This window comes from Vulcanisaeta sp. JCM 14467 (genome assembly GCF_001316245.1).
Taxonomy (GTDB): Archaea; Thermoproteota; Thermoprotei; order Thermoproteales; family Thermocladiaceae; genus Vulcanisaeta.
In genome coordinates this window covers 54,238-110,367 of the sequence record NZ_BBDM01000003.1, presented here as the reverse complement: position 1 = coordinate 110,367, position 56,130 = coordinate 54,238, and the positions used below count along the sequence as shown (strand labels likewise).

63 protein-coding genes and 11 pseudogenes (2 of these 74 cut by a window edge) are annotated in these 56,130 nt (G+C 46.8%); 37 read left to right on the top strand and 37 right to left on the bottom strand.

Features of this window, described 5'->3' with window-relative positions:
• Positions 1-1,007, bottom strand: the 5' portion of a protein-coding gene (locus JCM14467_RS04320; protein WP_252900681.1) for a radical SAM/SPASM domain-containing protein. 190 nt of this gene lie to the left of the window's left edge; the window shows 1,007 of its 1,197 coding nt (coding positions 1-1,007); the start codon lies at positions 1,005-1,007; the stop codon falls past the left edge of the window.
• A gap of 82 nt (positions 1,008-1,089) precedes the next feature.
• Here JCM14467_RS04320 and JCM14467_RS04315 point away from each other — a divergent pair, with 82 nt between their 5' ends.
• A complete protein-coding gene (locus tag JCM14467_RS04315) occupies positions 1,090-2,232 on the top strand; it encodes a TIGR04053 family radical SAM/SPASM domain-containing protein (RefSeq protein WP_054849282.1) in 1,143 nt (380 codons plus the stop codon).
• Here the strand turns inward: JCM14467_RS04315 and JCM14467_RS04310 are convergent.
• The 6 genes from JCM14467_RS04310 to JCM14467_RS04295 all read right to left on the bottom strand — a co-directional run bounded on the left by JCM14467_RS04310 (position 2,219) and on the right by JCM14467_RS04295 (position 5,231).
• Positions 2,219-2,653, bottom strand: a complete 435-nt coding sequence (locus tag JCM14467_RS04310; protein WP_054849362.1) for a hypothetical protein — start codon at positions 2,651-2,653, stop codon at positions 2,219-2,221. The two genes, JCM14467_RS04315 and JCM14467_RS04310, sit on opposite strands and share 14 nt — an antisense overlap.
• Before the next feature lie 11 nt (positions 2,654-2,664).
• Positions 2,665-3,042: a histidine phosphatase family protein gene (locus JCM14467_RS15755; protein ID WP_252900680.1), complete on the bottom strand. Its 378-nt coding sequence runs from the start codon at positions 3,040-3,042 to the stop codon at positions 2,665-2,667.
• An 11-nt stretch (positions 3,043-3,053) separates the two neighbouring features.
• Positions 3,054-3,287: a phosphoglycerate mutase family protein gene (locus JCM14467_RS15750; RefSeq protein WP_252900679.1), complete on the bottom strand. Its 234-nt coding sequence runs from the start codon at positions 3,285-3,287 to the stop codon at positions 3,054-3,056.
• A gap of 37 nt (positions 3,288-3,324) precedes the next feature.
• The gene (locus JCM14467_RS15745; protein WP_252900678.1) at positions 3,325-3,915 is read right to left on the bottom strand and encodes a M24 family metallopeptidase; all 591 of its coding nucleotides are present in this window, start codon (positions 3,913-3,915) and stop codon (positions 3,325-3,327) included.
• The gene (locus tag JCM14467_RS15740; RefSeq protein WP_252900677.1) at positions 3,912-4,415 is read right to left on the bottom strand and encodes an aminopeptidase P family N-terminal domain-containing protein; all 504 of its coding nucleotides are present in this window, start codon (positions 4,413-4,415) and stop codon (positions 3,912-3,914) included. Before JCM14467_RS15740 ends, JCM14467_RS15745 begins: the two co-directional genes overlap by 4 nt.
• A 153-nt stretch (positions 4,416-4,568) precedes the next feature.
• The gene (locus JCM14467_RS04295) at positions 4,569-5,231 is read right to left on the bottom strand and encodes a hypothetical protein (protein ID WP_054849281.1); all 663 of its coding nucleotides are present in this window, start codon (positions 5,229-5,231) and stop codon (positions 4,569-4,571) included.
• 265 nt (positions 5,232-5,496) lie between these two features.
• On the opposite strand from JCM14467_RS04295, the pseudogene JCM14467_RS04290 reads away from it, so the two are divergent.
• The 13 genes and pseudogenes from JCM14467_RS04290 (at position 5,497) to JCM14467_RS15690 (ending at position 17,210) form a co-directional block, all read left to right on the top strand.
• A pseudogene (locus JCM14467_RS04290) lies at positions 5,497-7,438 on the top strand (sodium-translocating pyrophosphatase).
• A 342-nt stretch (positions 7,439-7,780) separates the two neighbouring features.
• Positions 7,781-10,461 (top strand): annotated as a pseudogene (gene ppdK / locus JCM14467_RS04285) (pyruvate, phosphate dikinase).
• A 197-nt stretch (positions 10,462-10,658) separates the two neighbouring features.
• Positions 10,659-11,495, top strand: a pseudogene (locus JCM14467_RS19825) (sulfite exporter TauE/SafE family protein).
• A 122-nt stretch (positions 11,496-11,617) separates the two neighbouring features.
• Complete coding sequence (locus JCM14467_RS15720) at positions 11,618-11,755, top strand: hypothetical protein (protein WP_252900674.1); 138 nt, start codon at positions 11,618-11,620, stop codon at positions 11,753-11,755.
• A 20-nt stretch (positions 11,756-11,775) separates the two neighbouring features.
• A complete protein-coding gene (locus JCM14467_RS15715; RefSeq protein ID WP_252900673.1) occupies positions 11,776-11,913 on the top strand; it encodes a hypothetical protein in 138 nt (45 codons plus the stop codon).
• Between the two features lie 55 nt (positions 11,914-11,968).
• On the top strand, positions 11,969-12,490 hold the full coding sequence (locus JCM14467_RS04270; protein WP_054849280.1) for a hypothetical protein: 522 nt from the start codon (positions 11,969-11,971) through the stop codon (positions 12,488-12,490).
• A gap of 45 nt (positions 12,491-12,535) precedes the next feature.
• Positions 12,536-13,801, top strand: a complete 1,266-nt coding sequence (locus JCM14467_RS04265) for a C/D box methylation guide ribonucleoprotein complex aNOP56 subunit (RefSeq protein ID WP_054849279.1) — start codon at positions 12,536-12,538, stop codon at positions 13,799-13,801.
• Between the two features lie 43 nt (positions 13,802-13,844).
• Positions 13,845-14,561, top strand: a complete 717-nt coding sequence (locus tag JCM14467_RS04260) for a fibrillarin-like rRNA/tRNA 2'-O-methyltransferase (protein WP_054849278.1) — start codon at positions 13,845-13,847, stop codon at positions 14,559-14,561.
• A gap of 61 nt (positions 14,562-14,622) precedes the next feature.
• Positions 14,623-15,183, top strand: a complete 561-nt coding sequence (locus JCM14467_RS04255; protein WP_252900672.1) for a helix-turn-helix domain-containing protein — start codon at positions 14,623-14,625, stop codon at positions 15,181-15,183.
• On the top strand, positions 15,150-15,470 hold the full coding sequence (locus JCM14467_RS15710) for a hypothetical protein (RefSeq protein WP_252900671.1): 321 nt from the start codon (positions 15,150-15,152) through the stop codon (positions 15,468-15,470). Before JCM14467_RS04255 ends, JCM14467_RS15710 begins: the two co-directional genes overlap by 34 nt.
• A gap of 17 nt (positions 15,471-15,487) precedes the next feature.
• Positions 15,488-16,646 (top strand): annotated as a pseudogene (locus JCM14467_RS20375) (tRNA (guanine-N1)-methyltransferase).
• 28 nt (positions 16,647-16,674) lie between these two features.
• A complete protein-coding gene (locus JCM14467_RS15695) occupies positions 16,675-16,977 on the top strand; it encodes an AAA family ATPase (RefSeq protein ID WP_252900669.1) in 303 nt (100 codons plus the stop codon).
• On the top strand, positions 16,971-17,210 hold the full coding sequence (locus JCM14467_RS15690) for a hypothetical protein (protein ID WP_252900668.1): 240 nt from the start codon (positions 16,971-16,973) through the stop codon (positions 17,208-17,210). The genes JCM14467_RS15695 and JCM14467_RS15690 overlap by 7 nt, the downstream gene beginning before the upstream one ends.
• A gap of 6 nt (positions 17,211-17,216) precedes the next feature.
• Here the strand turns inward: JCM14467_RS15690 and JCM14467_RS04240 are convergent.
• A pseudogene (locus JCM14467_RS04240) lies at positions 17,217-17,962 on the bottom strand (helix-turn-helix domain-containing protein).
• A gap of 181 nt (positions 17,963-18,143) precedes the next feature.
• Here JCM14467_RS04240 and JCM14467_RS20370 point away from each other — a divergent pair.
• The 3 genes and pseudogenes from JCM14467_RS20370 (at position 18,144) to JCM14467_RS04230 (ending at position 19,744) form a co-directional block, all read left to right on the top strand.
• Positions 18,144-18,910 (top strand): annotated as a pseudogene (locus tag JCM14467_RS20370) (succinate dehydrogenase/fumarate reductase iron-sulfur subunit).
• Between the two features lie 79 nt (positions 18,911-18,989).
• Positions 18,990-19,385 (top strand): succinate dehydrogenase, encoded by a 396-nt coding sequence (locus JCM14467_RS15685; RefSeq protein ID WP_342765467.1) that lies wholly within the window; start codon positions 18,990-18,992, stop codon positions 19,383-19,385.
• Positions 19,385-19,744 (top strand): hypothetical protein, encoded by a 360-nt coding sequence (locus JCM14467_RS04230; protein ID WP_252900667.1) that lies wholly within the window; start codon positions 19,385-19,387, stop codon positions 19,742-19,744. Before JCM14467_RS15685 ends, JCM14467_RS04230 begins: the two co-directional genes overlap by 1 nt.
• On the opposite strand, the gene JCM14467_RS15680 is transcribed toward JCM14467_RS04230, so the two are convergent.
• Positions 19,727-19,990 carry a hypothetical protein gene (locus tag JCM14467_RS15680; protein ID WP_252900666.1) on the bottom strand — a complete coding sequence of 88 codons (264 nt, stop codon included), beginning with the start codon at positions 19,988-19,990 and terminating at the stop codon, positions 19,727-19,729. The two genes, JCM14467_RS04230 and JCM14467_RS15680, sit on opposite strands and share 18 nt — an antisense overlap.
• Before the next feature lie 152 nt (positions 19,991-20,142).
• Positions 20,143-20,925: a pyridoxal-phosphate-dependent aminotransferase family protein gene (locus JCM14467_RS04225; RefSeq protein WP_252900665.1), complete on the bottom strand. Its 783-nt coding sequence runs from the start codon at positions 20,923-20,925 to the stop codon at positions 20,143-20,145.
• A gap of 111 nt (positions 20,926-21,036) precedes the next feature.
• On the opposite strand from JCM14467_RS04225, the gene JCM14467_RS15675 reads away from it, so the two are divergent.
• A complete protein-coding gene (locus JCM14467_RS15675; RefSeq protein ID WP_252900664.1) occupies positions 21,037-21,735 on the top strand; it encodes a hypothetical protein in 699 nt (232 codons plus the stop codon).
• Positions 21,732-22,091, top strand: a complete 360-nt coding sequence (locus JCM14467_RS15670; protein WP_252900663.1) for a hypothetical protein — start codon at positions 21,732-21,734, stop codon at positions 22,089-22,091. Before JCM14467_RS15675 ends, JCM14467_RS15670 begins: the two co-directional genes overlap by 4 nt.
• Here JCM14467_RS15670 and JCM14467_RS04215 read toward each other — a convergent pair.
• Entirely contained in the window at positions 22,088-22,528 is a 441-nt protein-coding gene (locus JCM14467_RS04215; RefSeq protein ID WP_054849276.1) for a PadR family transcriptional regulator, read from the bottom strand. The two genes, JCM14467_RS15670 and JCM14467_RS04215, sit on opposite strands and share 4 nt — an antisense overlap.
• Before the next feature lie 111 nt (positions 22,529-22,639).
• Between JCM14467_RS04215 and JCM14467_RS04210 the strand changes: the two genes are divergently transcribed.
• Positions 22,640-23,647: a pyridoxal phosphate-dependent aminotransferase gene (locus tag JCM14467_RS04210; protein ID WP_252900662.1), complete on the top strand. Its 1,008-nt coding sequence runs from the start codon at positions 22,640-22,642 to the stop codon at positions 23,645-23,647.
• Between the two features lie 26 nt (positions 23,648-23,673).
• On the opposite strand, the gene JCM14467_RS04205 is transcribed toward JCM14467_RS04210, so the two are convergent.
• The 3 genes from JCM14467_RS04205 to JCM14467_RS04195 all read right to left on the bottom strand — a co-directional run bounded on the left by JCM14467_RS04205 (position 23,674) and on the right by JCM14467_RS04195 (position 26,506).
• Positions 23,674-25,140, bottom strand: coding sequence for a sodium:solute symporter family protein (locus JCM14467_RS04205; protein ID WP_054849275.1), 1,467 nt, complete (start codon positions 25,138-25,140; stop codon positions 23,674-23,676).
• Positions 25,137-25,307: a DUF3311 domain-containing protein gene (locus JCM14467_RS04200; protein WP_252900756.1), complete on the bottom strand. Its 171-nt coding sequence runs from the start codon at positions 25,305-25,307 to the stop codon at positions 25,137-25,139. The genes JCM14467_RS04205 and JCM14467_RS04200 overlap by 4 nt, the downstream gene beginning before the upstream one ends.
• Before the next feature lie 173 nt (positions 25,308-25,480).
• Positions 25,481-26,506: a dipeptidase gene (locus JCM14467_RS04195; protein WP_054849273.1), complete on the bottom strand. Its 1,026-nt coding sequence runs from the start codon at positions 26,504-26,506 to the stop codon at positions 25,481-25,483.
• A gap of 285 nt (positions 26,507-26,791) precedes the next feature.
• On the opposite strand from JCM14467_RS04195, the gene JCM14467_RS15665 reads away from it, so the two are divergent.
• From JCM14467_RS15665 to alaXM, 3 genes are all read left to right on the top strand, one after another.
• Complete coding sequence (locus JCM14467_RS15665; protein ID WP_252900661.1) at positions 26,792-27,208, top strand: M20/M25/M40 family metallo-hydrolase; 417 nt, start codon at positions 26,792-26,794, stop codon at positions 27,206-27,208.
• A complete protein-coding gene (locus tag JCM14467_RS15660; protein WP_252900755.1) occupies positions 27,118-27,759 on the top strand; it encodes a peptidase dimerization domain-containing protein in 642 nt (213 codons plus the stop codon). Before JCM14467_RS15665 ends, JCM14467_RS15660 begins: the two co-directional genes overlap by 91 nt.
• A 110-nt stretch (positions 27,760-27,869) precedes the next feature.
• The gene (gene alaXM / locus JCM14467_RS04185; RefSeq protein WP_054849272.1) at positions 27,870-28,592 is read left to right on the top strand and encodes an alanyl-tRNA editing protein AlaXM; all 723 of its coding nucleotides are present in this window, start codon (positions 27,870-27,872) and stop codon (positions 28,590-28,592) included.
• A 22-nt stretch (positions 28,593-28,614) separates the two neighbouring features.
• Here the strand turns inward: alaXM and JCM14467_RS04180 are convergent, their stop codons facing one another.
• Positions 28,615-29,244, bottom strand: coding sequence for a hypothetical protein (locus tag JCM14467_RS04180; protein WP_054849361.1), 630 nt, complete (start codon positions 29,242-29,244; stop codon positions 28,615-28,617).
• 196 nt (positions 29,245-29,440) lie between these two features.
• Here JCM14467_RS04180 and JCM14467_RS04175 point away from each other — a divergent pair.
• Positions 29,441-29,920 (top strand): annotated as a pseudogene (locus JCM14467_RS04175) (PaREP1 family protein).
• A 187-nt stretch (positions 29,921-30,107) separates the two neighbouring features.
• Here the strand turns inward: JCM14467_RS04175 and JCM14467_RS04170 are convergent.
• Positions 30,108-30,506 (bottom strand): nucleotidyltransferase family protein, encoded by a 399-nt coding sequence (locus JCM14467_RS04170; protein WP_054849271.1) that lies wholly within the window; start codon positions 30,504-30,506, stop codon positions 30,108-30,110.
• A complete protein-coding gene (locus JCM14467_RS04165; protein WP_252900660.1) occupies positions 30,493-30,816 on the bottom strand; it encodes a DUF86 domain-containing protein in 324 nt (107 codons plus the stop codon). The genes JCM14467_RS04170 and JCM14467_RS04165 overlap by 14 nt, the downstream gene beginning before the upstream one ends.
• A 607-nt stretch (positions 30,817-31,423) precedes the next feature.
• On the opposite strand from JCM14467_RS04165, the gene JCM14467_RS04160 reads away from it, so the two are divergent.
• The 3 genes from JCM14467_RS04160 to JCM14467_RS04150 all read left to right on the top strand — a co-directional run bounded on the left by JCM14467_RS04160 (position 31,424) and on the right by JCM14467_RS04150 (position 33,828).
• Positions 31,424-32,761 carry a DUF973 family protein gene (locus tag JCM14467_RS04160; protein WP_054849270.1) on the top strand — a complete coding sequence of 446 codons (1,338 nt, stop codon included), beginning with the start codon at positions 31,424-31,426 and terminating at the stop codon, positions 32,759-32,761.
• 354 nt (positions 32,762-33,115) lie between these two features.
• Positions 33,116-33,373 carry a hypothetical protein gene (locus JCM14467_RS04155; protein WP_054849269.1) on the top strand — a complete coding sequence of 86 codons (258 nt, stop codon included), beginning with the start codon at positions 33,116-33,118 and terminating at the stop codon, positions 33,371-33,373.
• Complete coding sequence (locus tag JCM14467_RS04150; protein WP_054849268.1) at positions 33,370-33,828, top strand: hypothetical protein; 459 nt, start codon at positions 33,370-33,372, stop codon at positions 33,826-33,828. Before JCM14467_RS04155 ends, JCM14467_RS04150 begins: the two co-directional genes overlap by 4 nt.
• A 121-nt stretch (positions 33,829-33,949) precedes the next feature.
• Here the strand turns inward: JCM14467_RS04150 and JCM14467_RS04145 are convergent, their stop codons facing one another.
• On the bottom strand, positions 33,950-35,338 hold the full coding sequence (locus tag JCM14467_RS04145) for an MFS transporter (RefSeq protein ID WP_054849267.1): 1,389 nt from the start codon (positions 35,336-35,338) through the stop codon (positions 33,950-33,952).
• Between the two features lie 137 nt (positions 35,339-35,475).
• Between JCM14467_RS04145 and JCM14467_RS04140 the strand changes: the two are divergent.
• The 5 genes and pseudogenes from JCM14467_RS04140 to JCM14467_RS04125 all read left to right on the top strand — a co-directional run bounded on the left by JCM14467_RS04140 (position 35,476) and on the right by JCM14467_RS04125 (position 39,101).
• A pseudogene (locus JCM14467_RS04140) lies at positions 35,476-36,068 on the top strand (50S ribosomal protein L5).
• 148 nt (positions 36,069-36,216) lie between these two features.
• Positions 36,217-37,419, top strand: coding sequence for a diaminopimelate decarboxylase (gene lysA / locus JCM14467_RS04135; protein ID WP_252900659.1), 1,203 nt, complete (start codon positions 36,217-36,219; stop codon positions 37,417-37,419).
• A 65-nt stretch (positions 37,420-37,484) separates the two neighbouring features.
• Positions 37,485-38,012, top strand: coding sequence for a PaaI family thioesterase (locus tag JCM14467_RS04130; RefSeq protein WP_252900658.1), 528 nt, complete (start codon positions 37,485-37,487; stop codon positions 38,010-38,012).
• Between the two features lie 22 nt (positions 38,013-38,034).
• Positions 38,035-38,151: a CoA transferase gene (locus JCM14467_RS15655; RefSeq protein WP_252900657.1), complete on the top strand. Its 117-nt coding sequence runs from the start codon at positions 38,035-38,037 to the stop codon at positions 38,149-38,151.
• 29 nt (positions 38,152-38,180) lie between these two features.
• Positions 38,181-39,101: a CaiB/BaiF CoA transferase family protein gene (locus JCM14467_RS04125; protein ID WP_054849266.1), complete on the top strand. Its 921-nt coding sequence runs from the start codon at positions 38,181-38,183 to the stop codon at positions 39,099-39,101.
• Here the strand turns inward: JCM14467_RS04125 and JCM14467_RS04120 are convergent.
• The 3 genes and pseudogenes from JCM14467_RS04120 to JCM14467_RS04110 form a co-directional block, all read right to left on the bottom strand.
• Positions 39,094-39,892 (bottom strand): annotated as a pseudogene (locus JCM14467_RS04120) (menaquinone biosynthesis family protein). The gene JCM14467_RS04125 and the pseudogene JCM14467_RS04120 sit on opposite strands and share 8 nt — an antisense overlap.
• A 26-nt stretch (positions 39,893-39,918) precedes the next feature.
• A complete protein-coding gene (locus tag JCM14467_RS04115; RefSeq protein WP_054849358.1) occupies positions 39,919-40,653 on the bottom strand; it encodes an MqnA/MqnD/SBP family protein in 735 nt (244 codons plus the stop codon).
• Positions 40,654-40,664: 11 nt separating this feature from the next.
• Positions 40,665-41,755: pseudogene (locus JCM14467_RS04110) on the bottom strand (CofH family radical SAM protein).
• A gap of 185 nt (positions 41,756-41,940) precedes the next feature.
• On the opposite strand from JCM14467_RS04110, the pseudogene mqnC reads away from it, so the two are divergent.
• The 4 genes and pseudogenes from mqnC to JCM14467_RS04090 all read left to right on the top strand — a co-directional run bounded on the left by mqnC (position 41,941) and on the right by JCM14467_RS04090 (position 44,134).
• A pseudogene (gene mqnC / locus JCM14467_RS04105) lies at positions 41,941-43,003 on the top strand (cyclic dehypoxanthinyl futalosine synthase).
• Between the two features lie 45 nt (positions 43,004-43,048).
• Complete coding sequence (locus JCM14467_RS04100) at positions 43,049-43,426, top strand: aspartyl protease family protein (protein ID WP_054849265.1); 378 nt, start codon at positions 43,049-43,051, stop codon at positions 43,424-43,426.
• A 25-nt stretch (positions 43,427-43,451) separates the two neighbouring features.
• Positions 43,452-43,664: a type II toxin-antitoxin system VapB family antitoxin gene (gene vapB, locus JCM14467_RS04095; RefSeq protein WP_054849264.1), complete on the top strand. Its 213-nt coding sequence runs from the start codon at positions 43,452-43,454 to the stop codon at positions 43,662-43,664.
• Positions 43,665-43,792: 128 nt separating this feature from the next.
• On the top strand, positions 43,793-44,134 hold the full coding sequence (locus JCM14467_RS04090) for a Rieske (2Fe-2S) protein (protein ID WP_054849263.1): 342 nt from the start codon (positions 43,793-43,795) through the stop codon (positions 44,132-44,134).
• Between the two features lie 187 nt (positions 44,135-44,321).
• Here JCM14467_RS04090 and JCM14467_RS15650 read toward each other — a convergent pair whose 3' ends face one another.
• The 13 genes from JCM14467_RS15650 to JCM14467_RS04035 form a co-directional block, all read right to left on the bottom strand.
• Positions 44,322-44,567 carry a PIN domain-containing protein gene (locus JCM14467_RS15650; RefSeq protein WP_252900656.1) on the bottom strand — a complete coding sequence of 82 codons (246 nt, stop codon included), beginning with the start codon at positions 44,565-44,567 and terminating at the stop codon, positions 44,322-44,324.
• Complete coding sequence (locus JCM14467_RS04080) at positions 44,533-44,772, bottom strand: AbrB/MazE/SpoVT family DNA-binding domain-containing protein (protein ID WP_054849262.1); 240 nt, start codon at positions 44,770-44,772, stop codon at positions 44,533-44,535. The genes JCM14467_RS15650 and JCM14467_RS04080 overlap by 35 nt, the downstream gene beginning before the upstream one ends.
• 55 nt (positions 44,773-44,827) lie before the next feature.
• A complete protein-coding gene (locus JCM14467_RS04075) occupies positions 44,828-46,222 on the bottom strand; it encodes an FAD-binding oxidoreductase (RefSeq protein WP_054849261.1) in 1,395 nt (464 codons plus the stop codon).
• A complete protein-coding gene (locus tag JCM14467_RS04070) occupies positions 46,210-47,616 on the bottom strand; it encodes an FGGY-family carbohydrate kinase (protein WP_054849260.1) in 1,407 nt (468 codons plus the stop codon). The genes JCM14467_RS04075 and JCM14467_RS04070 overlap by 13 nt, the downstream gene beginning before the upstream one ends.
• Positions 47,613-48,551 (bottom strand): NAD-binding protein, encoded by a 939-nt coding sequence (locus JCM14467_RS04065; protein WP_054849259.1) that lies wholly within the window; start codon positions 48,549-48,551, stop codon positions 47,613-47,615. Before JCM14467_RS04065 ends, JCM14467_RS04070 begins: the two co-directional genes overlap by 4 nt.
• The gene (locus JCM14467_RS15645; protein ID WP_252900655.1) at positions 48,533-48,808 is read right to left on the bottom strand and encodes a (2Fe-2S)-binding protein; all 276 of its coding nucleotides are present in this window, start codon (positions 48,806-48,808) and stop codon (positions 48,533-48,535) included. The genes JCM14467_RS04065 and JCM14467_RS15645 overlap by 19 nt, the downstream gene beginning before the upstream one ends.
• The gene (locus tag JCM14467_RS15640) at positions 48,808-48,969 is read right to left on the bottom strand and encodes a hypothetical protein (RefSeq protein ID WP_252900654.1); all 162 of its coding nucleotides are present in this window, start codon (positions 48,967-48,969) and stop codon (positions 48,808-48,810) included. Before JCM14467_RS15640 ends, JCM14467_RS15645 begins: the two co-directional genes overlap by 1 nt.
• A gap of 50 nt (positions 48,970-49,019) precedes the next feature.
• The gene (locus tag JCM14467_RS15635) at positions 49,020-49,922 is read right to left on the bottom strand and encodes an NAD(P)/FAD-dependent oxidoreductase (protein WP_252900653.1); all 903 of its coding nucleotides are present in this window, start codon (positions 49,920-49,922) and stop codon (positions 49,020-49,022) included.
• Positions 49,919-51,664 carry an alkaline phosphatase family protein gene (locus JCM14467_RS04055; protein ID WP_054849258.1) on the bottom strand — a complete coding sequence of 582 codons (1,746 nt, stop codon included), beginning with the start codon at positions 51,662-51,664 and terminating at the stop codon, positions 49,919-49,921. The genes JCM14467_RS15635 and JCM14467_RS04055 overlap by 4 nt, the downstream gene beginning before the upstream one ends.
• Complete coding sequence (locus tag JCM14467_RS04050; RefSeq protein WP_054849257.1) at positions 51,633-52,001, bottom strand: alkaline phosphatase family protein; 369 nt, start codon at positions 51,999-52,001, stop codon at positions 51,633-51,635. Before JCM14467_RS04050 ends, JCM14467_RS04055 begins: the two co-directional genes overlap by 32 nt.
• Positions 52,002-52,082: 81 nt before the next feature.
• Entirely contained in the window at positions 52,083-52,856 is a 774-nt protein-coding gene (locus JCM14467_RS04045) for a DUF6114 domain-containing protein (protein ID WP_054849256.1), read from the bottom strand.
• Positions 52,857-52,977: 121 nt separating this feature from the next.
• Positions 52,978-53,592, bottom strand: a complete 615-nt coding sequence (locus JCM14467_RS04040) for a hypothetical protein (RefSeq protein WP_054849255.1) — start codon at positions 53,590-53,592, stop codon at positions 52,978-52,980.
• 99 nt (positions 53,593-53,691) lie between these two features.
• The gene (locus JCM14467_RS04035) at positions 53,692-54,240 is read right to left on the bottom strand and encodes a hypothetical protein (RefSeq protein ID WP_054849254.1); all 549 of its coding nucleotides are present in this window, start codon (positions 54,238-54,240) and stop codon (positions 53,692-53,694) included.
• Between the two features lie 192 nt (positions 54,241-54,432).
• Here JCM14467_RS04035 and JCM14467_RS15630 point away from each other — a divergent pair, with 192 nt between their 5' ends.
• Positions 54,433-54,630 (top strand): hypothetical protein, encoded by a 198-nt coding sequence (locus JCM14467_RS15630; RefSeq protein WP_252900652.1) that lies wholly within the window; start codon positions 54,433-54,435, stop codon positions 54,628-54,630.
• On the opposite strand, the gene JCM14467_RS15625 is transcribed toward JCM14467_RS15630, so the two are convergent.
• From JCM14467_RS15625 to JCM14467_RS15615, 3 genes are all read right to left on the bottom strand, one after another.
• Entirely contained in the window at positions 54,622-55,023 is a 402-nt protein-coding gene (locus JCM14467_RS15625; protein ID WP_252900651.1) for an acetoacetate decarboxylase family protein, read from the bottom strand. The two genes, JCM14467_RS15630 and JCM14467_RS15625, sit on opposite strands and share 9 nt — an antisense overlap.
• 231 nt (positions 55,024-55,254) lie before the next feature.
• A complete protein-coding gene (locus JCM14467_RS15620; protein ID WP_252900650.1) occupies positions 55,255-55,758 on the bottom strand; it encodes an acyl-CoA dehydrogenase family protein in 504 nt (167 codons plus the stop codon).
• A 27-nt stretch (positions 55,759-55,785) separates the two neighbouring features.
• Positions 55,786-56,130: the 3' portion of an acyl-CoA dehydrogenase family protein gene (locus JCM14467_RS15615; protein ID WP_252900649.1), read on the bottom strand. Its footprint extends 207 nt past the window's final position; only the last 345 of its 552 coding nucleotides appear in the window; its start codon lies off the right edge, out of view — the gene reads right to left on this strand; its stop codon occupies positions 55,786-55,788.

The following is a 56,130-nucleotide window of genomic DNA, read 5'->3' as shown; positions in this document are numbered from 1 at the left end:
AGCCTAATCACGAGCTCGGTATTCACCTTGGGCCTAAGCCAAATCTCCGTCAACCTCTCCCTCCTTACATTACCCATTGGCCTATCATTGAAGAATTGGCATGGGTAAACATCACCGTTTGGGTATATCGACATCACCTTCCTACCAGCGCTACACGCACCCATCCTACTCACAAGCCTCAACTTACTCATGAACTCACCCTCATCATTACTAGCCAATAACGCCGCAACAACACCGTCGGCTGGGTTATCAACAGTGAGTATCTCCACGTCTGGGTACTTCCTGGCCATATCCATCAACCTAATCAGGAACCTAAGCAACTGGTCAGGACTCGGTAGCAAATTGATGACGCCCCTACCCCTACCACTGGGCACTAGGTGGTAGAAGGCTACCCTGGAAATGCCAAGCTTATGGGCTAGCTCAACGACCTCGGGCGCATGGTCAATGTTTAGCTTTGTGACTGTTGTCCTAATGCCCACTGGTATGCCCACCTCCATCACATTCTTAATGCCCCTAATCGCTAAGTCCCAGGCGCCGAGGACTCCCCTTATCTTGTCGTGGACATCGGGTATTGGTGAGTCAATGCTTATCCCCACGTATTGAACATTCAACTCCTTAAGCTTAGCCGCCCAATCCCTCGTGATTAACGTACCGTTAGTGCTCAGGGATACCTTAATGCCATAATCATAAGCCCTCCTCATAATCTTCGTAATATCCTCCCTAACTAAAGGCTCACCACCACTAATAATGAGCAATGGCGTTCTTAATTCGTGGGCATCATCAACAACTCTAAGGGCTTCCTCGGTCGTCAACTCATCCCTAGATAAGCCCTGAATCGCGTTTATGTAGCAGTGAATGCACTTTAGATTGCATCTGTATGTGATGTTCCAGAAGATTAACGGCCTGCTAATGTCCGTGAACTCCCTATCACTCCTTACATAATCATGGCCCTTAATGGACAGGCTAACAGTGCCGCTACCTGCCACTAAATTCGTGATGTTAATCATCCAATTGGGCGTTTCTTCTTACTAGTATTTAATCTTGCCCAAGCATGTATTGCAAAATAACACCTGGGAGGTAAGTTATTAAATGAGGCTATTGAGCCCCCACGTAATGCATAGGTGGCCCCTTGAGGAGAAGCCCTTATTGGTATTCTACGAAACCACGAAGGCGTGTCCACTCGCATGTAGGCACTGCAGGGCAAATGCATTGCTTAAGCCATTACCTACCGAGTTAAGCACTGAGGAGGCCAAGAGGTTCATTGAGGACTTAACAGGGTTTGGGAAGCCATACCCAGTGCTTATACTCACGGGCGGTGACCCACTGACTAGGGATGACATTTTCGAGCTAATTGACCACGCAAGGTCCCTGGGCATCCCAGTTGCCCTATCGCCGGCCGTATCAACGAAGCTGCTTAGCGATGATGTACTAAGGGAATTGAAAGGCCGTGTTAATTCCGTGTCAATAAGCCTCGATGGCGCGAACCCCGAGACCCATAACTACATCAGGAGGACTGCGTTGGAGAGGATTGACGTCTTCAGGACAACGCTTGAAGTCTTCAATAAGTTAAGGAGTTATGGTATTGAGTTCCAGGTTAATACAGCGGTGATGAAGTTAAACGTCCATGAGCTGCCCCAGGTATTTAAGATTGTTAAGGACAGCGGCGCCAATGCGTGGGAGGTCTTCTTCCTAATACGCGTGGGCAGGGGTATGGAGCTTGAGCCATTAGATCCCTGGGAGACTGAGGATGTTGTTCAATTCCTATACGACGCATCACTGTATGGTTTACCCATAAGGACTGTGGAAGCACCATTCTTTAGAAGGGTCATTATGCAGAGAGGTGCGGGTGTTAAGTACGTCGGCGGTAAGCTTTACCAGGAATTAACGGCTAGACTCAGGGAGTTAATGGGTGAGCCACCAAGCAATGCCAAAAAGCCCAGCTTCACACCGACTAGGGATGGCTACGGCATAATATTCGTCTCAAGCGATGGCTGGATATACCCAAGCGGATTCCTACCCCTTACCCTCGGTAACGTTAGGAAGGACAACATAGTGAAGGTATATAGGGAACACCCAGTGCTAAGGACGATAAGGGCTGCCGAGTTCCATGGGAAGTGCGGCGTGTGTGAGTTTAGGAGCATATGCGGTGGTTCAAGGGCCAGGGCATACACAGAGCTTGGCGACCCACTTGGCTCAGACCCAGCATGTGTCTATGAACCTACTGCGAAATGACCCTGTTAAACAGCTCCTTAACACCAAACCTACTAAGTACCTCATTTATCCACTCCCACCTAAGGCTATTCCTCACGTTGACGTTAGCCATTAACTCCCTAATAATGCCTACATACCATGGAATATCCGCATTAACTATGGTCGACACTACGAGGTCCTCAATGGACGCGTAAGGCACACTCCCTATGAGGATTGCACGTGAGGAGATTCCAGGAACAAGGGACCTCTCAATAACCACGGAGCCACCTAGGGCCTGCTTAACCATTTCATAATTCCCATAAACCATCACATCGACAACCTCCGGAACATTAAAAACACCCAACCTCCCACCAATAACCCTCAACAGGCTCGCTAACCCACATGCGTGGTCTACGTTCAACTCAACAAGCCTCCAATGAACATCGTAGCAGGTAAGGCCCATGGCCGCCAACCCTACTCACTGCACCCACTTATTATCTCCTCATCACTAAAGCCAAGACTCCTTAACACCCTCAATGGGCTTAGGTTGAGGAATACCACATCCTCATTACTCAGATCAACGGCTGTTATAGACCCCGTACCAATACGTAACCTGTAAATATTACTTAGTGGTAACCCTGTAATTAATGCTACGATCGTCGCAATGGGGTGCCAATGACTCACCGCTATCACTGACTTCTCATTAATGCTCCTAGCGAAGTTTAGGAAATCCGTGACCCTACTAACCACGGACTCCATGGACTCACCACCAGGTGGGTGATACTTAACTGGGTCCTTCCTGTAATTATCGAATGGAACCTCACTTATCTTCTTGAGCTCCCACTCACCCATGTCAATCTCCCTTAACCTATCATCAACCTGTAATTACGATTAATACAATTGGCTGTCTGGCGTGCACGCAGTAATGGTGATGTGAATACAGGCCCATGAACACCCATTCTGCGTAGGAGTAACGCGGCCGCTGCGGCTTCCAGCCTTCCCCTATCCGTTAGTGGGTTATCGTTGTAATTCCTAGAATGCAATACCCCAAGCGCATTTAATTGGGCCTCACCATGCCTAACTAGGTATAATATCACGTTAGTGATTACGGTGAAGCAAGGTAATAAAGCATTACTAAGCCTTAATAATCACATCGGGCCAATAGTTATCGAGAACCTCGACACGGCCGTCTAACCTAATCACAACATTACTCTCAAGCCTAACACCAAACCTGCCCGGCAGGTAAATGCCAGGCTCAATAGTGAATGCGCTACCCCTGGGCAGTGGCTTGCCGTATGACTGGCTTATGAATGGCTCCTCATGAACCTCAAGCCCAATCCCATGACCCGTCCTATGAATGAAGTACTGCCCATAACCACCCTCAGTAATTACCCTCCTAGCTATCGAATCAACGTAAGAACCCGTGACGCCCTCCCTAATGCTAGCTATGGCCTCATCATGGGCCCTCCTAACAAGGTCATAAACACGCCAGAACTCGCTGGGTGGATCACCAATTACCAATGTCCTCGTTAAGTCACCGTAATAGTCGTTATATGTTGCGGTAACGTCGATGACGATTACGTCCCCAACCTCAATCCTCCTCCTGGAAGGCATCCAGTGGGGTATTACTGAGTTGGGGCCGGATTGAACAAGCACGTCCTTTGGCTCGGCACCAGCATCACTAATGGCGCTGCTAACTAGCTTGGCAATCTCCGTCTCTGTCATCCCTGGCTTAATGGACTCACGGGCAGCCTTATCCCATTCTCAATAGCCCTGACCGCACGCTCAATACTTCTTAGCTCATCATCATCCTTACTAATCCTCATTGACATCAATAAATCATCAACAGGGTAATCATTAAACTCACCAATTACCTTACGCATTGTCCATAGGTAGTTAAGCGTAGCCCTACCCTCAAGGCCCACCCTCCTCACGACGCCGCAGTTATTAGTAACGAATGCCCTAATTGCGCCTAATGGACCCTCTTCATCGCCATAGACGATGTATGGCAGGCCAGTGGCTCTGGCCTTACCTTCATCAAGTCTCGGCAGTATCAAGGCGTATGCACCATTATTCATGCAAATAATTAACGCGCCAAACCTCTCAAAAGTCTCGATATAGGAACCAACTAGGTACCTAAAGTTGGGTCCAGGGACTATAACCGCCAAATCCACAGAAAGCCTACCCAACTCATTAATGAGCTTGTTAATCCTACTACTCAGCACGGACAAGGGAAATAGTGGGCATTAATTAATTGTTTTCCTTACGCAGTATCAGCAGAGGCCGCTCACATCATTTGCTCAGTACCCGTAGAGTCATCATAAGAACCTTAGTAGTTTTAAGTAAGAATCGTTTAAAACCCTAAACACTTCTACTACCTACTGCTGTGTTGACTGTAGTGCAGCCATGGTTCTCAACCTCTCTATGATGTTCAGGAGAAGCGGCGTCTTCTCCCTCTCAACGACTATGTAAATGTCATTGTCATACCTAAGCACATGCTTAGCAGTTATTTGATTAGACTTCATAACCTGCACTAGGAAAGTCACAATACCAACCGGCGCCTTCTCAGCGAACATAATCCTAACCATGCCATACTCCTCAATCTTAGTCTGCGTACAGACGTTTGCTAAATACATTAGGGGCGCTATAACGTGCATTTTATTACCATCATTGAGTATTATGAATTGAACCTTAGCCGCCGCCAGCAAGTCCCTAAGTTTTGCCACCTTATCCATGTTCTCCTCCGTCAATAATATCTCGACCTCCCCCATCCCACTATACGTAATTATCTCCGCCATACTCAACGCCTTAACAATGTCCGGGTACTCATTAACCAACTTATAATTCATAGACATTCTCTCCAAAGCCTTGACTATCGTAAATACCTTAGTGTCCTTACCGACCATTGAGTCGACCAGGGGCTTAATACTCCTCGCAAGTGCCGATAAATTAACTAAGCCGCTCGACAGTAACGTGACGTAGAGCGGATTCTCCTCAATAATTATCCTAACGGCTTGCTGAATACTTAAGCTCCGAGACACAATTACTATTTGAGAAAAAGAATTAATATTTCTTACTTAAAAATGCGCCATATGTCCGAAATTAGCACATAGCATTGACCAGGGTGTAATTATTTAAATGGGTAAGTACTGGTAAATGAGTAATAATGTTTATTAATCCGTAAGCACGCCTACTAACGATGCTGCCCCTAGAATTACTACTGGCGATAGTAATACCAATTGTGGGGCTGGCCCTAGCTGGTATAACGCATCGTCAGTACTTAGGATACAGCCAGGTAAGAAGGAGTTGACGGAGATAAACATGCTGATTGCAGAGGGAGGTAAGACATTCCTAATGAGGGAGTACAAGACCATACTACCAACCGGTGTTGTGCTGACCATACTGATATGGTATGCTTACTATGTTATATTCCACAGTGGCTTAATGGCTGGGCTTGCCGCCCTATCCTTCGCCCTAGGCGCCATCGGTAGTGCTGCGGCTGGTTACATAGGCATGTACGTAACCACCAGAAGCGCGGCTAAGACGGCTTGGATGGGTAAGTACGGCATGGGACCAGCTTGAGTACGTCGTTTAAGGCAGGTACCGTGATGGGATTATCGCTGGCAAGCATAGCCCTGCTAGTCGTCACGATACTCTACATGGCCTACTCCTCAGTACTACCAACACCGTTGTGGGCAGAGGCGCTGGCGCCTGTGGCATTTGGCGCGAGCCTAATATCGCTGTTCATAAGGGTAGCTGGAGGCATATACACGAAGGCGGCCGACTGGGGCGCCGACATAGTTGGTAAGGTCGAGGCTGGCATACCAGAAGATGACCCGAGAAACCCAGGCGTCATTGCTGATAACGTGGGCGACAACGTGGGTGATTGTGCGGGCATGGCTAGCGATGTGTATGAGAGTTTCGTCGTCGTACTCGCAGGCGCATTATTACTCGCCGCAGTATTCAAACTAGCCCCAAGTCTTGTCAGGCTATCTATTATGCTAGCCACGTTAACACTCATCGGAACACTAGTGGGTGTCCAAGTGGTTAGGGGTGAGGTGAGGGGTAAGGACTTGGCTGCGGCGGCCATGGGCAAGCTAAACCTGGCCTTGTACACCACGATAATAGTGGCTGCCATCCTCGTAGCCATATACTCATTCATAACATTCCCACTGATGGAGGCCGTGGCCATATTCGTGGCTGACCTACTGGGCATGATAACGGCAATAGTCGTGCTATTCGCCACGGAGTACTTCACCCACTACACATTCCCACCGGTTAGGAATATCGCCCGCCAAGCCGTATTATCGGCATCAAACGTCATAGTGGCTGGATACTCATACGGCTTACTAAGCGCAATACCAACAATATTCATGGTTGTCGCAGCGCTGGGCATCTCATACGTGCTTGGCTCAATGTTCATACCACCCTACGGCATTGAGGGTGGCATATTCGGCACGGCAGTGGCCTCGGTGGGACTACTGAGCCTGGCCGGCATAGTCATTTCCCTGGACTCCTACGGGCCAGTCAGTGACAACGCTAATGGCCTCGTGGAGATGACGGGCATGGAGGAGGTGAGGGATGTCACGGACCCACTGGACGCAATTGGCAATACCTTCAAGGCCACGACCAAGGGCTACGCAATAGCCAGTGCAGGGTTGGCGGCTTTAATACTGTTCATCGGCTTCATATACGAGGTCGTGGAGAGGATGGGAATCCCGCTAACCCAAGCCTTTAGTGAACTCATGGTTATTGACCCAAGGATAATAATCGGAGCCCTAATCGGTGTGGCCCTCGTTTACTTCTTCTCAAGCCAGACCCTAGCCTCGGTGGGTAGGGCAGCTGGTGAACTTGTTGAGGAAATTAGGAGACAGTTCAGGACGAAGAAAATACTGGAGGGGTTAGAGAAGCCTGACTACAACAGGGCCATCGACATAGTGACGAGGCACGCCCTAAGGAACTTCCTAGTGCCCGGCCTATCAGCGTCATAGTGCCAATAATCGTTGGGCTAGCCCTGGGCTGGATTGGATTGGTCGGCACAATATTCGGCGTAATACTCGCGGGCTTCCCAAGGGCGTTACTAATGGCTAACGCAGGCGGTGCCTGGGATAATGCGAAGAAGTACATAGAGATCGAGGGTATCGAGGTTAATGGGCAGAGGTTTGGTAAGAAGAGTGAGCCGCATAAGAATGCCGTGGTTGGCGACGTTGTTGGCGACCATTCAAGGACACCACAGGGCCCTCACTAAACCCGCTGATTAAGGTCGTAAACACAGTCTCCATAGTCTTCGCACCAGTAATAGCCATGGTCAGTCTGATAAACCCGGCGGCATTTTCATTAATAATGCACCTAATCTCAATACTAATAGTGTGATTAAGAAATCCTAACTTAAAACATGCCATAAAAATATACCTTCTATCAATTATTAAATTTACATATAAATTATTTTCATAGCCATTATTGCCTAGGGAGATTTCCCGAATTTATTGTTCAGTATTTATAATTATTGTTAATGATTAATCAATAGAAAAAGTATTAATAATGATCGATATAATAAAATTTATAAAAGCTAGAGATCAATAAAATTATGATGGGTTCTCTTGGTAAGTACGTGCTAACCTTTGAAGAGGCGGATCCTGATGATGTTAAACTCATAGGTGGTAAGGCGTCTAGTCTCGTCCTAATGACCAGGCTTGGCCTACCGGTTCCTCCCGGCATTATAATAACTACTAAGGCCTGTAGGGAGTATTATGACAAAGGCGAGAAACTGCCCGAGGGTTTGATGGATGAGGTTGCCAGGGGTATTAAGTACCTTGAGGATAAGACAGGGTATAAACTAGGCGATCCTGATAATCCATTACTCGTCAGTGTAAGGTCTGGTGCTGCCGTTTCAATGCCTGGCATGATGGATACAGTCCTAAACGTGGGCCTTAATGATAGGACTGTCCATGGGCTCGCCAAGAGGATTAATAATGAGCATGGGGCTTACGACGCTTATAGGAGGTTCCTGGCAATGTTTGGTAGGATAGTCCTTGGGATACCCGAGGAGGAGTTCAACAAGCCCCTTGAGGAGATTAAGCGGAAGTACGGTGTTAAGGAGGACCCGGAGATACCACTCGAAGGGCTTAAGGAGCTCGTGGAGATTTACAAGCAAATATACATTAAGAGGTTCGGCAAGGTGTTTGATGATCCATGGGAGCAGTTGAGACTCTCGATAGAGGCTGTGTTTAAGTCGTGGAACTCACCGAGGGCCAGGTTCTATAGGGAGGCAAATAAGATAACGCCAGACATAGCTGATTGCACGGCAACGGCAATCGTGACCATGGTCTTCGGAAACGCGGACTGGAGGTCGGCCACTGGTGTGGTCTTCTCGAGGGACCCAGCCACGGGTGAGAATAAGCTCTATGGCGAGTATCTACCGTATGCCCAGGGTGAGGATGTGGTGGCTGGTATAAGGACGCCAAAGCCCATTGAGAAGCTTAAGGAGGAGATGCCCGAGGTCTATGAGCAGTTGTACAATGGCGTTAAGCTAATCGAGAGGACTAAGAAGGAGGTTCAGGACGTGGAGTTCACTATCGAGAAGGGAAAGCTATGGTTCCTGCAGACCAGGAATGCGAAGATGAATCCGCTTGCCGTGCTTAAGACGAGGGTTGACATGTACAAGGAGGGCTTGATAACGAAGGAGGAGGCAATAATGGGTGTTAAGCCCGAGTACATATTGCAAATGCTCTACCCGAGGATTGATGAGGCGAAGGCAGGTAAGCCACTGACTAAGGGCATACCAGCATCGCCAGGTGCAGTCAGCGGTCAGGCAGTGTTCGACCCAGACAGAGCCGTGGAGTGGTCAAAGGCTGGTAAGCAGGTTATCCTGGTTAGGGAGGAAACAAAGCCCGATGACGTTCACGGTTTCTACGCATCAGTGGGCGTATTAACGAGTAGGGGTGGCGCAACTAGCCACGCGGCCGTTGTGGCTAGGGCAATCGGTAGGCCCGCAGTTGTTGGTGCTGAGGCTCTGCAGATAGATTATAACACTAGGACTGCCAGGGTTGGTGATGTCGTTATTAAGGAGGGTGATTGGATAACGATTGATGGGTTCACGGGCAATGTCTACGTTGGTAAGGTACCAACGATAGAGCCTAAGTTACCGCCTGAGTTCTTCGAGTTCCTCGACATGGCTGACTCAGTATCGGTCTTTGAGGTTAGGGCTAACGCGGACACGCCTGATGATGCCACAATAGCCAGGAGGTTTGGCGCCAAGGGCATTGGATTGCTAAGGACCGAGAGGATGTTTAGGGCACCTGGCAGGCTTGACTTGTTCAGGAAGGTAATACTCTCGGACAACCCAAGCGAGAGGAAGGAGTTGCTTGACCAATTGGCGGAGATGATGAAGAGGGACTTCCTCGAGATATTCGAGATAATGGAGGGATACCCAGTAACCGTTAGGCTCTTCGATCCGCCGCTGCATGAGTTTCTACCAAACTTCGAGGAGTTGGTTACCGAGGTTACTAGGGCCAGGGCATTGGGTAAGCCAGACCCTGAGAAGGAGAGGTTGTTGGCCAGGGTTAAGGCCTTGATGGAGGCGAACCCAATGATGGGCCATAGAGGCGTTAGGGTCGGCGTAACATACCCAGAGATATACGCGGCTCAGGTGAAGGCAATACTATCAGCAGCCCTTGAGCTGAAGAGGAAGGGTAAGCATATTGAGCTTCAGATAATGATACCGCAGGTGGCCGAGGTTAGGGAGCTCGAGATAATAATAAACAACGTGGTTAAGCCCACGGCGGAGGAGGTGTTTAAGCTTACGGTGATAGGATTGACTTCAAGATTGGCACGATGATGGAAACCGTCAGGTCATGCCTAACAGCAGATAGGATAGCTAAGATCGTGGACTTCATGAGCTTTGGAACAAACGACCTAACTCAGGCCGTGTTCAGCTTTAGTAGGGATGATGTGGAGAATAAGTTCATGAGTAAGTACCTCGAACTCGGTATTCTGCCCTATGACCCATTCGTAACCATTGACGAGGATGGCGTGGCGAAACTCATGAAGCTAGCCATAGACGCTGCTAGGTCGGTGAAGCCCAATATAGAGATCGGCATATGCGGCGAGCATGGTGGTGACCCAGACTCAATAAAGATATTGGCCAAGGTAGTCGGTAGGGGACTCAACTACTTCAGCGCATCACCGTACAGAGTACCCGTGGCCAGGCTTGTGGCAGCTCAAGAATCGCTGAAGATACTTGGTAGAGCACCAAAGATACACATATACTAAGTAGTTTGGGCATTGACGAGTATTTAAAATATTCTAAAAATTAACGTAATATCCTATTACTACATTATGAGAGCTAAATAAGAATATTAATGTTATGTTTGTCTATTTACCACCATCAATTGTCATTAATTTTCATTAATATGTCATATTTTTGAACTAAAAAAGTTTAAAAAAGGACTAGTTGACTTCGGTGATGTATGACGACCGTAATAACACCCATACAGTACGTACTATCAGTCATATCAGGAGTGCTGGTTGGCTTCTCACTTGGGCTGATTGGTGGTGGCGGTAGTATATTAGCCGTCCCGCTGTTCCTATACTTCGTTGGGCTTGATACAATACCTGACGCGGCGCACATAGCCATTGGAACGACTGCGCTTGCGGTTGGCTTAACGCTACATAAACTCCTACATGCACCTGAGGAAGAAGAATGTGGCGCCCAAGGTCGGCGGCATATTTGCCGGTGTTGGCCTTGTGGGCTCATTAATAGGGGCCTACCTGGGCCACATAACCCCAGGCACTGACCTATTGACTTACTTCGCAATTGCAATGATTGCCTTAGGCATATACATGGCCATCAGGAGGGAGTCATCGAGGGCAGGTACTGTGGATGAGGTTAATCACGTGATTGATGCTTTCCAGAGGTGCAAGAACTTAACGCTATCCACAATACTTAAGGTGCTGTCTTCGGCTTTATTGTTGGGCTAGTCAGTGGCTACTTCGGCATTGGTGGTGGCTTTCTAATAGTGCCTAGTTTGATGTTCTCGGCAGGACTCTGCATAACCAGGGCCATTGGCACGAGCTTAATAAGCGTTGGCACCTTCGGCGTTGCAAGTGGTGCCGAGTACTGGTTCTACGGTGATGTACTAGTACTAATAGCCCTACTGTACGTCGCTGGTGGCGTTGCTGGCGGCTATGCCGGCACGAGCATTGCCGTTAAGGCACCGAAGAGGACCTTGAGAATTGCCTATGGCGTAATAATCGTGCTCGTGGGCATATACATGCTAATGAGGATATACCACGTACTGCCCTAATCAACTCAAACCACGCCTTTAATAATCGTTTACATCTTATTGTTGTTTCATTACCATCCTATATTATTAATAGTTAGATAGGAGGAATAAGGTATTTAATTGTCCCTATTAGCTCCGTATCAATGAGGAGGATAAGTTATGATAAGCTTATGAACTTCATCAGGGGCAATCCTGTATACGAGGTTAGGAGGATGCAAATACCGTTGAGGTACTATTTCATGCACCAAGCGAGGAGGAGGCTGCGGGCACTGAGGACTTAACCGATGAGGAGTCAAGGCCTGTGATTAGAATAGTATTTGCGAAGGTTGGTGATGAGTTAATACCGAGGGAGGCTTGGATTGAGAGGGGTAGTGCGGTTCAAAGGATGAGCATTGATGAGCTTGATACCTGGCTTGAGTTTATCGATATGTACTCCTGACATTTACTAAGCGAATTAAAATTAGGTTTTTAAGAACCTCAATCCCTCTTTTCATGTGAATTTAATAAGGATTGGCATTGTGCTAATGATCATTGGAGCCACGGTATTACTAATAGCTTATTCGTTCCTGCCCAAGATATACAACGTGATGGTGAATACCCTGAGCAACATGACGATAAGCGTTGACGTATACTCAAAATACTTAATACCAATCTACATAAACAATTCTGCATACATGGTGGTTCTTCTCAATAATTCATACCCATTAACCATATACGTATTTGACCAATTCGGCCATGTACTAAATCCGCTGAGTTATAAGCAGGTGCGTAATACCTACCTAATAGCGTTTCAAATACCTGAACATGGTAATTACTCATTGGTCTTATTTAACGACAACTCAAGGCCGCTTAATGTATCGGTCCTAATAACGGTGGTTTCCCAATACATGATCAGTAATGCGCTGGTAATAAGTGTAATAATGGATCTGGGAATCATCATGTTCATCATTGGGGCAGCACTCATTGCGATTAACGCATTATTTATCGCTAGGTATAGGCTTCTCAAGACGAGGTAAAAAGCTTAAAAGATAGTGATCATCACGTGATTAGTGTGAGCACCGATGAGCGTGGCATACCTGGTACTGGACGTTCTCGGAGCGGTGGCTCTGAATGAGAATGGTGATGTGATAGCCAAGGTTCTCTACGAGGGTAGTACGGACGAGATAGCAAATAAGATGAATAAGCTTGAGACTGGTGAACCAATTGATGAGGTCGTAAGGATAATAAACGAACTCAAGAGCAAGGGCATTACCAAGGTCATTGTCGAGAATAGGGAACTTGCCAGGAACCTAACCAACATGGTCTCGGGAGTTGAGATTAGGTCTGAATTACCGAGCAAGGCAGGTATGATGTATAGGAATAACATTAGTAGGTATGTTAAGGAGGTCTTTGGACTCACGGAGGAGGAGTACCTGGCCAGGGTTTATGAGATAACCACCGTGCAGACAAGGCATAAGCTCAGGCAGGTTGCCGAGAAGAGGGACTTATTCATAGCCCAGGCCATAAGTTCCGTGGACGACCTTGACAAGATACTCAACCTAATCAGCTCGAGGGTTAGGGAGTGGTATGGACTACACTTCCCTGAGCTTGAGGACTTGGTTAAGGACCACAGGGAGTACATGACGCTGGTTACGGAGTTGGGCCACAGGAGTAACTTCACCGTTGATAACCTAACAAAGCTCGGCTTATCGCAGGATAGGGCCAGGAGGATTGCCGAGGTGGCTAGTAAGAGCGTTGGCGCGGAGATGGCTGATTGGGACCTGGAGCCAATAAGGACTTACGCGAAGTTATACATACAATTGTCAGACCTGAGGGGTAAGTTGTCCCAGTACATCGATGAGGCTATGGTGGAGGTAGCGCCAAACATTAGGGAGTTGGTCGGCCCACTACTTGGCGCTAGGTTGATAATGCTAGCGGGAGGCCTAATGAGGCTTGCACTGCTCCCAGCATCGACAATACAGGTACTTGGTGCCGAGAAGGCCCTGTTTAGGGCGTTGAGGACTGGCGGTAAGCCGCCTAAGCACGGCGTCATATTCCAATTCCCAGAGATCTTCAGAGCTCCAAGGTGGCAGCGCGGTAAGATTGCCAGGGCATTGGCGGCTAAGTTGGCTATAGCGGCTAAGGCCGATGCATTCACCGGAAACTTCATCGCCCCAAGGCTTAAGGAGGACCTAATGAAGAGGATACAGGAGGTTAAGACGCTGTATGCCAAGCCACCACCAAGGAAGCCCGAGGCTAAGGCAGCCAGGAAGGCCGTTGAGAGGAAGGGCGCCGAGAAGAAGGCTGAGGAGAAGAGGGCTCGTGAGAAGAGGGGTGGACGTAGATAAGGGGACATTAAGGTTTATAATCCCTTAAAAACACGTATTCCCGATGTCTTCATTAATACAGGTTGTTGGTGTTAAGGAGCACGAGAAGTTTAAGGGTGTCTACTGGGTGTCGTTTGAGGATGGAACTGAGAGGTTGGCAACCATTAACTTAACACCGGGTAGGAGGGTTTATGGCGAGCAATTGGTTCAGTGGGAAGGTAGGGAGTACAGGATTTGGAATCCGTATAGGTCGAAGCTGGCGGCTGCTATTATGAATGGGCTTAAGGTAATGCCGATAGCGGAGGGGACGAGGATACTCTACCTAGGTGCTGCCAGCGGCACCACGGTGAGTCACGTTAGTGATATAGTTGGTAATAAGGGCATTGTCTACTCCGTGGAGTTCTCACCAAGGGTTTTCAGGGAGTTCATGGAGAAGCTCGTGGACCAAGGTAGGAGGAATGTAATACCAATACTGGCGGATGCCAGGTACCCAGAGCAGTACGTACACATTGTTAAGTCAGTCGACGTGGCCTACATAGACATTGCCCAGCCATTCCAGGCAAAGATACTGGCCGACAACGCCGACGTCTACGTAAGGAACCATGGCTACGTAATGTTGGTTATAAAGGCCATGAGCATTGACGTGACTAAGGAACCGAGTGAGACGTTTAAGAGGGAGATTGACGTGCTTAAGGATAGGGGTTATGAAATACTGGACATGGTTCATCTGGAACCGTATGATACAGCCCACGCAATGGTCATTGGTAGGAAGACCTCGTGAAGATAATCATTAGTTATGCAAAAGAGATTTAAATAAAATAGTATGTATTATCATAAAGGTAATGAGTAATGAACTCATAACGCGCGTATTGAGCTTGGCGGCGAGTAGGAAGGCTAAGGTACTGTTTGTTGGGGATTCGTCACTATCCTATGATGCAATAATTAGGATACCCAATTATAGGAATAATGAGGAGGGTAAGTTCATTGTTAAGATTAGGGAAGATGCAGAGAGGGTGAGTAGGGAAGTTATAATAGACCTTATTGTGCTATCGAGAGTTTCGAACTCGACGCCAATAATCGTAGGCGTTAATTACGGTGATGAGGAGATGACAGACGGCGTAGCGTATAAGATACATGGAATATACGCTGTGAGTATTAGGACGTTCAAGAGAATCTTGGATAACGAGGGGGTTAAGTTCGTGAAGGATAAGGGCATTGTGAGGGCTAGTGTGAAGGGTCAATTACTCAGGAGGTTGAGGGAGGATAGGGGTATGAGCCTTGGTGATCTGGCGAAGATCCTAGGTGTCACTAGGAGGACGGTGTATGAGTATGAGAGAGAGTCGATGGAGCTTCGGAGAGGACTGCCAGAGTGCTCGTTAATATATTCAGTGAGGATGTACTGAGTGATGTTGATTTAAGGCCTAGGGATGAGGAGGTTATTGATAAGGTTAGGGAGAGGGAGGAGATGGTTGATGATGATGTTAAGGAATTGCTCTCAACATTCAAGCTATACTCATTGATGAGGGCTCACACAAAGATTGCCGCGCACTCACCGAGTGAGTCGTACCTGGTTGAGGATAAGAGGAGGGTTAGTAATGAGGTCATTAGTGTTGCCAGGGTTCTCGGTGTTGGGTTGGCCTTAATAGAGTCTGATAAGCACGATGTTGAGTTCCTGGAGTCCAGGAATTAGTCAGTGAGTGGTAAAATATGGGTGAGTATCCTAGGGTGGAGGTTAGGGAGGGCTTAGCATCAATAATCGTCCCAGACCTGTCCAAGTACGTCGTTGGTAATAGGCCTGAGCCAGCTCACGCACCTGTGTTTTATAACCCTAGGATGGAGGTTAATAGGTCGTTATCAATTGCGATCATTAATGGGTACGTAAACTACGTGGGTAGGACCGGGATCACAATATGTGAGCCACTCTCTGGGTCTGGGGTTAGGGCTGTTAGGTATGCCAGGGAGGTCAATGGTGTATTGAGGGTTGTGGCTAATGACATTTCTGAGAGGGCTTACGAACTAATAAAACTGAATGTGGATAGGAATGGACTTAATGATGTGGTGAATGTGTATAGGGATGACGCAAACAACCTACTACTGAGGATTGCACGTGAGGGTGGTTGTGACGTGATAGATATTGATCCATTTGGGTCGCCACAACCATTCATAGAGAATAGTCTCAGGGCGATTAGGGACCAGGGATTACTATGCGTAACGGCAACCGACGTGGGCGTGTTGTCTGGTAAGTACTATTAAGTGCGTTAGGCGTTATGGGGCATTACCACAGAAGTTCCCCTTTAGGTTTGAGGTTGGTATTAGGATATTAATATCGACAATTGCACGCTATGCGCTATCCATGGATTATGGAGTACAACCACTGGTGTCGTTCCTCGACGGCCATTACTACAGGGTCTGCCTATTAATTCTTAAGGATAGGGCCTACGCCCTGGAGACTTTCAGGAACCTTGGGTATGCCTATTATAGGCAGGGCACACTTCAGAGGGGCTTCATTGCTGGGTACCCAATACCAGCCAGTTCCAGGTATAGGTTGGCTGGTCCATTATGGATTGGTAATTTATGGGATGCCGAGTTCCTAATGAACCACTTCATGAGGAATGTTAGGGATTACTTCAGCGATAGGGCTAGGGAAGTCAGTAAGTTAATTGTTGATGAGTCACTTGGCCCTAACATACCCTATGCATTAACCACGGAAATCAGTAGGGACTTGGGGCGTGAATTGCCTATCAATGACGTGATAGGCGTGATAAGGGGGCTTGGTTATCAAGCCGTAAGGTCCCACTTCCACATTAAGGGATTTAGGACGAACGCCGATCTCCTTAGGGTTAGGGAGGTCATTATGGGTAAATAAAAATAAGCCAGTGGGTGCTTCAGCGCACGTGCTGGTAATAGTGATAACCGGCTTACCTGGTTCAGGGAAGACAATAGCCTCGGATGTGGCTAAAGAGTTAGGCCTTCCTGTGGTTACTATGGGTGATGTGATTAGGGATGAGACTGCTAAGAGTGGTATTTCCTCCTCAGCAGCATCGGTAATCCTAAGGCTGAGGGGTGGTACTAGGGCAATTGCTTATAAGACCCTTGAGAAGGTACCTAAGCAATCAAATGTGGTTGTTATTGATGGGGCTAGAAGTATCAGGGAGGTCGAAGCAATTGAGGAGCATTATCGACGAAGGCCGTGTTGATATACATCGTTGCTCCATGGAGGTTAAGGTTTGAGAGACTACTGAGGAGGGGTAGGCCTGACGACCCGAAGACAGTTGAGGACTTCCTAATGAGGGATCTCAGGGAGTTGAGGTATGGACTTGGCGACTTAATAGCTAGGGCTGATTACATACTTGTCAATGACACCTCAATGGAGGAGTTTAGGGAGAAGGTTCGGGGAGTGCTTACGTCAATAATGGCCCAGGTTAAGTGAGTAGGGTTACTTGGCGATTGACTTTTGACGCTCAGCCAAGTTCCTTAGGGCTGTTAATAGTTCATCAATTGAACTATTAACAATAGCCAATGGTATACGCTCCCTCCTAGCAATCTCAATGCCTAGGTAATCAGGCCTATCCACACCATGCATAACCACTATTGCAGGCCTTAAACTGGTGAATGCAAGCATGGACTTAATGGCGATCATTGGCGACCTGCCATACCTAACGTTGATGAAGACCGCGGCCCTCTGCGTGGTACTTCCATAAAGCTTTAGGTACTCGTGGGACGGCACGTCAAGGACTAACTTAAGGCTGTCGACAACGGTATACCCATGAATGTCGACGTAGCCTCAGGCCCAACGGCCAGCGTGGCGCCTATGGCCTTAACAAACTCGTTTAACTCGATGGGCACGTCAAAATCCCTCATATCAAGTATGGCCTCCCAAAACCTCTCGCCACCAAGCTGCCTACTGAGTATGTACAGTCTCTGCCCACCCCTCTCAAGCTCGTAATCAACCAACGCCTTAACAACCCTCTTAATGAATTGGGAACCGGGCGACTTCCTACGCCCAGACTCATAATCACTAATCACGCTTGGCGAGGTGCCTAGCCTGGCGGCAAGCTCGGCCTGGGACATCTCGAAGAACTCACGCCACTTCCTAATGCCCTTACCAGGGTTGTCCGAGAGCACTATGTCGCCGGCTATCCTAATCATAATGTCTGTGATAAAACCCTCATACTCAACCATTAATAAATAGACAAAAGCCTAGTATTTATGCATTTACCGTTAAATGCACGGCATGGCCATGCGGAGCCTATTAACTATTTCGTTTTATTCTTTTCCAAGGAAGAACTTATAAAGATATAATTATTCATAACTAAGCGTGTCCTCTCAGCAGGTCAGTAGTACATTACAGCCGGCAACCACTATGGAGAAGGTAACCATAACAAAACCACCACTCAGCTCCCCCATTAGGCGCACCTACACGTTTAGGGTTAAGAGGTATGATCCGGAAAAGGGTAGGTATTATTGGCGTGAGTATAAGATTGAACTAACAAATCACGAAACGGTGCTCGATGGATTACTAAAGATCAAGTGGTACCAAGATGCGACGTTATCCTTTAGGTATAGCTGTAGGATGGGTATATGCGGCTCCTGCGGTATGATAATAAATGGCGTGCCTAGACTTGCCTGTGAGACAAAGCCGTACGACTTAGGTACCGACGTGATTACCGTCGAACCACTTAGCAACTTTGAACCAATAAAGGACTTGGCGGCGGACTTCAGTGAGTTCTTTAGGAAGCATAGGTCCGTTAAGCCTGGCTCATTAGGAAGGATGAGACTGAGCAATTCGAGAAACTCGAGTCCTACTACCCACAGACTGAGGAGCAGCTCAGTGAGTACTTGGAGTTCGCCTACTGCATTAAGTGCGGGCTGTGCTACTCGGCATGTCCAATGGTTTTCCTAAACAGGGACTACCTAGGACCGCAGGCCCTAGCCCAAGCATACAGGTGGAGCGCGGATAATAGGGATGAGGGTGCAGTGCTGAGACTTAAGGTCGTTGATGGTGAGAATGGTGTTTGGTCCTGCCACTACAGCGGCACATGCAGTAAGGTTTGCCCCAAGGACGTTGACCCAGCCCTGGCGATAAACCTTTTGAAGAACTGGCTATTAACCAGTAAGCGTAAGAGGTGATGGGGATGGCACAGCAGAAACAGGTTAAGAGGGTCCCACCAAAGTGGTCTCTTTGGTTTAGGGGCTTGATGAGTGGTTACTGATTTTCCAGAAGATCAGTGGCGCAATACTTGTACTTTACTTAATTGGACATACTTTAGTAATATCCACGGCACTTGGTTTTGGTCATCCATCACAGTTAACGTGGAATACAATAATAGGTACTATAGAGGGGCCGGCAATCTATGGGCATATTCATGTTGGTACAGTAATTGAGTACTTAATAGCACTATTAGCGGCTGTTCACGGAGCTAACGGATTCAGATTAATACTAACTCAGTATTTCGGCGTTGGCCTTCCAAAACCAGAGAGACACACATTCCCAAGGGCTGTGCCATCAACCAAGAAGCCTGGACAAGCATGGCTTAAGTACATAGCCGTGATAGTCATAATAATATTCCTCATACTAGCAACGCTAGTAGCCTTCATATGGTGATGAACATGGTGAACGCATCCACATTAAGAAAGTGGCAATACCTCCTTGGTATTGTGCTTATTGTTGTTGTTGGGATACACCTAGCCTTTAGGTGGCCAAGTTATGAGGAATCAATAACCTACTCAGCAGCAATAAGCCATATAGAGGCCTGGGACTTCGCATATGCGGCGGTTCTATACATATTGCTATATGCTGCGCTAACGCATGGTCTCATAGGCTTCAGGACATTACTCCTTGAGTTATGGCATTGGAGGTATGCCAGGGTAACTGTGGATGTAGTATTAATAGTGATAGGGGTTGCAGTGGCTGTAATAGGTACAATCGCACTAACTGGCGCGATACTAACCCTCATCCACTAATAATTGCTCAGGCTCCCAATAACTCAAAACCTCCTTAAACACATCCTTCATGGCACCCCCATCAATGTTATTACCTCCATTAATCAATAAGGCAGCCACTATGCCTGTAATAAGTGTTAGCACGTCCCTCCTCGTTAAGTAACCCATGTTACCAATCCTAAACACCTTACCCCTAACCTCATCCATCCCGTCAGAGATTGCTACACCAAGCCTATACATAGTCTTCCTGAACCAATCAGGGCTCACACCAGTTGGGTACTTGAAGGATAGTACTGTTGTTGACCTATAGTAGTCATTACTTATGTACGGCTCAAGACCTGCCTTCGTAAGTGCATTGATTATCGCCTTACCCCTCTCTATGTGCCACCTAATCCAATTCTCGAGACCAACCTCCCTAATTATACCAACGCCTCCCTAATTGCGAATAGGTAATTAACAGCTGGTGTGAATGGCGTCTCAAATTTCTCACCGAACTTCCTCATCAACTTAATGTCGAAGTAAATGCTCGGGTGATTCACGGATTCCGCCTTACGGTATGCTTCGCTCGAGGACACGGCAATGAACGACATGACCGGTGGGGCGGCAAGGCACTTCTGGCTACTTGATACGGCCACGTCAATACCCCAGGAATCAACCTCAAAGTAGTCACCGCCAAGGGCAGACACATTATCAACGAGAACCAGCGCGCCGTAGGACTTAACCCACTTGGCTACCTTCGGTAGGTCCCTAAAGACGAGGCCCGGGCTTGTGTCGTTGTATACCGTGGCGAATACGTCAATTTGCTTAATCCCCATTGACTCAACCCTAGCCCTCAAGTCCTCATAGGTCGGCGCCCTATCCCAGCCATAATCAATCTCAACCACCTCAGCACCAACCCTCCTTAGGTGATTAACGAGCCTCCTACTGAAGCTTCCGAAGACCGGCACTAATACAGTGTCGCCAGACTTCACGAAGTTCAGCACCATAGTCTCAACGGCGCCTGTACCACTCGCTGTTATTGGGTATACATCACCATTAGTCCGAAAGACGTACTTGAGACCATCAACAACGTCCCTATAAAGCCTATGGAAGTGGGGTGATCTATGATCAACAACTCTCATTAATGCCTTCATAACCCTAGGCGGTATTTGCGAGGGTCCTGGGACGACGAGGAGTGGGTCTGGCGCCAGGTCTAGGTCCACGCCTGCGTAGTTAGTGGGTTTGCTATTTAAGCTTTATTTATTAAATATATAAACCACACTATACCCCAATATAGCCCATATACACAAGGCGGCGGAACCCAACATTAATAAATGCAGTTCCAAAATAATGCCGTGTTAATAACAAGAATTAGCATTAAGGGTTTTTACGGGATAAACACAAGCATTGAATTGGGGCCATTAACAATAATTACAGGGCCTCCCGGCTCAGGTAAGTCAATGATTATTGAGTTAGTATGGAGGATTCTCAGGGGTGTTAGGGATAGGTTGTTCCTCGAGGATTTGGTTAGGATTGGTGATGCTAGGGTTGACATAACCATTGCCCTGGACGATAGAGTTAGGAAGAGGCTTGAGGAGGTTGGTTATCAGGGCGATTCAGTGACAATAAGCGTTGGCTTTGATGATGGGTATACTGGCGTGGTTAGGGTTGGTGATAGGGAGGTCATCGTCACGGAGTTTAGGAATGGTGTTAGTAGGGTTAAGTACCCATTGGATGTTGAGGTTGCTGATGCATCAACCTTGCTAAACCCAGATGGTTTATCGCCTAAGGAGCAGGCGCTTCAATTAGTGGGTAGTGCGTCTGAGGATTATGAGTCAGCACTATCGGTAGTTAGGGCGCTTAGGGATTACCTACTCTCCGTGGGTATTTACAGGATTGGACCATACATAGACTTTAGGGGCCGCGTGAGGAGTGCCGATTCATCACACACGGACTTCATCGGCGAGCACGGCGAGCACGTAGTCGAAATCCTCTCCCAACTATTCACGGACCGAGGAGGGACACTGACGTGAGATTCCTAAGGAGGATCCTCAGTGAGCTTGGTTTTAGGAATTTCAGGGCTGGTTGGTATAATGGTGAACTGGTCCTTTCCTACGTCGATAGGAGGGGCCTCGTGCACATTGGCGATGAACTCCCATGCCATATGAAGACAATACTAGCATTAGTAACACAGTTGATAGTGGCTAGGAAACCATCATTAATATTTTTCGAAAATACTGATTACTGCCTAAGTGAGGGTCTTGGGAATACCGTGACTAAACTACTGAGTAATTACATCGATAGTAGGCAGTTGATCATGGAGGTTAGGAATAAGTGGTTTATTGAGGAGTTGAAGATGCCGCACGTAGTGCTTCATAACATGGGTTAACACTGTATGCCAGCTGCCTTAATGAGGTCCTTAAGCACATCCCTAATCCTACTCTTATCGGTCTCACTGAGTGTGTCCCAATTATCAATTATGTACCTGGCCAGGGACACGAAGTCGTTAACCGCCGCCGTGGTCTTATCAATATTGGGCAGGCCAATGAATGCCTTACCGCTCTCCGTGATTTCGTAATACTTCTTCGTACCCTCAACCTTAGCCACCTTAATCAAGCCATCAGCCTCAAGCTCCTCGAGGGCTGGGTAGACAGAGCCTGGACTCGGTCTCCAGAAGCCCATGGACAACCTCTCAATCTCATCAATGATCTGGGCACCGGTCATTGGTCCACGGCTACTGAGTAGGTAAAGTATTAAGTACTTAAGGCCCCTTCTCTTTATGAACCACTGTGGCGGTGGCCCGAAGTGGTGATGCTCGTGATGCATTAATTATCGGATTCAATAGCAGTGGGGATTTATTTAACTTATCTCGCAAAATCCTGGACTGAATTATATGGGTAGTATAACCAGCGGTGCCAGGGGCCACGGTGGGTATGGGTGGAGGTACGGCTTAATAGACATGAGCTCAAACATGAACCACTGGGTACTCCAGGGGAGTTAATTGAGTTAATTAGGGAGTGTGTCAATAATGGCTGCTACTCACATTACCCAACGGAGCTTGGCGATGAGTTAAGGGAGGCTCTATCGACCTTCGAGGGTGTCGAGCCCGGCATTACATACGTGTTTAATGGAGCCACCGAGGCCCTGCAATTACTGTTCATGAACCTAAGGCCAAGGCGCGTGGTAATACCAGTACCGAATTATAGCGATTACCTACGCCTAGGCAGGCTGGTTAATTCTGAGGTTAGGCTTATTGAGTATTGGGGGCGTGATGACCTGGCGAACCTCATAATTAATGAGGCCGGGCCGGGTACTGTGGTTATTCTTTCAAACCCAAATTCCCCAATAGGTTACTTAATTGGGCGTGATCAATTACTCGTAATTGCCGAGGAGTTGGGTAGGCGCGGTAGTGTGTTGATTGTTGATGAATCCTTCATGGACTTCGTGGGGGATAATCAATCATTAATTAGGGATGTGCAGCAGTATGATAATGTGTATGTTGTTAAGTCCTACACGAAGTTCCTAGCAATACCGGGGCTCAGGGTTGGCGCCGTATATACGAGGAATGATATTGGGGAGTTGGTGCCGACCTGGCCCGTGAACTCAATAGCTGAATACGCAGTCTCTAGATACATGAGGAGAGCCCATGAGTTCAGGAGACTAACCATTAAGTACGTCGAGGAAGAGAGGGACAGATTGGTGAACTCGTTAAGGGAGCTTGGCATAAGCGTTTATGAATCAAGGACTCATTACTTCATGATAAGGCATGAGCCGTGGCTTGGTGAAGAATTATTAAAACACGGCGTACTCATAAGGGACTTGTCAAATATACCACCGTTAATGAAAGGCTACTTTAGAGTTAGCATTAAATCGAAAGAAATTGATGACTCATTTCTTGATATATTGCTAAAATTAAAAAAGAGTAAAAATAATTTTAATTTTTAAATATCAAAGCAGGGGGCAGGAATGAATTACATTAATTCCTGCGGTGTTAATTTGCTTGATATCTTTACTTTAAGAGCCTTGATTATTACATATACTATGAACATTACTACTAGATTTAGTACTAATCCTATGAAGCCCACGTAAATATTATAAAACCAGGGTAGTAATGAGGAGGAGAATTTTACCGTTGCTAAGCCGTAAGTTACGAAAGCCGTGCCAACGGCCCAACCAGCCGCAACGCTATATTTATCCAAGTCGTACCAATACATTGATAGTATTATTGCTGGTAATGTTTGTAATAACCATGCATAGGAGAAGGTTAATAAATAGAATATCAACCCACTAGCCGCTGGCGTTATCGCAAATATTAATGATGCTATTATCATTATAAATACCGAGACTCTACCCCAAAATACCTGTTGCCTTTCCGTGGCCCTCCTATTTATAAAGTCCACATATATATTCCTGGTTATTAGATTTGCGGCACCAAGGCTTTGCAAGCCGGCAGGTACCATACTGCCTATTACAATGGCTGCAAATGCCAGTACAACGAAGTATGATGGGAAGTACGCGCTAATTACTGATGGAAATGCAAGACTTGAAACGCCATGGGGCACTAAGTTCTTAGCTAGGGCTACTAAGCCCATGACAGCTAGTAATATAAGCCACACTTGATATAGTGGTAGGAAGACCGAATTCTTTTTAATTATATCCTCACCCTTAGAACCAAGTAGGCCAACTAGTAAATTTGGAAATAATAACCATGATATACCACTGGCAAATGCCAATGTTATATAACCAAGTATTAAATTGCTTGGTATTAAATAATGTCTAGGACCAACTTCACTAAATATTGGTCCAAACCCGGCAAACTTTATACCTAAAGCAATTATTATTGTTAAAATAACAGCCCAAATCAGGGCATCCTTAATTAATGAACTCAGGGCTGGACCCCTAAGCCCACTTACCGCCACGAACGCCGCAACTATTATGTAAGCTATTATATAGCTTGGAATCACCGGGAATCCCATGGCATCAAGGACATACCTAATACCAACTATCTGTAGGGCTATATAGGGCAGCATCGCTATTATGCCAGTTAACGATATCAATAGCGATAAAATCCTACTATCAAACCTATCCCTCACATAATCTCCGGCTGTTATGTAGCCTTTTCGCTTTGCAATCCTGTAGAACTTAGTGGCTACAATATATAGGAATGGGTACGATATCGAGCCATAAACCACGGCATATAGTATAAAACCACCAAGCGCATAAGCACTACCTGGTATTGCAACTAGAGTATACGCAGTATATATGTCAGCACCCATTAAGAACCAGACAATTACTGTGCCAAACTTCATACCTCCGATGCTCCATTCCGATATTTTTGAGAAGTCAGGTGCTCTCCATTTAGTGCCTAGGAATCCGGCAACTACAGTTAAACCAACTAATACGAAGAATATCGTATAATCTACTATCGTGAACATCATGACTTACCACCTTTATCAATGAACTTATACACTATATATGTTATGATGGGTTGAATAAAAACCCAAGCAAACAAATACCACCATAGGAAAGGCCATCCACCGATTTGAGGGTCTGGCCTATTATATAATGGCGCAAGAAACACTATGAACAACCAAGGCACAATCATAAGCAATATAACCTTGATTATATTCTCTCTGTTAATTTTTAATGTCATCAAGATAATTAAAAAAATAATCTAATTTATAAATTTTTCTCAGTAATTTTTATAAAGAATGCATGTTTAATTAAGAAATAATTAACTTAAGAAGAGTAGTGTTATTTAATTATTTATTTTATTTTTTATGCCATATTCGCCTTTATTACTCTTAACGCATTTTCGTATGCTATTTTTCTTATGTCTTTGTCCGTCAATCTCCTTTCCATTAGTTTTTGTAGTAATGTCTGGGTTTTGTCTATTAATTCGAAGCCTTGTGGCGGCGGTATTCCGAGTAGTCCCATGAAGTCCGTACCAATTGCTAATATGTCGGGTCCGAACCTCTCATAGACGTACATGAAATGCTTTATTAAGTCATCAATAGTTGGTCTTGATTTCCTGGAGATTATCGAACCTATTGCTGATAATCCAATAACACCACCGTTTCTCTTTAAGGCCTCAAGAACCTCATCATCTACGTTTCTGGGTGTATCAACTAGAGCCTTAATATTGGCGTGGCTTATTATAACAGGTTTCTTGGCGATCGCCAAGACTTCTAGGGTAGTTCTCTTACATGCATGAGCTAAGTCAATTATTATGCCGAGCTTCCACGCCGTATTTACTAATTCCTCACCTTCAGGTGTTAATCCGTAATCCTTCCTTGACATACAGCCAAAGCCGTACTTATTGTTATAGTTCCAGGTAATCCCAAGACTTCTAAGTCCAAGTTTACGGAGAAGGACTAAGTCGTAAGGATCCTCAATACCGTCAGCACCTTCTAGGTGTAGTAGGAATCCCACCTTGCCTTCTTCATTAAATACTCTCTCAATATCATCGTAACTTTCAACAATAGAAATTACTTTGTAGGTCTCAGCCATCTTGTAATAAACCTCGAAGTGCTCAATAATGAGGGATTGCGGGGATCTAAACTTAGTGACTGGAACCCAAACACCGTACAGCTCTTGAAGAGATCTCGACAATTCCGGGTTAAAGGTCTCTATGCTCGGTGCTATTGACGCAAAGACCAGCTTAACACCACCCCTCAAGTACTTAGGTATATCGACATCGCGGTTGGGTATATCAACATTAAAGTCACTAAGTGGCTCACCGCCACCGTGGAGTATGAAGTATAGAGAAACATCCTCATGTAAGTCGATAATAGGAATAGCCATAACTTTATCCCCTTATTTGCCTATAACTAGTTTTTTTACTTCCTTAGGGTAATGGCTTTAAAACTGGGTTTGCTTGCTTAGATTGATGTCTCAGGATTTGAGGTCTGGGTTAGTTGAGCTTACTTCACGTCTTATTCAGTTTCCCAGTGTTAATCCGCCTGGCTATACGGTTAATATTGCTTCCTTCATTAGGGATTGGTTGGGTAATTTAGGCTTCTCGAGTGAGTTTAGGGAGTATGCTAAGGATAAGCCCAACGTGATTGCCAAGTCGGTAGGGGTAGGCCCGTGCTCATACTTAATGGGCACATGGATGTTGTGCCTCCCGGTGATGAGTCCAGGTGGGCTTACTCACCGTTTTCCGGCAAGGTGGTTGAGGGTAGGATTTATGGCAGGGGCGCCACGGACATGAAGGGTGGGTTAGCCGTAATAATGATGGTATTCACAGAACTAGCCCCAATAATCGAGAAGCGGGGCTCAGGGACACTAATACTCTCAGCAACAGCAGATGAGGAGACCGGCGGTCATCCAGGTGTTGAGGCCTTGGTGAGGGATGGCGTATTAATTGGTGATGCAGCCATTGTTGCCGAGCCTCGGGAAGCCATAGGTACTACATTGGTGAGAAGGGTCTCTGCCAGGTTAAGCTTGTCACAAGGGGTAGGCCTGCCCACGGTAGCTTACCAATCCTCGGCGATAACGCCATAATGAGACTCGTGAGGGCGATTGGTAAGGCTGAGGAGTTGATTAATGAGTTTAACAGGGGTATTAAGTTACCGAGTGAGTTGATGGATGCCATTAGGAATTCAGCTGAGGTCTACCTTGAAGCCGCGAGGGCGAGTGGGCTTAATCTGACGCTTAGTGATTTTGAGAGGGTTGTTGGTACTGTGTCCTTTAATCCAGGGGTTGTTAGGGGTGGTTCGAAGATAAACATGGTCCCTGACTACGCGGAGTTAGAGCTTGATATGAGGGTCCCGCCAGGTGTTTCGCCAAGCCAAGTAATTAATTACTTGAGGAGTGGGTTGAGTGGTGCTGCGGATGTTGAGGTTTTGGACACGAGCGAACCTAATTACACGAGTCCCAATGAGTCAATTGCCAGGCTCGTGCATGAGGGTATTGAGAGGGTCCTCGGCACGACACCAAAGCCAATAATAGTGACTGGGGCTACTGACGGCAGGTACTTTAGGCTAGGGGTATACCGACTGTTGTTTATGGACCTGGGGAGCTGGCGATGGCCCATGCATACAATGAGTACGTGACTGTTGATGACCTATTTAGGACCCATGACGTGATGGTCTACGTGGTTAGGAGATTCTTTGGGATTGAGGGGTAGCGCAATTGTTAAGTAGTTAAATGCCATGCCTAAATTATGCCGACGAAATTCCTCTACTGGTGGGATTCGTACAAGAGGGAGTTTGACGCGACTGTGGTTAGGATTGACGGTAATAGGGTTTGGCTTGACCAGACACTGTTCCACCCAAGGTCAGGCGGCGTGGCTAATGATACCGGTAGGTTGGTTTGGCAGGGTGAGGAGTACGTGGTTAGGGAGGTTGTTAAGGAGGGTGAGGATGCTGTTCACATACTCGATAGGGAGCCCAGGTTTAGGGTTGGTGATACGGTGCACGAAATCATAGACTGGGATAGGAGGTATAGGTTGATGAGACTTCACACGGCAACGCACATAATAGCGGCATTAGCTTACAAGAAGTACAACGCCCTGGTGACTGGCGGTGAAATAACGCCCGAGTACGCTAGGGATGACTATAACCTAACACTGAGTGGTGATGCGCTTAGGAAGGCGTTTCAGGACTTAATTGCAGAGGCCAATGAAGTGGTTAAGAGGGGTATTCCCGTGAAGATCTACTTCCTGAAGAGGGAGGAGGCCCTGAAGATACCCGGCATTGTTAAGCTTGCCGAGAGGGAGCCACCGCCTGGTGAGGAGTGGAGGATTGTGGAGATTGAGGGTATTGATGTGCAAGCTGATGGTGGTCCTCACGTGGCTAATACGAGGGAGATTGGGGAGATTGTGTTCTTGAAGTCCGAGAGTAGGGGTAAGGATAAGAAGAGGGTTTACTACACGGTTAAGCCCTAATTTTAAATGGCTGTTGGTGATCTCAGCCCTTACCTGCTCTCCTGGACCTACTCCTCTTAACCTCCATTGAGGACTTTACGTAATCAACCATAGCATAGACTGGACCAACCTCCTCTGTGAAGCCTCTCCTGGACCATAGGTCCGCTGACCTAATTAGGTCCTCACTGGCGCCGCTAAGTATGTCCATTAACCTAGTCGTGGCCAGGCCCCTGGACCTAAATAGGTTAATGACCCATTGATTAATCAGGGCCCTGGCTGCATTAACCGTGGCCTTAAGCGCACTTGACACGAAGGACTTGTCCAGGGGCTTTACGAAATATACGGCAACCCTGGCATTGCCGTAGAGCATTGAGTTGAGCTCATCAACAAGCGATACATCTGGTAGTAGGTATGTTGAGTTGTCTATCCTTGGGCATAGCATTAACGTAGCCCTCTCCTTAATGTCTGAGTAAATGTGTGTCTCATAACCAGGTATGTCAAAGGACCACACAACGAGGTCATCCCTATTACCGGTGATTACGAAGCTATGAAGCACATGGTTAATCCTAGGGGCGCCACTCACGTGAACATCCCTAATGTCATTGGGCTCCTTGTACTTACCTTCGAAGGGTATTGACGACATCCCACTCGTCACACCAAACACCACATACATCAAGGCTATTGTGAAACCAGGGTTTATAAGCTTTACTCTAATGAAGAATAGAAATAATGTCATTAATTATGTCAAATTAACTAATAATTCATAAATAACAGGACAGGTTTAGTTAATTTTTCCGTGCTTTGGATGGGAAGAGTCGCCGCAGGTATAAAGTTACGTGCCCGTTCAGAAGTGGGGTGACCTACGTTGTATGGTTTTAAGGCGGACTGATCTATTGTCGCCTGTGGCGAGGCTCGAGCAGTTAATTAATGAGGCTATTCGCCGTGGCATTGACGTAATCGACTTACTATCCAAGGCACTGGATCTAGACCCTGAGGAGAGGGCCGTGGCTCATCTGGAGTTGGCTGAAAAGTTTCTTAATGAGGGTGTGGGCTTGGTTGATAAGGACCCAGCTCAGGCAAGTGAGAAGTTGTATAAGGCTGCCGAGGAGGCTGTTAAGGCCTTGGCGATAACCCTCGGCCTTGATTAGGCGAGGATGGCCCTTGAGCAGGATAGGTGGACGGCAGCACTGTTATTCAATGCCGTTGACTCAATAAGCAATAAACTCAGTAATGAGGATGTCAGGCTATGGTGGAGGGCCGCCTGGTTCCTACACGTAGAGGGGTTCCACGAATCGAGATTGAACGCTGAGCAGGTGAGGAGGGATTTGAAGTACGTAGAAGCCTTGTGAAACTGGCAAGGGAACATGTGCAAGTGATTTAGGGATTGAAAGCTAGATCATCGCATTGATTGCCGTGCCCTGTATTTTGTGTGTTGCCGTGCTTTGGGTTTGGAGAGTCGCCGTAGTTATAGGCCTGCGGCGAGTCTGCCTGCAAGTTTGGGGGGTCATTGAATAACCTGGCACGGCACTACCTTAGTTATGCCGTGGCTTCGTCGTGAGTCATTACGTACAGCTCATCGAGTGCCTCGCTCATTAGTGCTTCGAATACTCCATCAGCGTCCTCAAGCACTACGACGCCCCTCTCCATTATTGATAGCCTAAACCCTGGGTCGACATCGGTGAGTGGCACTACATCGACTGGCATGCCCAGGGCCTCCTCGAGCCTAGCCCCAAGGCTTAGGAGCTTGTTTAGGTTGAGTCCCCTGCCGTATATGGCAATGTCTATGTCCCTGAACTCGCCGAGCTCCACGAAACTACCGAATAGTATGCCGAGGGCGACCCCGAACTCCCTGAGCACGTCCCTAATCCTCAATATGACTAACTCCCTCTCCCTATCGCTAAGCGAGTAATACGTGTACCCCTCACTGAATCCCATAGCGTGCCCTCAACCTGTTAATGAGACTTAGCAGGCTTTTAAAGTTGGACTTAATGCCCTGGTATATCAAGTAGTCATCGATGACCCAATACCTATGGACGAGCAGGTTCCTAAACCTTAGCAGCCTGACTAAGTCCTCATACTCATCAACCGTAACCAAGCCCCCATCCCTCAAAATAGCCAACGCATTCACCGGCGTCCTAGGCCTGGCGCCAAGGTCCCTACGGGCCACGTGGACGACTAAAGCCATCACCACCTCCGCAATTACAACCAACTCATAACGAATAGCCAACCTCTCCTCATCACTCAACTCATATACGGCTTAGCAGCGATCCTATCGATCTCATTCACGGCATCCTCAACATCCCTAATCAAGGCCCCGACAAAATCCCTAGAAACACCCACCGCCAATCAATACTCCCCAATCACTTTTAAATTCACCCAATCACTAATGAAGGGCACGATCCAGGCAAGTGATAACTACCGTATTTTGGACTTGTAGAGTCGCCGCAGGTATAGAATTACGGCGACTCTGCCCGTCTAAAGCATGGTCGCTATCTCAGTACCTGCCTTGCCATTACTCGGTAGATGGGTAGCGATGCCAAGCTCCGCGTTCTTGGGCACCCTAACTTGAGCTTTGAACCACAAACTGGGCGTATTGCGCTGTACAGTGCCCCATTTAGGCTATTCTAGAATTAATTTTTCGTTATACTCTAATCAATTAGTCGTGAATGTAACTCAAGAGGGCATTAAATAAGGCTTTTTCACGAGTATGAGTAAATGTGGGACTTACGTGTGCGATTCACGGGTGTAGTAAGAAGCGATGAAAGTGCGCATTATAGTGACGTCTAATCCCATTAGTCAGTTAGTTTGCTGGAGATAAAATTTAAATTATATTCTATACAATGCTAATTACCATGACACAGCAAAAGCCATCTGAAGCCATAAACTACCTTAAGTCAGGGGCAACGTATTTTATTATCGGTTCAGTACTCTTACTTATATCATTTCTCCCATTTATATCATACATACTAATTAGCCCGCTAATTAGCCCGATTACATCGCCACCCCCGTTACTTCATAGTACTATACCTCATACTATACTTCCTATACTTTTTACTTTAATGAACTTGCGACCCTATTCTTTTATTATCGCTTGGGTTTCACTCTTCGGTTTTGAGCGCTGGTACAGCAGGACAGAAAAAGGGCTTAAAATGTTAAGGTTACCCGGATATAACGTAGGTTTAGGTATTCTGGGTAGCTTATTAATGGAAATCGGACTATACGTATGGGTGTTTTTAACAGGTGTTTCATTTTTAGTCTTTTTAGCAAACTATAATATATATTCCTCCTCGAACTTTTCCAATATGATATTCTGGTTCTCTGACGGGGGGTTAATAATTGCAATTATAGGCTCTATATTTATAGCAATAATCTACGCTAGATTAGGCGATGTTTTTCGCGATTCGTTGACTAAGGTAGGGGGATGGTTAGCCTTTTCAGCGCTAACTTTCAACTTGATTTATGACGTAGTTCGTTTCTTTATATTTTCTAATATAACATATCAGGAGTATTTAAAAATAGCACCAGACATAGCAGCACTAGACATATTAAGCGGCATAATATTAGTAGTACCATTCGTGTTAGTTTACTTAGGATTTAGAAAGGCTGAAAAGCTAACGATTTACGGACAAGTGCAGATCCCTCAATATTCCGTAAGCCCAGAGATAGAAGGATTAAAGAAGTTAAGGACAGCAAATATTATCATGATAATAGCTGCGATAACGGCCTCATGGCTCTACGTTCTCTTGTTCAGTGAATTAAGTCTAGCGGGTTTAGCGGGTGTAAGTAGCATAGTCGGTACAATAGTCGCAATTGTAGCGAGCGGACTTACAGTAGGGCAAGTGGCTATGTTAATGATGATGAGGGGTTTTGGAGACCTAAAATCACTCTACCCTAAGTTAGGAATAGGGAGAACTGGCTCTATCATAACATATGTAGGCTTTATCTTATTCATATTTTTCTTTATCATCGCAGAACTGCTAGCAGCATGGACATATATAATAAGCTTCATAGGGTATGTCCTACTCGGCATAGGATTTTACAGAATCGGAAACACTTATAACTCTGGTATAGTAAAAGCGGGTGGGATCCTTTTTATATTTATCCCGGTCATAGGTCATATTAAACATAATAGGACTTCACAGCATAATAGGGAGGCTCACGAGGGGTTCACAAGGCTAGCGCATTTATAAAGGAGGGAGACTAACTATTTTACTGTAGATCTAACATCAAATTTCATCCAACACAACCAGGTGACCAACGTAAATATTGCACAGTATTATCCCGATTATGCCGAGTACCATTAGAATTAAATTCACTCAACTACAAAAAGTGAAAGCGAACAAGACGCAAACAAAATCACGGCCAAAACCAACAACGGCAAGCCCTGGAGCAATAATAAGTCAAACACTGGACAAGAAGACCCGCCGTAATTCTATACTTACGGCGACTCTCCAAACCCAAAGCACGGCAACGCTAAAAACACAGGGCACGGTCGATCAACGGAAGGGTTATTAACCCGTTATTACTATTCTCATTAGGTTAACGTGGTTAGTAGGGATGAGATTAGGAGGATTGTGCTTGAGTTGATCAGGACTGATGAGGAGTTCCGCCTAGCCATTGCTGGAGCCCTTGGACTAGACGCAATACTGAGCGAGCTCAGGGCACTTAGGCAGGACTTCAATGCATTGCTTGGTAGGGCGATTAGTATTGAGGAGACGCTGAAGAGGCATGAGGAGATATTGCAGGAGCACACGAGGATGGTAAGACTCTCCAAAGCCACTCGGCAAGGCTCGATGCATTGACTAGGGATGTTCAGGAGATTAAGGGGACGCTTAGCCAAATGAGGGAAACCATTAACCAGATGAATAGGACCCTGCAGAAGCTCACCTACAGCATTGAGGATGAGGCAATAGACGTGGTCTCCTGGAAGTTGAGGGAGAGGTTGGGGGTCAACGTTAGGTTGGGTAGGTTGGTGATTACCGAGGGTGGTAGGGAGGTCCTTGAGTTGAATATCTACGGCGTCACGGACGACCTATGCGTGGTTGGTGACGCTACCCTAGACCTTAGGGTCAATAAGGTCAGGGAATTAATCAAGGCTATTGATGAATTGAGGAGTAGGTACCCGCAGTACCTTAGGCCCAGGGTCATTAAGGTCCTCTACTGCATGAGGTATGTCCCAGAGGCCATTGATGAGGCGAGGAAAAACGGTGTTTGGGTGCTTACCTGGAGGGAGGAGTTAACGCCATTAGTCATGTAATCCACCGTGCATAAAGTACTGCCGGTAATACGCCCTTATCCTCACTAGTGCGTTAATGGGTATTCTACGCCTGTAAAGATGGGAGGATTATTTCACGAAAAGTGGGAAAATACCATGCTTTTTACGATGCCAACTCCCCTGAGGATACCTCAAGTGGTTTGCCCTTCGGCTCCTTTATGAAGATTACCGTGAAGACTATGCCGATTACCGCCACCACGACTAGGGCGAGTAGTAGGTTCGACATTATCTGGAGCTTAACGGCCTCACTTAGTGAGTTGTTCGTTATTGGGAAGAGCAGCGGTATCAACAGTGCCGCCAGGGTAGCGCCTAGCTTACCACTGCCGGCGGCTATTCCGTGGCCCGTTGTTCTAAACCTCGTTGGGAATACCTCGGTCGGTATTATGAATGTGGTCACGTTTGGACCAACGTTGGTGAAGAACTGGGCTAGTCCATATAGGGCTAGGATTGCCGTGGGTAGTACTAAGCTGTTCCTCAGCATTAATGCCGTTATTAGGTAGGCTATGGCAACCATTGAGAAGCCCATTATTTGCATGGACTTCCTACCCATCCTATCCACTAGGAAGGCTGCAACGTAGTATCCCGGGACCAGGAAGGCGAGGACCACGTACAACTGAACGTATATGCCAGCCAATGGGTTATTCGCTAAGCCCATTGCCGAGGTTACGAATGGTCCGAATATGTTCATGCCGTAGAAGAACACGTCAAGCATGAACCAGGGTATTGCAGTGCCCAGTATTGCTGGGAGGTACTTAATGAAGTTGCTTCTGAATCCATTACTCACGTTGTTCACGCCGTTTATCTCCACGTCCTGCCTAAGCACGTCCTTAATAGCCCTCTTGGCACCCTCAACATTGCCCTTAACGAAGTACTCAAACCTCGGTGTCTCATGAACCCTACGCCTGAAATAAATGACCAGGGCAGGCATCACTGCGCCGAAGCCAAGTATTATCCTCCAGGCAATGTCTGGGTTTACCTTTGCATGCAGTAAGCCGAGGCCGAGTAGGGCGGCCGTTACTATTCCCCAGCCCTGCATTGAGAAGACCCCAGCCACGAATAAGCCCCTACTCCTTGCTGGTGCGTACTCACTCATCAACGTGGCGCTTATTGGGTAGTCACCACCAACACCGAGACCCAGTATGAACCTTGTTATCCAGAGCATTGTTGGGTTTATTGAGAATGCTGAGGCTATGGCGCCAGCCGTTAGTAATGCCGCCTCTACGCCGTATATGTACTTCCTACCGAATATGTCCCCAACCCTGCCGAATATGAATGGCCCAATGACTGCACCGAAGAGGGCTGCGGATGATATTAGGCTTATCTCCGAGGCGGTTAACGACCAGACCTGCTTTAGGAAGACTAGGGCTATTGATATTGCGAAGAGGTCATAAGCATCTGCGAAGAAACCTGCGCCGGATATGAATAGGAGCTTTAAGTGCCCTGGCGTTGGTTTCGACCAGTCAAGTGGTTCAAACGGTGTCTTACTCGACATCATGTAGCGTGGAGCAAAAGCCTTAATAGGGCTTTTGTCAGTAAAGTAATAACCATATTTATGAGTAAGTATGCCTATATATCGGCGTAAAGCCCGCCGGGCAAATTTTTATTAATACTACTGCTCACGCCTATTCGATGCCTGTAATAGACCTATCGCAGGTTGACCTGAAGTCATTAACGCCGGATCAGGTGGATTGGAGGAAGTTCGTATTACCCGCGGACCACCCAATGAGGGTTATTAGGATTGAGAAGGTTGTTGCCAACATAGGTGTTGGTCAGAGTGGTGAGAGGCTTGAGAAGGCGGCCAAGGTCCTTGAGGAGTTGACTATGCAGGAGCCGAGTTATAGGCTTGCCAAGAAGTCAATTAAGGACTGGAACATAAGGAGGGGCGAGCCAATAGGCGTCGCAGTGACGCTTAGGAGGAATAAGGCCGTTTGGTTCCTACTTAGGGCGTTGGCTGCCGTGGACTTCACGTTAAAGGAGAGCTCATTCGATGACTGGGGCAACGTGGCCTCGGGATTAGGGAGCACATAATGATACCGGGCACGAAGTACGACCCAGCCGTGGGTGTGTGGGGCCTTAACGTGGTCACGGTACTGGCAAGGCCCGGGGCTCAGGGTCATGTATAGGAGGAGGGCTAGGCACGACGTTGGTAGGGAGCAGAGGGTTAACAGGCTGAGGCCGTGAAATTCTTCCAGGAGGTCCTCGGTGTGAAAATAATAAAGTGATTTTTAATTTTAATTAGAAAATTAGAAAATATGTATTATGGATATATTTATTTTCAATTCAAGTTCATTAATCCTTCCATCCACTTCTCAATGGTGAGAAATAATGGTTGCTTAATGCTTAAAGAGAATCGTCATTATTTTTATTGCCGTGATTGGCTGTGCTGTGGGTAATGGTATTAGTCTCATGGACTTAGCGGATAGGTTTGGCACACCACTCATTGTTTACGACCTTGGTAAGGTTGAGGAGAATTATAAGGCCATTAGGGATAATCTTGGCGCCAGGGTCCTCTACTCAATAAAGGCTAACCCCAACCTGGCAATACTGACCTTCCTGAGGAAGCTTGGTTCAGGGGCTGACGCGGCCTCACCTGGCGAGATATTCCTAGCCCTAAAGGCCGGTTTTGAGCCAGGCGATATATTGTACACGGGGGCCTTTAGGTCCCTTGATGATATTAAGTACGGTATTGAGGCAGGTGTCTTATTCAATTTTGACTCTAGGAGGGAGTTTGAGAGGGCGTTGTCCCTTGGTTATAGGCCCAGGACTGTCTTCTTCAGGGTAGATCTGGGCTACGGCAGGGGCTTTGCACCGGGTGTTGTGTTGGCTGGTGAGGAGAGTAAGTTCGGCATGTTCCTGGAGGATGCCATTGACGCGTATAGACTTGCTAAGTCAGTTGGTGTTGAGGAGTTTGGTATACATGCCATGATGGGCAGTAATGTACTTGATCCCGACTACTTCATTAGGATTGCCGAGCTTCTTAAGGAGTATGCCGAGACCATAGAGTATAGGGTTGGCATCAAGATTACCTACTTTGACATGGGCGGCGGCTTTGGAATACCGTATAGACCTGACGAGAAGCCCCTCGACTTAAATAGACTAAGGATTCTCAGGAGCTTCTTCCCCGGCGAGTTGTGGGTTGAGCCTGGCAGGTTCATTGTTGGTAATGCCGGCTACCTGGTGACCAGGGTCACCGAGGTTAAGAGGAAGGGCAGTAAGACGTATGTCGGCGTTGACGTTGGTATGAACGTATTAATTAGGCCCATGCTATACGGCGCTTACCACCACGTAATTACATGCAATGACAGTGGGGAGAGGGAGGTTGTTGATGTTGTTGGGCCTATCTGTGAGAATACCGATAAGTTGGCAGTCAATAGGGAGTTGCCGAGGGTTAATGAGGGCGACATACTCGTAATACTTAACGCGGGTGCTTACGTATACTCAATGAGCAGTAACTATAATGGTAGGCCCAGGCCAGCCGAGGTTGTTGTTTATGGGAATGAGTATGCGGTGGCTAGGTTTAGGGAGCCCCTGGAATCCCTGGTTGCTGGGCAGGTTGTTCCTGGCTTTATTTAAGCTACTTATTGCTATTTATTTATCAGCATAACTTTGCTTAAATAGGCCTTACATCCCAGTACCCTGTGTCTACGTGGGACGAATTAATTAAGGCGGTTGGTCCAGTAAGTAGTATTAGGGATTTGTTTCTTAAGGCTAGGTCGGCTGGTCTCAATGTTGCTGAGTTAATGAATAATTACCTACGCAGTGAGCCGTTATTCAATTTCATTGGCCTTGAATTCGTGGAGGTTGGTGATGGCTTTGTGAGGGCTGTCTTCCCCTACAAGCGTGAGATACTTAGGAAGGGTGGCATGGTGCATGGCGGCGTCATAATGACAGTCATAGACACGGTCCTCGGTACCGCAGTCATGACGGTTAATGATGGTGTTGACCAATATACTGCGGAGCTCAAGGTTCATTTTCTCGAGCCGTTGATAAATGGACCATTCACGGTTGAGGGTAGGGTGATAAGGCTGGTAGGCACCTGGCCGTTGCAGAGGCCCACGTGTACGATGCAAATAGGAAATTATGCGCAGTTGGAATTGGTACCTGGTTTATGGTGCGAAATAATAAGCAGGGAACAATGGCCACAGGAAATTCCTAACACTTATTAACCTTCGGATTTAAGGCTCACTAATGTTTAGAGTTCTTGACCTAACGAGGCTCTACCCAGGCGGTGTGACAACTAGGTTATTGGCTGACCTTGGTTTTGACGTTATTAAGGTCGAGGATACCGAGGTCGCGACTACCTGAGGAGGATATCGCCGAAACTCTTTGAGTGGTTGAACGCGGGTAAGAGGAGTATTGCCATTAACCTGAAGATGAGTGAGGGCAGGGAGTTATTCCATAGGCTGGTTAGGAGTAGTCATGTGGTTATCGAGGGTTTTAGGCCAGGCGTTGCGAGGAAACTCGGCATTGATTACGAGACGCTTAAGAACATTAACGATAAAATCGTTTACTGCTCGATAAATGGTTATGGAGAGAACGGGCCATACTCGGGCCTTCCAAACCATGACATAAACACCGTGGGTGTCGCAGGTCTGTTGGACCCAGACTTATTTGATGATGGAGTACCTAAACCACTTACTGTACAAGTCGCTGACGTTGGCTCAGCCCTACTATGCGTCATTGGTGTCCTAAACCTACTGCTGAGGGGTGTTGGTGGTAGGGTCGAGGTATCGATGATGGAAGCCGCACTGCTCTTCAATACCCTCAACATGGCCATGACCTACGAGGGGTCGGAACCAAGCCTAACGGGTAAGTACCCGTTCTACAACGTCTACAGGTGTAGGGATGGATACATAACCGTTGGCGCCATTGAGGATAAGTTCTGGCAAGGCCTTTGCAGGGCATTAGGTCGTGAGGACTTAATTGGCAGACAATTCGATAAGGGCGCCGTAGATGAACTGAGCAGGGAGTTCAGTAAGTACACAGTTGCTGAAGCCTTAAAACTCCTCTGGAGCCATGACGTGCCTGCGGCTCCTGTTAACTCCATAAAGAGTCTTGGGAAAGATCTCCAATTAATTGCGAGGGGCTTTAATGGTAGGGACTTCCTAAACCCACTACTAATAAATGGCGCTAGACCAGGGAGACAGGGCAGGGCGCCAAGGCTTGGTGAGAATACTGTGGAGATCCTGATGGAGATTGGACTATCACGTGATGAGATAGATAAGTTGGCTGAACGGGGCGTGATCATTAAATGAATAGTAACTGCGGCTCGGGTAGTAAGCCCCTTTCATACCCCATCTCGAGTAATGTCCTGATTGCCTTCTCACCATCAATGCCCATATCCATTGTGTAGTCATTCACGTACATCCTAACGAACTTGTCAGTATCGCTCATGTCCAAACCCCTCGAGAACTCCATGGCATGTACCAGGGCCTCCTCCCTATGACTCATGGCGTACCTAATGGACTCCAGTAATGCATCCTTAACCGCCTTAGCCACTTCGACGCCCAGGGACGCCTTAACAACGTCTAGGCCGAGTGGTGTTGGTAATTTCGTCTCCTCATACCACCACTCACCAAGGTCGATTATCTTCCTTAGCCCATACCTCTCATACGTTATTTGGCCCTCGTGTATCAAGGCACCTGCATCAACGACTCCAGCCCTTACGGCATCCATAATCTTGTCAAAGGGTATTTCCACGGTCTTAACATTGGGCATTGCAACCTGACCAGTAGTGTTGCCGTGGTGTAAGTGCCGGGTACGGCAATTAACTCGGGCTTTGCGGTATTACCCACAACCACCGGGCCATACCTAAGCCCCATGGATGCACCAACCCTCAGTATGTAGTACCTACTGCCTATGTAGGCCATGGCGTGGTACTCACTGCCGTTACGTCGATCCTACCGTGAATTGCTATTTTATTTAGCGTCTCGATATCCACGAGGAACTCCCTAACCGTGAATGGCGCCTTAACGAGATCCCTCTTCAGGGCGTAGAACATGAACGCATCGTCTGGGTCTGGGCTATGCCCGATTATTAATTCCATCGTGATGATTCAGGTATATCATAGTATTAAGTTTTATTGCCTAGGAATTGTAGGCAGTTATTTATGCCGAATATCCTCAATTCTTCATTAATGCCCATGACAACCCTATCATCAACCCTATACTTAATGGCACTGAAGTACTGTCTAATCAAATCCCTGGACACACCAACCCTGTTCGCGGTATATTGAATAACGGGCTCTGGATCCCTCTCAAACAGCTCGAGAGACCTCTCAATCGCATTAACCACGGCATTGAGTTCATGATCATCGTAATTCCTAGCAACGACCATAACCGCGTAGACAAGCGGTAACCCAACCCTCTCCCTCCATAACTCACCCACGTCAACTATGTATGGGTAACCCGCATCAACCATCCTCAGCGCGTCATCCCCAATAACCAATACGGCACCAAACTCCTTCAACGCACCGTATGGGTCGTTAACCACCCTAAAGTCGATGCCCAACAACTTCCTGACAGCCATGGCATTAACGCTCGTATCACTAACAGCGGCATAACCAACGCCATAGCCCCTGAATAGTCTAGCCGATATTACGGGGCCATCACTGTAAATGGCGAATCTAGGGACTACGTAGAGTAAGTCACAGTTATGCGCAGCGTATGTCAGCGGCACAAAGCCGATGCTAGCCTTACCCTCTAGTAATAGCCTTATTGACTCATTATTACCGGCCCATATTGGGTCAAGCCCTGAGTAATAGAAGAGCGGGTCAGAATGCGCATACTTCAGACGGACAACGACCATTACCACCAACCCTAGGTACCGCTAACTTCGGCAATTATCCTATGAAATGTATCCCTCAGGAACAGCCTCAACCCAGCCTCACGAGCTATGTGTGCCAGCTCGCCCAGTGTCACGGACTCCCTGGAGCCCGCCTGCCTAAGTACCTGCTCATTAATCATCGTGCCCACGAGGTCATTAGCACCAGCCATCAATAGTGTTGATGCCAACCTCTTACCAGTCGAAACCCAGTAAGCGCTATCCTCCTTATTGAGTCCCCAAGTATAAGTCTCGAGATTGCCACAACCTTAATATCGTACTCCGCCGGCGCAGGCCCCTTAACAATGCCCTCCTTGAACAGCCTTGTGTTCCATGGGACGAACTTTATCGGTATAAACATCAGTATGCCGTGGGTTTTCTCCTGAACCTCCTTAATCGCGAAGACATGCTCAACTATGTGGCTTGGCTTCTCAATATGGCCATAGAGCATTGTGGCATTACTCATGAGACCGACCTTATGGGCCTCTTCCTGAATCCTAAGCCAAGTCTCAGCGTTGAACTTGTACGGAGTTATTACCCTCCTAACCTCCTCATTAAGTATCTCAGCACCGCCTCCACTAAGTGCATCAAGTCCAGCATCCTTGAATCTCTCGAGAACCTCCTTCGTACTCATCCTCCATACCCTGGCGTAGAAGTCCACCTCCGCCGCCGTGGGCCCCTTAATAACTACGTCAGGCGCCACCCTCTTAACAGACCTGAAAACCTCCTCGAAGTACTCAATGCCCAGGTCCGGGTTGAAGCCACCATTTATGTGCAGCTCTGTCACTCCAAAGCGTGCCTTGGCCTCGAGCACGCCCTTCGCAATCTCCTCAGGCGTCCTAACATAGGCCTCTGGGTGCCCCTTGGGCCTGTAGAAGGCGCATATTGGGCATTGGGCCACGCATATGTTTGAGTAATTAATGACTACGTTATTTACCACAGTAGCCGTGTCCCCGGTTATCTTCCGCGTAAGCTCATTAGCCGCCCTTGCCAGGACCTTAAAATCGCACTCCCTCATGAACTCCTCGGCATCAGACTTAGTAATGCCGTTAATTACGGCATTTCGAAGGTCATCTATTGTACACATGACAAATAACAAACGCTAAATCCCTTATTAAACATTGATCTCCAATTCCACTTCAAATCCCACTTCATCGCATGATACGTCCCACCTAATGAGGAAATCAATGCATGGATTTAGTAGGGAATACCGCAATAACTTAAATAGTGTCCATCAGCAATGATTGTGTGGCCGACAATTGGAGTCCAGCGATTGAGAGGGCTATTTACGGGGATGAACTCGGTCCACGGGACATTGAGGAATTGTTTAAGGCGGACCTTTGGGAGCTTGGGTTGGCAGCCGAGTACCTGACTAGGAGGTACTTCGGTAATGTTGTCACCTTCATACCAAACATGATACTCAACTACACCAACGTATGCGTGATAGCATGCAGGTTCTGCGCCTTCTATAGGCCGCCGAATCACCCTGAGGCCTACACATTGAGTGTTGAGGATGCCGTACGTAGGGTTGCGGCCGTTGATAGGGAGTTTGGTATTAGGCAGGTACTTGTCCAGGGTGGCATAAACCCCGAACTAAACATTGAGTACTACGAGGAGTTATTCAAAGCCTTAAAGGCTAAGCTACCCCACGTGGCTATTCACGGCTTGAGCCCGATAGAGGTTGATTACCTGGCCAGGAAGCATAGGATGAGTTATGGCGAGGTCCTTGATAGGCTTAGGGCTGCCGGGATGGATACACTGGCTGGTGGCGGTGGTGAGATACTCGTTGATAGGGTGAGGAGGGTCATTGCACCGCATAAGATCGATACCGAGACCTGGCTAAATATAATGGAGGTAGCCCACAGGATGGGTATCATGAGTAATGCAACCATGATGTACGGCCACGTGGAGACAATAAGTGACTGGGCGGAGCACCTATACAGGATTATACAGCTACAGAGGAGGACGCATGGGTTCCTATCATTCACGGCATGGAACTTCGAGCCGGGCAATAGCGAGTTGACGAGGGAGGTACCATACCCACTAACCTCAGCCACATTACTCAGGGTGGTCGCAGTGGCTAGGCTCGTATTCAAGAACGAATTACCGAACATACAGTCAAGCTGGCTCACGAATGGCTCGAGGTTGCCCAACTAGCCCTTAAGTTTGGCGCCAACGACTTCGGTGGGACCCTGTATGAGGAGAGGGTGATACCGGCCACAGGCTTAAGATGCCGGTACTAACCAAGGAATCAATAATAAGCATGATAAGGAGCCTAGGCCTAACACCCGCCGAGAGGGATAATTGGTATAGGGTGGTTAGGGTGTATAATTAGGCGGAAAGCTTTAAGGGAAATACTCCGTGTATTAATCAGGGCTGCATGAGCCTTGTTTACGTGGATGCCGTGGTTAAGCATGGAGATAAGTCCATGCCAGTGAAGTTACTCGTGGACTTAGGCGCCATATACACGATCCTGAAGAGAGATGTTTGGGAGTACCTGGGTCTAAGGCCTATTCAGGAGGTGGAGTTTGTCCTCGCCGATGGCACGGTAATTAAGCGCTGGGTTTCCGAGGCCGTGATTGAGCTAAAGGGCTATGGCGAGAGACACACGCCTGTCGTGCTTGGCGAGAGTGAGGATGAGAACCTACTGGGCACCGTGACCCTTGAGGAGTTTAGGCTCGTCCTCGACCCATTCAGAAGGGAATTACGCCCAGCGAGGATGCTGATGAAGGCGCTCATTGAGCGGCGTAGGGCTTAAATTCATGCATTCACCCGAATTGCTAATGGGTGGTAGTGCCGTAATTACGGTTAGGGTTCCGAGGGAGTTGAAGGAGGCCATGGATAGGTATTCGGCAATGGTTAACTGGAGTGAGGAGATTAGGAACTTCATAGTGAGGAGGATTGCCGAGCTTAGGCGGGAGGAGGTATTAAATAAATTGAATAGTATCATTGATAGATTACCTGAATCACTGCCAGGCTCGGTATCATCCTCGTGAGGGAGGATCGAGATAGTCACTAACGCGTTTATGCTTCATGATGCTGATGCGAATAACCTCTGACTTGTCATTTTAGATTTACTTATTGTAATAAAGCTAATTAATTAGTGGCTTTACCTCGACCATGTATGTGGAGGAGGGTGTCCATACTGGTTAAGGTCTTTGAGAGGAGGAACTCGGTAATAACCTGGGTCGATGGTAAGCCAATACTCATTGTCAAGTACGGCGACAACTACTACGGAATGCATGCCGTGTGCGCCCACATGGGCTGCGCCCTACTGACTGACGTCAACGGCTACATAGCCACATGCCCAGCCCACCTGGCGAAGTACGACGTTAGGACCGGCGAGATGATCGAGAAACCCCAGGTGAGACCAGACACACCCTGTGAGTACGCGGACATAAAGACACCACTACCGACATACAGGGTTAGGGTCACCCAGGACGGCTTCCTAGAAGTCGACGTTTAAGGGCAACAAACCACTCATAAAAATTACCTGGGCAGGGTTATATAACACCCATTTTCTTCACAAACTTAGCAAGTTTGGCGTTAAATGTTGCCAACGGCTTATTCTCAGCAAGTACGTGGGCTAGTATTACCATGTCATTATAATTCCTAACCCCTACCGTATGGGCCAGGTTAATGGCATTAAGTATCTAATCGCCATATTCACAGAGTATCTCAGCCTTATCGCTATTCACATACTGCATTATGTAGTCTATACGGTCCTCAAGCCCATGCCCTCTAAGGAACCAAATAAGCTCATGAACCACAATTGGTGGTATAAGCCACTTCTCTGGTGAATCCATGAGCTTGCTGGCCTCATTATGAAATTCAGATTCTGTGAATAAATCGAGTATTATCACGTTAGTATCGATTATTGCCTCCACGATCCACGACACCCCTCTCAATACCGGTCTCAATATCCTCAAGCGTTAATTTCCTACCAAATATAAGCTTCCTCCTCTCGTTAGACGGCTTCCTAAAAACAATCTTATCACCCTCAACATAAACCAGCAATACATCGCCAACCCTTATCCCAAGCCGCTCCTTAATACCCGCGGGTATCGTGACCTGAAAATTCCTAGCAACCTTAACCCGCTCTATTCTACTATTTAATTTACTAGACCATTTAAGTATCTACTATCGAAAATAACATCACTTAGTCAGGGAAGAACATGCCATTCTTTGTATTTAGCACTCCTTTATTATCTAAAGCGTCTTTTATTGCCCTTAATATATTGATGGCATTTCCAAGCTCATGCCCTAGCCACCTTGACCTCACAATGCCAATACCATGGTGATGGCTTATGGACCCACCATCCCTTAGCGTGATCTCCATGGCCCTACTCCACAACTCCCAATAGGTATTTACATCAGGCTTGAACAATACTGTGAAGTATATGCATGCACCGTTAATGTACAAGTGCGATATATGCGCCATGACCCCCACAACCCCATTAACCCTGAATAGGGATTCCCTAAAATCCCTATATAATTGATTAATCCTGGACCAGGTAGTTGATACCTCTATCGTGTCAAACCACAACCCGTACCTCCTAACCATCTCGATCTCCTCCTCAACATTAAACCTAGTCCTTAACCAATCCTCAAAGTACCTACTCCCCACGTACTCCCCACCATGACCCTTAACAATCTCATCAGCCCTCCTCCATAGTGCCTTTACTAAGTCATCGTAATAACCCTCAAAGCTAATTATTAATAGTGGCTTATCAACGCCAAACCTCAGTGTTGCCTCATTGCCATCGTATAGCCTGGCAACGGCTGGGGTGATCCTCTTAATCATTAATTCCCTGAGCGATTCAATGCCCTGCTCGAATGAGTCAAACCTATACGCGCCGTAGATTGTTGATGTTGGTAATGGCACAATCCTGAGCACGGCCTTCGTAATGATGCCAAGCATACCCTCCGAACCAATAAATAGGTACTTAAGTGATGGACCTGTGGATGCGCGTGGAACATTATTACTCCTTAACCAGGTCACCTCACCATTGGGTAAAACAACCTCTAGGTTTACCACGATATCCTCTATATTACCGTACAACGTGCTATACTGGCCCGAACTCATTGTAGCGATTAAGCCACCAATTGTTGCGTAATTAAATGATTGAGGAATATGCCTAAGGCTATAACCCATCTCATTCAGCTTACCCTCAACATCCCTCAACCTAGCACCCGCCTCAACTGTTATCAATAGGTCACGCCCATCAATACTTATTATTTTGTTTAGTCTCGACATGTCAATAATTATTGAGTCAGCACTGTACGATGCACCTGTTACGCTGGAACCACCACCATAAACAACCACGGGCACCACGTCATTACCCCCATTAATGATCCTTAGGGCTGTTGACACATCATTCACACTGCTGGGAATAATTACGGCAAGGGGTCTCGGTAATTCCTCATTAAATACCTGCTCACGCATCATCAATAGCGGCCAAAAATCCCTGGAGTACCTCCTTAATACGTCAGTGCTTGTTATTACCTTGCTGGGCCCAAGGGCATTGACCAACTTATTAATCACGTCCTGCATTTCATCCCCTCAACAATCTTCCTAACAACATCCCTACTTAATGATAATCTCTCCTCGCCGGGATTAATATGCAACTCGACATTTACGTGAATACCCCTAGCAATATCGTTTAATGACCAATCACCCTTAAACACCTTCAGCAATGCCGCGACACCCCTCGCCGTCGCCTCCACATCCCTCTGTCTCTCGACAACGGTATTCAATGCCGTGGCCAGTAACCTGAGGAATAGCACGCTCCTTGATAAACCGCCATCAACCCTAACAACATTAACCCTCGAGTATGCCTTAATCTTATCGAAGATAAGGCCTATTAATTGGACGATACCCTCAATGGTAGCCCTCACGAAAGATTCCCTCGTGGTATTTAGCGTTAAGCCATCAATAAAGCCCCTGGCGCATGGCCTTGGCGGTACATTAACACCGGCGAGTGCTGGTACAACCACTATGCCCTGGGTATTAACATTAACTAAGCTGTCCAATTCCTGTGGTGAGGATAGTAATCCAAGCTTGACCAACCAATCAATTACCGAACCGGTGGCGGGCAGGAAACCCTCAACTCCATAAAACACGTTGCCTCCATACTTAAGAATGAGGAGTGGCAATAAGCCATCACCAATAAGCCTAAACCTGTCGATGACCGCGTCCACGAATGAGCCTGTACCATTCGTGACCTTACCACAACCAATGCCTAAACAACCCTCGCCAACCATCGCCGCCTGCTGATCAGCAATTAGGACCCCAACCCTAATTCCATTGACTTCCCCAAATTCATTAATATTGTCAACAACGACAGGCCCCACCTCCCTGGGTATCCCAAGTAATTCGTACACAGCGTCAATCCTCCTAAAATTACCTGGATGCCACAGCCCCGTCAACGCCTCATTACTTGCGTCATTAATGTACCTATTACTAACGAGGTACGCCAGGTATGAACTCAACGTGCCGATGAAAACCTCGCCCTTCCTCACACGTTCGATTAGGTCCCGCTTATTCCTTAACAGCCAAAGTATCTGCATAACAGGTGATGTTGGTATTAGGATGCTGCTCAATAACGGTAAATGCCTCATGAATGAGTATGGTAATTTATTAACGATTCCCAAGCCCCTCCTGTCCAGCCACGTAATCACGTTTATGAGGGGATTACCTGACCTATCCCATGCAAGTATTGATGCCCTGTACGTGGAGATTCCAAGGTACTTAATGCCCCTATCCCTGGCTACATTAATTAGGTGATTAAACGCTGATTTAAGCGCGTTCGCGTCTTGCTCGACTTGGTAATCACCGGGAAATATCATTGGTACGTTCACGGTCTCCGAATACCTCTGGTTAAGCTCCTCATCATATACTATGAGCTTGATGTTCGTGGTACCAACATCAATAACCCCAAGACTCATGAAACCACCCTCCTAATACTCACCCTATCAACATCCGGTAATTCAATTACTGAAGCATCACCACTAATTACGTACTCCCTATCATTAACCATGACCCTACACCCCCTGCATTGGATTATTACCCTACGCACATCCCTACTAACCCTACTACCTGGGTAAACAGGTAAATCACTATCTATTAACACGAACTCATTAGACACGCTTGCCAGCTCCTTAGCCATTATCCTACCACTCTCAATTACAATGCCCGGATCATACGTCTCAATAACCGCTTGCCCAACAGCCCTAAGGCTTGGGAATGGCTTGAATGGCTTAAACATGGATATCACCAGGGTATCCGCAGCAATCCACTCATTATTCACCAAGACCTTCTCAACCCTACCACGGCCCCTAACATACCTAACCCTACCAATGACAACCTCGAAACCTCCATGTACACCTTCAACGCCAAACTCCGTGGGTGATACGACCTTTACATTAGCACCACGCTTCATCAATTCCCTCGCCAACGATAATGCGTATGTATTATCTCCATAAATTACTACGTTTTTACCAGGCAATAAGCCGTAATGCAGCATATCCAGTACCGCATGGTGGGGGTATATACCCGCAGGCCTCTCGCCGTAAATACCCAACTCCGGCATGGTCATAACCCTAAATCCCGTGGCTGTAATCGCATTATTACTGAGTCTCCTATAGCCACCCCTCCACACTACGTACACATCATTACCTATCTTAACCGCGGCGGTATTTACTCGAACGCCTACGTAACTCAATAATTCACTAGTGATCCTCCCAACTTCAGGGGTTAATGCGTGAATACCGCCAACATAGTCCCTATACTCAATGACCTCCACCTCAACACCTAACCTATGTAGTTCCACCGCCAGTGAAAGCCCTGCCAGACCCGCGCCAATTACCGTGTAACCAACCATGAATCACCACCCGACTTCGTCAACTCTGTTGGGTCAATACCAAGCTCCTCTGAGATAACCTTAATCGCTCTACCGAGGCACATGCCCTGGCAAATACCCATGCCCAACCCAGTCCTGAAAATAACACCGTCTAGAGTCCTTGCACCACGCCTAATCGCCTCGCGAATATCAGCCCTAGTAACACCCATGCATGGGCAGACAACATCACCCTGGCCATCACTAATCATCCCTCCCTCACTGATAATGTCCCTACTCATCACCATGGATCAACCTCCTTAATAACCTCCTTGGGCGTGAGCACGGCACCGGCATCCCTGAGCATCTCCACAACCCTCTTAGCTATTGCCGGCGCTGATGTCAACCCAGGCGACTCAATACCCACTAGATGTATTACATGCCTAGTCGATTTACTGTACATTATTATGAAGTCATCACCCTCGGGTATCGGCCTAACACCCGCATAGGCCCTTATTGGCGTGAAGCCCTATTCCTCAGCAAACCACTGAATTTTCTAATTAGGACCCCAACATCATCCTCATTAACAGACCTATCACCCCTATCACCAATTGATAGGCTTGGCCCCCATATTGTCGTGCCGAACACCGTGGGTATAATGGCGCCACCCTTGGTCTTTGGGTTCGGTATTAACTGGAGAGGAGCCACAATATTCCTCGTCTGCTCGCCCCAGAATACGAGCATGGCGCCCTTACCAAACCCAAGCCTATACTCATCACCAAACAACCTCGCAACATCCGCTGAGTAAAGCCCAGCCGCGTTGATCACGTATCGAGTCCTATACACGCCCTTACTCGTAACCAGCACAACCTCATCCTCCAACACCTTAGCCCCAGTAACCTCGGTACTCAGGGCAAAGTCAACACCATTTAACCTACAGAAGTTATATAGCTGCGATACTAGTTCGAAGGAGTTTATGACGCCATAACCCTCGACCTCGACGGCGCCAAGGCCATTAACATTCGGCTCACTCCTGCGTAATCCCCGTGGTCCGAGGATCCTAACCCTAAAGCCACGCTTACCATATACACGATTGAGTATTAACCACACGGCGGGTAGCGCAATTAGTTGAATAGGGTTCCTAGCCACCAGTAATGCACTCAACCTCCTAATCCTAACATGAAGCCTCCTGGCAATGCCATCATACAGCTTATTACCATCAACGGCCAATTTACTCCTCAATGAATTGAACGGCGGCTGAACAACGTGTATAACGCCAGCGTGCCCCTTTGAAACACCGAAGCCAGGCTCAACCTCCCTATCAATAACAAGCACCTTAACCTTATAATGGGCAAGTTCATACGCAATGAACAAACCAACAACGCCAGAGCCTATTATGGCAACGTCATAGCTCATGAAACAACACCCAGCCTAAGATTCCTCGTTAGTGCCACGAACCACACGGCGGTTAGGGCAAGGCCTACTAACTCTGTCGGTAGCAGTAATGTCGATAAGCCTGGCTGGTAAAGCTTTATGTATGTAAACGCAATGATTAGAATAATTACGTAGGTAAGTAACCCAGTCAAAATAGAATACGCCAAACCCCTGGACCAGGCGCCATCACCCACGTATAGCCTTAGAAATAATAGCTCAATTAACATCGTAGGTGCCGCAGACAGTAATCCATAAATTAGCAACGGCTCAACACTCATTAGGAAGGACTGGAGTGTTTGGACGTAAATGAGTACGTATAGGAGAGCTGGAATTATAACCGAGAGAGTGACCAACATGTACTGGCCATACCTAACCCGTATGAGGACAAAGCCAATTATTGAGAAGAGTATTAGACCGATGAGGTAGCCCATGAGGAGCGGCGGCGCCTCACCGGTATTACCTACGTAGTTAAGGAAGCCGGTTGTTAGGGTTGTTAAACCAATAATTGACGCCGTGACCACAGAGCCACTAATGGTGCTAAGCATCTTCATAGGTAATGGCTTAATGACCTCCCTACTCACGGGTAATAATGACGTTACTGCCAGGTCTATGATTAGGGCTATTATTAACCATAGGAATAATGGCGTGTAAATAATTGGCACGTACATAACGTCCATACTCACGTACACTGACGAGCCCAACTCCGCAAGCGTTATATTGCTAAAGCCATACCTTGAGTATGGAAGTTCATTTAGCGGTATCTGTAGTGGTAGTGGGAATAGGTTTGATAAATCCCCGTAATTTGATGCGTTGGGCAGTGAGTATACGTTGCTTATCAACGGAAAGCCCTGCGACTCATTAAATATTATTGGTCTCCTACTCATGTTAAAGTAGAAGAAGTCAAGGGGTATGTTACTATTTAGTACATACTCGTTTAGGGCAGGTAATCCCCAGTTATAATCAATGAAGGCTATTAATGACGCATGGGTTAGTAGGGTGTGTGATACGTAATCCTCCTTTGCGTAGGGCGATATAACTATTAAGGGAACCCTCACGCCCAGCGGTTCGCCATTTATTATTGGTGGGGGTACGTGGTCGTAATAGCCACCGAATTCATCCCAGGTTATGAAGATCACCGTTGAGTTCCATATTGGGCTCTCCTCAACCGTATTTATTATGTAAAGTAGCCACGCCTCCCCATACAATATGTTGTTTGGTGGTCCCATGTCATTTATTGGGTTTGGCATTACCCATGAAACCGCAGGTAATGAACCATTCAGAACCTCGCTTATGAAGTCACCCCAGGTCTGTATGTGCGATGAATACTTATTAATGCCGTAGAAGTACTTAATGTCGAGGAGACTTGATGGTTCCCTAGGGTCTATGTAGTAGCCCCAACTCACGTGGTACTGGCATAACTCCGCAAATATACTCTCCTGAATGGGTATATAAGGTGGTGGGCCATAATCATCTATTACGGGCGAGTATGCGGCGTATAGGAAGAGGTGGTTTGGAGCGCTCTCGGAGAGGTATGGCGTGAAGTAGTTATCTGCGAGTCCATATTCCTCGGCTAAATCCCAAAGGGGCGCCACTTGAACGATTGTGTAGTAGTAAAGCGATTGTGGACCCGAACCCCATAACCAACCATTCATTTTCCCATAATTCCAGTCGGCATGGTATGGTATATAACCCTCAGCGGGATCCTTCGTATAATAAATCCCCATGGCACTGGCCGCAGGTAACTGGGTATTTTACCATGGTGAGTAGGTTATTAGGTATTGCCAACTTCATAGCTAATGAATTATTTAGCATACCATTGGTTGGGTATACACCGAAGAAATTATCAAAGCTATGGTTCTCCAGGAATATTATGATCACGTGCTTAATCGGTGTCCTAGTACTTAATTGAGAAGCCGGTAGGGTCTGGCATTGCGGTACCGTAGAAATTAGGTTATTGTCCTGGTAAATACCATAGATAAAAAGCCCAAGCAGTACTATGGATAGGATGATTGCAATTATAATTATCATAGTGAACTGTAGCCCATACCTACCAATTAACATGGTATTGACAATTTCATTTATTTATCATTTAAACACTAATAATACATACTTATACATATGAATAGGTGTATTATATTTAATTTATTTACCTCGTGGTCTCCAATCATATAAGTACCCACCACTTATTATCGCCAGGACTGAGCCCCAGGTCAAGCCACCAACAGCCAGTATCCACATTAGTATGCCCAGGAAAACCATTATGATGCCCAACACTCTGCAGATCTCAGGCCTTGGGTAGAGGAGTGGTACTAACGATAGTATTAGGGTTACTCCACCAAGTATGAATGCATTTATTAATGATGTACTCACGAATAGGACTCTAAAGTACATTACTGGCATTAGGAGAAGCATCAATGCCGAAAGAATACCTAGGTAAATACCCCAGAAGGGTACCCTACCCCTGAGCGAGCGCCATTTATCCCTAATGAAGTAGCCAATGAGCGGTGGCACCAGTATTGCGAGCACGATGAATGGCGTCAGGGGTAGCGCAAAGAGCAGGGCCATCATTACAATGAGGTATGGTGGTGGTTTAATCACGGCTAGAATGACCGAACTCACGTACATGAACAGCGCATACACAATTATTAATGACACAAACGTGCCAAGGCCCATTTTCCTAATCACGTTTAAGTCACAATTATTCTCCTCCATAATAACCACGGGTATCACACCAATGAATATTACGGTTAAGAAGATGGCCAGGGTAAGGACTATCAACGAAAAGCTAAGCAATGACGGCCTAATCCAGAAGTAAAACCAGGTAGCTAGATTTACGGCAAATAACGCAGGTAGAATAATAGCCTTACGCCTCCACATGCTAACGAGCCCGAGACCAAACCTCGTGAAGAAATCCACAAATAACTAATGCAAGGCATCTCTTTAAGGTTAATCCATATATAACCTTTATAGATTACTAGAAATTATTGAAAAACATAAATAATAATTTTGATAAAAATAAAACGAATAGTATCAAACCTCAGCTTAGTCCATCAGCCGGCACGCTATTGTACGTAGTCACACCAGAAGAGCTGCAAGCTATCACCGCTGGTGTTACTGTAACACTCAATCCACTGTATGATAGGCTACCAACGCTGACGTAATATACATATAGCGTTAATCCATTCATTGTGCCACTACTAATCGTCTGGTTAACAACATACGGCAGTCCAGCTGCTATTATGTTAACGCCGCTTAAACTACCCGATGTTGATGTTAGGTTAATTGCGTATAGGAATATGTTACTCATGCTTGCCGAACTCATGCCTAGGGATGCCGTGATTTGTACGGTAGTTGATGGACAATTAGGCATGAGTGGATTTGGTAGTGATACTGTGACGGTCTTACTAATGACTTGACCCTTGGGCGCATTTAGCGAACCCACTGACTGGGCAATCACAGGCGCATACTCATTAGGTTGAGCTGATGTTGAGTAAACCCAACCATACATCAATATATTGCTGAGTTGCGCCGTTGGGAAGTAGATTTCGACGGGGCCAGGTATGTCGGCATCAAATGCGGTATCAAGTACTGATGCTGCAATTAGTAGGGCTATTACGAGACCTAAGCCTAACGCCATTATCTTCCAATTCATACTGAGCATTCTTCTCAATTTAGTTCTAAAATTTTGCCTATAAATATGGCATATATTTGTAGTGATAAAAATTGCTTGAGTAAAATATTCAGTTTCTAATTAATTTTCTTTTAATAAATTAGCATATACCTTAATCGAGGCGTAGTTTATTGATGATACATTAATGTAGTATGCGTAGATCTTCACATTATAAAGCGGTAGTAACTCTGAGGCTATTGTCGAGAGAATTGATAGTAGTGCAACATTTTGTGGGGTTATTGTAATTGTAATTGGCACTATTATGTAAACCGTGGCCGTTATGTTCGCCGCGAATATAGTTATATCGCTTATACTTGCACTACTCATGGTAAGTGTTATGTTGTAGCTAGGGCTCATGCCTATCACAATTTGCCCCTTGGGCATTTGAAGACTCCCCGCCTTGTAAATTACCACGGGTTTTCCATCATAGTTACCTGCCGCAAATGATATGAAACCCGAGGCCTTAACCACGGGCGCCTCTATATATATTATTGGGTCACCCTTAATCACCGGGTTCTTCTGATACATTGTATAGGTATTTCCTGGTTTTGCCGTTGGTAGCTCGGTATAGATGAGAAGTGCTGTTAATATTATTCCAAGAATAATAATGAATATGCTTTTTCTGTGCATGGTCTTATTATTTGTTATTTGAAAAGTTATTAAAGCCTTTATAATTTATATACTATATTTTAATTAATATGATTTCTATATACTATATATTAAGTTATCCCCAGGTAAGTTTCCATTCCTTAACCCTCTTGGTAATTCCAAGTTCCATATCGCCCTCGATGTAAAAGCCTGCAATTACTCCAGTTCACCTTAATGTCATTAAGTAGGTCGAAGGGTGTACCGCCTAGCTTAACCCTGGCCTCTCCAGTCCATATTTGTGGGCTTTCCCTTGGCGTGAATGTGAACTTCGCATACCACTGTATTAATTGGGCAGTGCCTGGTGTTCCGTCGGGCAGTGGTGGTAATGTCCTTATTGAGAGTAGGGGTAGGGTGACCGTGTTATCAGCCTAGCATTAATGCCTTGAAGGTATCCAGCTGCTCAAGGCCCAATCTATTGCTTATTGCAACCTCAACCCTCATTAACTCACCACCCCTATCCAGCGTACCTATTACTAACCCATAATCATTAATCACCAGCTTAATATCACCGAGCTTCTTAGGTGCGCCGGCTAACTCCCTACCTGCCGCCATTCCTGCGTCGTTCGTTACGTAGATATACGGTATGTAGTACGCAAACTCAACACCCTCGGGCAGTAATGGATCCACTGACTTAGGGTCAACATTAGCCAGCACCAGGGCAACCCTAACCCTGCTATAATTGATCCTTGTTGTGGCGGTTGATGATGGGTATAATGGCGCATTTAGTGGTATTCCGAACCCCTTTTCACCACCCTTTAGAACCATATACTTGATTTATGTAAATTTCATTTTAAGCATTGTTACTATTTATAATTTATTATAGTTTATAAACTATAGTTTAGTATAATGTCATCAGCAGCATCAAGGCTCAGCGCCTCAACCGTACCATCCTCAATGAGTAATGCCCTGGCATCCCTAAACAACTTCTCAATAATAAACTCCCTACTAAGCCCGTAGCGCCGAATATCTGTAGTGCGTCATGCGCAACCTCAAAGGCTATTTTCTTCGCATATACCTGGGCAGCCTTGGCATACCTGGGCGGTGAGGTGAAGGACTGCTCAACGAAGACCTTGGTGTATACGTAGTCCATGACCTTCCTACGTAATACCTAGCGGTCTCCACCTTCTCAAACATCTCGTAAATCTTCAACTTAATGTTCTTATGCTCAATGAGGGGCTCACCACCCTGCACCCTAGTCCTCGCATACCTAAGGGCTTCCTCAAAGGCGGCCCTGGCAAGGCCCACGGAGTAGGCACCCATGTTAACACTGGTTAGGTTAAGTAATTGGTCCGAGAAGACCTCGTAGAATGGCGGTTGAGCGATTACGTAATCATCGGGTACACGCACATTATCAAAGTACACAGGGCCCTGCGGGCAATCCCTATTGCCAAGCATATCAACAGGCTCGCCCTTCCTAACACCCTTCAGATTAAGTGGTACTATTACGAATGCGCCATCCCTCAGGCTCTTACCATCCTTCAACTGCGCATGGAGACCCATGTGGGTGCATATTGGCGCCGCCGAAACCTAGGCCGACTTCTGCCCATTTATGACACACCCATTACCATCACGCTCAATAACCACGTTACCCCTACCGAGGGACTCAACATCCCTATCCCTGAAGGCAAGTGTGTAGTCACTACCGTGCTCAGGCTCAGTCACTCCCCAACAACCAATGTACCTAGCCTCTGTATCCTCAAGCCAAGGCTTAACAAGTTCATCCTTAACTCTCTCCGAGCCAAACAACGCTGCTATTGTGAATGGTATTGCATCAACGCCGATAAGTGTTGCGAAGCCAAGGCTTGCCCAACCAAGCTCCTCATCAATTATATACCTCTGTAGATTCGTTAAACCAAGACCACCATGCTCCCT

Coding starts and splice junctions, on each gene's coding strand:
- JCM14467_RS04205 (WP_054849275.1), bottom strand. CDS start 25,140: ATGATGTTCACGATAGTAGATTATACGATATTCTTCGTATTAGTTGGT.
- JCM14467_RS15745 (WP_252900678.1), bottom strand. CDS start 3,915: ATGACAGAGACGGAGATTGCCAAGCTAGTTAGCAGCGCCATTAGTGAT.
- JCM14467_RS04035 (WP_054849254.1), bottom strand. CDS start 54,240: ATGCACAGAAAAAGCATATTCATTATTATTCTTGGAATAATATTAACA.
- JCM14467_RS15720 (WP_252900674.1), top strand. CDS start 11,618: ATGAGGAGGATAAGTTATGATAAGCTTATGAACTTCATCAGGGGCAAT.
- JCM14467_RS04255 (WP_252900672.1), top strand. CDS start 14,623: ATGAGTAATGAACTCATAACGCGCGTATTGAGCTTGGCGGCGAGTAGG.
- JCM14467_RS04260 (WP_054849278.1), top strand. CDS start 13,845: ATGTCTTCATTAATACAGGTTGTTGGTGTTAAGGAGCACGAGAAGTTT.
- JCM14467_RS04075 (WP_054849261.1), bottom strand. CDS start 46,222: ATGCAGGACGTGATTAATAAGTTGGTCAATGCCCTTGGGCCCAGCAAG.
- alaXM (WP_054849272.1), top strand. CDS start 27,870: ATGCCGACGAAATTCCTCTACTGGTGGGATTCGTACAAGAGGGAGTTT.
- JCM14467_RS04170 (WP_054849271.1), bottom strand. CDS start 30,506: ATGGGATTCAGTGAGGGGTACACGTATTACTCGCTTAGCGATAGGGAG.
- JCM14467_RS04145 (WP_054849267.1), bottom strand. CDS start 35,338: ATGTCGAGTAAGACACCGTTTGAACCACTTGACTGGTCGAAACCAACG.
- JCM14467_RS15620 (WP_252900650.1), bottom strand. CDS start 55,758: ATGGGTCTCCATGCGCAGTTGAAGGATGGTAAGAGCCTGAGGGATGGC.
- JCM14467_RS04200 (WP_252900756.1), bottom strand. CDS start 25,307: ATGATTGTGCCTTGGTTGTTCATAGTGTTTCTTGCGCCATTATATAAT.
- JCM14467_RS15655 (WP_252900657.1), top strand. CDS start 38,035: ATGTTTAGAGTTCTTGACCTAACGAGGCTCTACCCAGGCGGTGTGACA.
- JCM14467_RS04055 (WP_054849258.1), bottom strand. CDS start 51,664: ATGGGGATTTATTATACGAAGGATCCCGCTGAGGGTTATATACCATAC.
- JCM14467_RS04195 (WP_054849273.1), bottom strand. CDS start 26,506: ATGGCTATTCCTATTATCGACTTACATGAGGATGTTTCTCTATACTTC.
- JCM14467_RS04115 (WP_054849358.1), bottom strand. CDS start 40,653: ATGGTCGTTGTCCGTCTGAAGTATGCGCATTCTGACCCGCTCTTCTAT.
- JCM14467_RS15640 (WP_252900654.1), bottom strand. CDS start 48,969: ATGTACAGTAAATCGACTAGGCATGTAATACATCTAGTGGGTATTGAG.
- JCM14467_RS04215 (WP_054849276.1), bottom strand. CDS start 22,528: ATGCATCACGAGCATCACCACTTCGGGCCACCGCCACAGTGGTTCATA.
- JCM14467_RS15635 (WP_252900653.1), bottom strand. CDS start 49,922: ATGAGCTATGACGTTGCCATAATAGGCTCTGGCGTTGTTGGTTTGTTC.
- JCM14467_RS15755 (WP_252900680.1), bottom strand. CDS start 3,042: ATGGGTGAGTGGGAGCTCAAGAAGATAAGTGAGGTTCCATTCGATAAT.
- JCM14467_RS15630 (WP_252900652.1), top strand. CDS start 54,433: ATGTCATTAAGTAGGTCGAAGGGTGTACCGCCTAGCTTAACCCTGGCC.
- JCM14467_RS04090 (WP_054849263.1), top strand. CDS start 43,793: ATGTGGAGGAGGGTGTCCATACTGGTTAAGGTCTTTGAGAGGAGGAAC.
- JCM14467_RS04160 (WP_054849270.1), top strand. CDS start 31,424: ATGACACAGCAAAAGCCATCTGAAGCCATAAACTACCTTAAGTCAGGG.
- JCM14467_RS04265 (WP_054849279.1), top strand. CDS start 12,536: ATGAGCGTGGCATACCTGGTACTGGACGTTCTCGGAGCGGTGGCTCTG.
- JCM14467_RS04230 (WP_252900667.1), top strand. CDS start 19,385: ATGAACATGGTGAACGCATCCACATTAAGAAAGTGGCAATACCTCCTT.
- JCM14467_RS04310 (WP_054849362.1), bottom strand. CDS start 2,653: ATGGGCCTTACCTGCTACGATGTTCATTGGAGGCTTGTTGAGTTGAAC.
- JCM14467_RS04315 (WP_054849282.1), top strand. CDS start 1,090: ATGAGGCTATTGAGCCCCCACGTAATGCATAGGTGGCCCCTTGAGGAG.
- JCM14467_RS04040 (WP_054849255.1), bottom strand. CDS start 53,592: ATGAATTGGAAGATAATGGCGTTAGGCTTAGGTCTCGTAATAGCCCTA.
- JCM14467_RS15675 (WP_252900664.1), top strand. CDS start 21,037: ATGCAGTTCCAAAATAATGCCGTGTTAATAACAAGAATTAGCATTAAG.
- vapB (WP_054849264.1), top strand. CDS start 43,452: ATGGGTGGTAGTGCCGTAATTACGGTTAGGGTTCCGAGGGAGTTGAAG.
- JCM14467_RS15645 (WP_252900655.1), bottom strand. CDS start 48,808: ATGAGTAGGGACATTATCAGTGAGGGAGGGATGATTAGTGATGGCCAG.
- JCM14467_RS04050 (WP_054849257.1), bottom strand. CDS start 52,001: ATGTTAATTGGTAGGTATGGGCTACAGTTCACTATGATAATTATAATT.
- JCM14467_RS04070 (WP_054849260.1), bottom strand. CDS start 47,616: ATGAGTCTTGGGGTTATTGATGTTGGTACCACGAACATCAAGCTCATA.
- JCM14467_RS04100 (WP_054849265.1), top strand. CDS start 43,049: ATGAGCCTTGTTTACGTGGATGCCGTGGTTAAGCATGGAGATAAGTCC.
- JCM14467_RS04180 (WP_054849361.1), bottom strand. CDS start 29,244: ATGTATGTGGTGTTTGGTGTGACGAGTGGGATGTCGTCAATACCCTTC.
- JCM14467_RS04065 (WP_054849259.1), bottom strand. CDS start 48,551: ATGGTTGGTTACACGGTAATTGGCGCGGGTCTGGCAGGGCTTTCACTG.
- JCM14467_RS15625 (WP_252900651.1), bottom strand. CDS start 55,023: ATGGTTCTAAAGGGTGGTGAAAAGGGGTTCGGAATACCACTAAATGCG.